This is a genomic window from Streptomyces beihaiensis (assembly GCF_026274175.1).
Taxonomy (GTDB): Bacteria; Actinomycetota; Actinomycetes; order Streptomycetales; family Streptomycetaceae; genus Streptomyces; species Streptomyces beihaiensis.
This window is the reverse complement of sequence record NZ_JAPHNL010000079.1, coordinates 1-57,062: the sequence shown is the minus strand read 5'-3', so window position 1 is coordinate 57,062 and position 57,062 is coordinate 1. Positions and strand designations below refer to the sequence as shown.

Genomic DNA, 57,062 nt, shown 5'->3' with positions numbered 1-57,062 from the left:
CCATGGACTGGGTGTGCGCCTGCACGACGTCCGGCGTGAACATGCTCAGCGGGTGCCGCAGCAGACTCTTGCGCTCGGGACCGCCGATGTCCGAGGTCCTCATCCGCCAGGACAGATTGATGCGCAGGTTGCCACTGGCCGCGCCCTGCTTGGCGAGTGAGACGGTCGAGTGCCGTTTGGTCAGCTCGATCGCGTTGGTCGCCGCGCTGCCCGAGTCGAACTCGAACTGCGCGCGCCCGCTCCACAACCGCCCCCACAACGACATGACGCCCCCAAATGCCCCAACTCGCGCGTACGTTGCCCACGCACGCTGCCGAACAAGCCGAACACACCGAACAAGTCGAACGGGGCGGCCGGTGAGGACTCGTCCTCGTACGACCGCCCCGTTCAGAGGGTTCCAGCATCGGCCCCCGGGGCAAACCCCGGGGCCCGCCCAAACGGGCCGAGTCCGGTCAGACCGTCAGCTCAGCCTTGTCCGAGTCCCCCGCTTTTCCCGCTTCGGCCGCCTCCGCCTTGTTGCGGCGGACCGACGACCAGAACGACCAGGCGATCAGGACGACGCCGACCAGACCGGTGATGACCTCGTTGATCTCGTGCTGGATGGTGACCAGGAGAATCACGGCGAGCGCGCCGATGGCGTAGTGCGCGCCGTGCTCCAGGTACACGTAGTCGTCGAGGGTGCCCTGGCGGACCAGGTAGACGGTGAGGGACCGGACGTACATGGCGCCGATGCCCAGGCCGAGCGCCATCAGGACGATGTCGTTGCTGATGGCGAAGGCGCCGATCACGCCGTCGAAGGAGAACGAGGCGTCCAGGACCTCCAGATAGAGGAACATGAAGAAGGCGGCCTGGCCCGCGAGCACGACGGCCGGCTTCTTCTTGCCGGTGCGCGCCGCCTCTTCCTCCTCCTCGTGCTCGCGCTCCTCCTCTTCCTCGAGACGGTTCTCGAAGAAGCCGGACAGACCACCGACGAAGAGGTACGTGATCAGGCCCGCGACGCCCGCGATGAGCACCGTGGACTGCTTGTCGACGTGCACGCCGCCGTGCTGGTGGGCGTGGAGGGCGAATGTCATGGAGGCGACCAGCAGGACGATCATCGCGATGGCGACCGAGAGCATGTCGACCTTGCCGAGCTTGGCGAGGGGCCGCTCGATCCAGCGCAGCCAGACCACGTCCCGCTCCTCGAAGATGAAGTCGAGGAAGATCATCAGCAGGAACATGCCACCGAAGGCGGCGATGGCGGGATGCGCGTCCGTGACCAGCTGCTGGTAGCGGTCGGGCTGGTTGAAGGCCAGGTTGACGGCCTCGATCGGGCCCATCTTGGCCGTGATGGCGACGATCACGACGGGGAAGACCAGGCGCATGCCGAAGACGGCGATGAGCACGCCGACCGTGAGGAAGATCTTCTGCCAGAAGGCGTTCATCTTCTTCAGGATTCCGGCGTTGACCACCGCGTTGTCGAAGGAGAGCGAGATCTCCAGGACAGCCAGGATGGCGACCACCCCGAACGCGGTCCATCCGTCGTAGAAGACGGCCGCGATCAGGCCGAGCACGGTGATCGCGAACGACCAGCCGAAGGTTTTCAGTACCACTGGCTACCCCATCGTCTGTACGGGTTACCCCGTGCTGGTTGTACGGGGCTCCCCCGCTCCGCGCACGGCTTTACGAAACATTGACCCCAAAGTCTAGAGCGATGCCGCGCAGCCCCGACGCGTACCCCTGTCCGACTGCGCGGAACTTCCACTCGCCGCCGTACCGGTAGACCTCGCCGAAGATCATCGCGGTCTCGGTGGAGGCGTCCTCGGAGAGGTCGTAGCGCGCGAGTTCCTGACCGTCGGCTTGGTTCACGACGCGGATGAACGCGTTGCTGACCTGGCCGAACGTCTGGCCGCGGGCGTCCGCGTCGTGGATCGAGACCGGGAAGACGATCTTGTCGCAGGCGGCCGGGACCTTGGAGAGGTCGATGAGGATCGACTCGTCGTCACCCTCGCCCTCACCCGTGAGGTTGTCACCGGTGTGCTCGACCGAGCCGTCGGGGCTGGTGAGCTGGTTGTAGAAGACGAACCACTCGTCGCCCATGACCCGGCCGCCGGTGCACAGCAGGGCGCTGGCGTCCAGGTCGAAGTCGGCGCCCGTGGTGGAGCGTGCGTCCCAGCCAAGTCCGATCATGACCTGTGTGAGGTTCGGTGCGGCCTTGGAGAGGGAGACATTGCCTCCCTTGGCGAGCGTGACGCCCATGATCGTGGTCCTCCCCGATGTGTGGCTGTGCTGTGCTGTTGTCGGACTGGTGCTGTCGGGCCGGTCGCCGGCGGGCCGGTGCCGTGAGGCCAGCGCGTCCGGCGCCGCACTGCGCGAGTGCGGCGCCGGACGCGTGGCTTCCGTGGCGCTGGGTCGCCTCAGACGTTGACGCCGAAGTCCTGCGCGATGCCGCGCAGGCCCGACGCGTAGCCCTGACCGATGGCACGGAACTTCCACTCGGCGCCGTGCCGGTACAGCTCGCCGAAGACCATGGCGGTCTCCGTGGACGCGTCCTCGGACAGGTCGTAGCGCGCGATCTCGGCGCCGCCCGCCTGGTTCACTACGCGGATGAACGCGTTGCGCACCTGACCGAAGGACTGCTGGCGGTTCTCCGCGTCGTAGATGGAGACCGGGAAGACGATCTTGTCGACGTCGGCCGGGACGCTCGCGAGGTCGACCTTGATCTGCTCGTCGTCGCCCTCACCCTCGCCCGTGAGGTTGTCGCCGGTGTGTTCCACCGAGCCGTCGGGGCTCTTGAGGTTGTTGAAGAACACGAAGTTCTGGTCGGTGCTGACCTTGCCCTCCGCGTTCGTCAGGATCGCGCTGGCGTCCAGGTCGAAGTCCGCGCCGGTGGTGGTGCGGACGTCCCACCCGAGGCCCACGACGACCGCCGTGAGGCCAGGGGCCTCCTTGCTCAGCGATACGTTGCCGCCCTTGCTGAGGCTGACTCCCACGTGTCCTCCCTTTGGTCTTCAGGGGCGGGGAGCCCCGTAGTGCGTCTTGGTACCGGATCAACGTCTGGATCCTAGTGAGGGGTTCCCACCCCCGGCGAGGCTTCACACAGGGGTGTCGCCTCGGCCGGGCACCTCACCCGCACCGGGTGTCACGGGTCAGAGCGTCTCGAGCGCCGTGACGTACTCGTTCAGGTCACGGGCGTCGGGCAGGCCGTTGACGACCGTCCAGCGGACCACGCCCTCCTTGTCGATGACGAAGGTGCCGCGCACCGCGCAGCCCTTCTCCTCGTCGAAGACGCCGTAGGCACGCGAGGTCTCGCCGTGCGGCCAGAAGTCGGAGAGCAGCGGGTACTCAAGGCCCTCCTGCTCGGCGAACACCCGCAGGGAGAACGGGGAGTCGTTGGAGACGGCGAGCAGCTGCACGTCGTCGTTGACGAACTTGGGCAGCTCGTCGCGGAGCGCGCACAGCTCGCCGGTGCAGACCCCGGTGAAGGCGAACGGGTAGAACAGCAGCACCACGTTCTTCTCGCCTCGGAAGTCCGAGAGCTTCACGGTCTCGCCGTGCTGGTTCTTCAGCTCGAAGTCCGGAGCCTTGGTGCCGGTCGTGATGCCAGCGAGCGCCATGATGAAGCTTCCCTTCGACGGGGCTGTTCGGGTGGCCTCAGCCTAGTGGCTCGCCCCGAGGAGCGGTTCTCCGCCTGTGGAGAAGCAGCCGTGGCAAGAGCCGCCGCGGAAGAGCTGTGGCCCCGGCGGGGCGCAAAACCCGCCGGGGCCACACAACGAATCCCGTTTCCGCCGGGACGGCTACCGCTTCTTGGCGGCCGCCGCCTTCGGCGTGGCCAGGCGGCTGCCCGACCAGTCCTTGCCCACACTGACGCTCTTGCTCGCGGTCAGACCCGCGGTATTGGCAGCGTCACTGACCTCACTCGGCTCGACATAGCCGTCGCGGCCGGTCTTCGGGGTCAGCAGCACGATGGGGCCGCCTTCCTCGATGTATGCGATGGCGTCCACCAGCGCATCCGTCAGGTCCCCGTCGTCCTCGCGGAACCAGAGCACCACGGCATCGGCAACGTCGTCATAGTCCTCGTCGACGAGCTCGCCATCCTCACCGATAACCTTCTCGATGGACTCGCGGAGCTCCATGTCGACGTCATCGTCGTAGCCGATCTCCTGGACCACCTGCCCGGCAGCGAAGCCCAGCCGTTCGACCAGACCCTGTGTGTCCGCGTGGTCCGCGGTCGCGCTCACGGATTGCCTCCTGATCATGTTTACGAAGTTGTCTGCGGCCCCGCGCGCACACGCGAAGCGTTGGCCGTAGTCCACACGTGCGCGACGGATCGCGCAAGTACCCGACCGTCAAGACCGCCGAAACGGTGACGTTCCAGGCAGTGTCACCTCAACTCTGAGTAAGGATCCCCCAGGATCGGTGACCTGCGCCACACCATTCTGCCGGGTTTGCCCGCCCTGCACCGCCGACGGGTACGAACGGGACCGTACACCCAGCCGGAACGCGTGAGCGAAATGGGCGTATCGTTGCGATTCGTTCGCGCCCCTGACGGCACCCGCCCCGCACCTCACGCTGTCCGCAGTCCACCCCCGGGTAGAGATGACGATTGCGGATCCGAGGTACACGATGGACCAAGGCGTATCCGACAGTGGAACAGTGGCATCACCGACAGTGAAGGAACAGCGTGGCTTCCGGATCCGATCGCAACCCGATCATCATTGGCGGTCTTCCCAGCCAGGTCCCGGACTTCGATCCGGAGGAGACCCAGGAGTGGCTCGACTCCCTTGACGCCGCCATCGACGAACGCGGCCGCGAACGCGCCCGCTATCTGATGCTGCGGCTGATCGAGCGGGCCCGTGAGAAGCGCGTGGCCGTGCCCGAGATGCGCAGCACGGACTACATCAACACGATCGCCACCAAGGACGAGCCGTTCTTCCCCGGCAACGAGGAGATCGAGCGCAAGATCCTGAACGCGACCCGCTGGAACGCCGCGGTGATGGTCTCCCGCGCCCAGCGGCCCGGCATCGGCGTCGGCGGTCACATCGCCACCTTCGCCTCCTCCGCCTCTCTCTACGACGTCGGCTTCAACCACTTCTTCCGCGGCAAGGACGACGGCCGCGGCGGCGACCAGGTCTTCTTCCAGGGCCACGCCTCGCCGGGCATCTACGCCCGCGCCTATCTCCTGGACCGGCTCACCGAGGACCAGCTCGACGGGTTCCGCCAGGAGAAGTCGAAGGCGCCCGACGGGCTCTCCTCCTACCCGCACCCGCGGCTGATGCCGGACTTCTGGGAGTTCCCCACCGTCTCCATGGGCCTCGGCCCGCTCGGCGCGATCTTCCAGGCCCGGATGAACCGCTACATGGAGGCCCGCGGCATCGCCGACACCTCCACGTCGCACGTGTGGGCCTTCCTGGGCGACGGCGAGATGGACGAGCCGGAGTCGCTCGGCCAGCTCTCCATCGCCGCCCGTGAGGGCCTCGACAACCTCACCTTCGTCGTCAACTGCAACCTTCAGCGCCTCGACGGGCCGGTCCGCGGCAACGGCAAGATCATCCAGGAGCTGGAGTCCCAGTTCCGCGGCGCCGGCTGGAATGTGATCAAGCTCGTCTGGGACCGCAGCTGGGACCCGCTGCTCGCCCAGGACCGCGACGGCGTCCTGGTCAACAAGCTCAACATCACGCCCGACGGCCAGTTCCAGACGTACGCCACCGAGACCGGCGCGTACATCCGCGACCACTTCTTCGGCGACGACCACCGGCTGCGCGCCATGGTCGAGCACATGACCGACCAGCAGATCCTGCACCTGGGGCGCGGCGGCCACGACCACAAGAAGATCTTCGCGGCGTTCACGGCGGCCAAGGAGCACAAGGGTCAGCCGACGGTGATCCTGGCGCAGACCGTCAAGGGCTGGACGCTCGGCCCGAACTTCGAGGGCCGCAACGCCACGCACCAGATGAAGAAGCTGACGGTCGACGACCTGAAGGGCTTCCGCGACCGGCTGCACCTGCCGATCCCCGACAAGGAGCTCGAGGACGGCCTGCCGCCCTACTACCATCCGGGCCGCGACACCGACGAGATCCAGTACATGCACGACCGCCGCAAGGCGCTGGGCGGGTATGTCCCGACCCGCGTCGTGCGCGCGAAGCCGCTCCAGCTGCCCGACGACAAGGCGTACGCGACCGTGAAGAAGGGGTCCGGTCAGCAGTCCATCGCCACCACCATGGCGTTCGTCAGGCTTCTGAAGGACCTCATGCGGGACAAGGAGATCGGTAGGCGGTTCGTACTGATCGCCCCCGACGAGTACCGCACCTTCGGCATGGACTCCTTCTTCCCGAGTGCGAAGATCTACAACCCGCTCGGTCAGCAGTACGAATCCGTCGACCGTGAACTGCTGCTCGCCTACAAGGAGTCGCCGACCGGCCAGATGCTGCACGACGGCATCTCGGAGGCGGGCTGCACCGCGTCGCTCATCGCGGCCGGCTCGGCCTACGCGACGCACGGCGAGCCGCTGATCCCGGTGTACGTCTTCTACTCGATGTTCGGTTTCCAGCGCACCGGGGACCAGTTCTGGCAGATGGGCGACCAGCTCGCGCGCGGCTTCGTGCTCGGCGCGACGGCGGGCCGCACCACCCTGACCGGCGAGGGCCTGCAGCACGCCGACGGCCACTCGCAGCTGCTCGCCTCGACGAACCCGGCCTGTGTCGCCTACGACCCGGCCTACGCGTACGAGATCGCGCACATCGTCAAGGACGGCCTGCGTCGCATGTACGGCCCGACCGCCGACGGCAAGCCCGGCGAGGACGTCTTCTACTACCTCACCGTCTACAACGAGCCGATCCAGCACCCCGCCGAACCGGCCGACGTCGACGTCGAGGGCATCCTCAAGGGCATCCACCGCATCAGCGCAGGGTCCGCGGGCGAGATCCCCGCGCAGATCCTCGCCTCGGGCGTCGGCGTCCCGTGGGCGATGGAGGCGCAGGAGATCCTCGCGCGGGAGTGGAACGTACGGGCCGACGTGTGGTCCGCGACGTCCTGGAACGAGCTGCGCCGCGAGGCGGTCGAGGTGGAGCGCCACAATCTGCTGCACCCCGAGGAGGAGCAGCGCACGCCCTACGTGACGCGGAAGCTGTCCGGGGCCCAGGGCCCGTTCGTCGCCGTGTCGGACTGGATGCGGTCGGTGCCCGACCAGATCGCCCGCTGGGTGCCCGGCACGTACCAGTCGCTGGGTGCGGACGGCTTCGGTTTCGCGGACACGCGGGGCGCCGCGCGCCGCTACTTCCACATCGACGCGCAGTCGGTCGTGGTGGCGGTGCTGACGGAACTGGCCCGTGAGGGGAAGGTCGACCGCTCCGCTCTGAAGCAGGCGATCGACCGGTACCAGTTGCTCGACGTCGCCGCGGCCCACCCGGGCGCGGCCGGCGGCGACGCGTGAGGCGCACCCGATCGGACGCCTGAGCGGTGGGCGGCGGGGCCGGTGGCCCCGCCGCCCACCTGCCTTTCCTACGATGCGGCCATGAAGGAGCAACCGGCGCAGATCCAGTGGGAACGACGTACGCAGCGACCTCTGCTGGCCCTCGCGGTCGCGTTCGCCGCCGCCTACGCGCTCCCCATCGTCGAACCGGACGCCTCTCGCGCGGTGCACACGGCGTGCATGGTGGTCGAGTGGGTCGTGTGGGGCGCCTTCGCCCTCGACTACGTGGTCCGGCTGCTTCTCTCGCCGGCTCGCTGGTTCTTCGTAAGGACGCATCTTCTCGACCTCCTCGCCGTGGTGCTTCCGCTGGCGCAGCCCCTGCGGCTGCTGCGGGTGGTGTCGACTCTGCTGCTGGTCGGCAAGCGGGCCCGGATGGCGGAGCAGATCCGGCTGACCATGTACGTCGGCGGCGCCGTGGTGGGCCTGCTGATGTTCGGCTCGCTGGCCGTGCTGTCGGTGGAGCGGGGAGCGCCGCACAGCAACATCAAGACGCTGGGCGACGCCGCGTGGTGGTCGTTCACCACGATGACGACGGTCGGCTACGGCGACTTCGCGCCCACGACGGGCCTGGGGCGGCTGCTCGCGGTCGGCCTGATGCTGTCGGGCATCGCGCTGCTCGGTGTGGTCACCGCCAACATCGCCGCGTGGTTCATCTCCCGGTTCGACCAGGACGAGGAGGGCGCGCGCCGCCAGACCGAGGCGATCGAGACGCTCACCCGGGAAGTGGCGGCGCTGCGCTCTCAGGTGGCGGCCCTCTCGCACGCGGGGCGCACGGCGCCCGCCGAGACGACACCGACCGACCCGGCACCTGCCGTCCTGACACCCACCGACCTGGCACCTGCCGGCCCGACACCCTCCGACCCGACACCGCGCACGGCCGGTGGTGTCGCCGCCGAGTCCGCTGCGGCCGATCGGACTCCGGCCGACGCTATCTCTCCCAGATCTTGAACGCCCTGATCCGGTAGGGGGATTCCGGCGCCCAGGTGCCGCTGCCCGGATAGGTCTGGAACTCCGCCGTCTCGCCGCAGGTCGCCGACTGGTACGCGGTCACGGGGTGACCGGTGCGGTTGGCGAGGGACGCCGCGCTGCTCCCCTCCGGCAGTGCGATGCAGCTCTCGATGTCGGTGTTCGTCAGTTCACGGACGGACTTGTGCCCCTTGAACCCCGGTTTGTCCCACAGGCACAGCTGGCCCGCCCCGCAGTCGCCGGACGTGGGCGGCGCCGCCGCGGCGGCGAGGCCGGGTGTCAGCGCCATCGCGGCGAGCGCCGCCGCGGCCGTGGCCGTGAGCCTGGGCATGGTCTTGAACGTGGTCTTGAACGTACGCATGCGCGTCAACCCCCGTGTCGTATGGACCAGTTGCGGTCGCCACTGATCAGCTGTCGACACTCTGGCCCGGAGGGGCCGCTTCCGGGAAGGGCTGACGGGGCGACGTCACCCGGACAAGCGAAAGCTCCCGGAGAGTTCCCCGGGAGCTTCCCCCACATGAGCGGTTTCGGCAGGCGAAGGCCATTGGGGGTTCGCCGGACCCGCCGGTCCCCGAGGTCCGCGTCAGACGTGTGCGGCGCCCGCTCCCGCCTCCGCGTTGGACCCCCGCTTGGTCAGCAGCGCGACCAGGACGGCGACGACCGCCACCCCCGTCGCGACCAGGCAGGCCGCGCTCATCCCGGAGATGAAGGTGTCGTGCGCCACGCTCGTGATCTTCTCGGCGAGGGCCGCGGGAGTGTGCGGAGGCACCGGCGCGACGCCGACCTGAACGGCCTCGGACGCCTGGTCGAGCTGGGCCGGGGTGAGCGGCGGCAGCTTGGCGGCCGCCCAGTTCCCGGCCAGGTCGCTGTCGACCCGCGAGGCCATCACGGCGCCGAGCACGGCGGTGCCGAGGCTGCCGCCGATCTGCATCGCGGCCTGCTGGAGGCCACCGGCCACACCCGACAGCTCCATCGGCGCGTTGCCGACGATGACCTCCGTGGCACCCACCATGACCGGGGCCAGGCCGAGACCGAGCAGGGCGAACCAGACGGACATGATGCCGCTGCCGGTGCCCGCCTCCATCGTGGACATGCCGTACATGGCGACCGCCGTGCACACCATGCCGCCCGCGAGCGGGACGCGCGGGCCGAGCTTCGTGATCAGCGCGCCGGCCAGCGGCGAGCCGACGATCATCATGCCGGTGAGCGGAAGCAGATGCAGACCGGCGTCGATGGGGCTCATGCCGTGCACGTTCTGCAGGTAGAACGTGACGAAGAACAGCCCACCCATGAAGGCGATGGCCATGAGCATGATGAGGACGACGCCGGCCGTCAGCGACACCGACCGGAAGAGCCCGAGCGGGATCAGCGGCTCGGCCACCCGGGCCTCCCAGTACGCGAAGACCGCGAAGCACACCGCCGACACGGCGATGAACATCCATGTCCTGCCGTCTCCCCAGCCCCAGGTGGGCGCCTTGATGATGGCCCACACCAGGCAGAACATCGCGCCGGACAGCAGCAGGATGCCGGGGATGTCGAAGGAGCGCGGCGCGTTCTCGGCGCGGTGGTCCAGGAGGATCACCAGGCCCAGGACGAGGGCGACGACGCCCACCGGCACGTTGATGAAGAAGACCGACTGCCAGCTGACGTGCTCGACGAGCAGGCCGCCGAGGATCGGGCCGCCCGCGGTCGAGGCGCCGATGACCATGCCCCAGATGCCGATGGCCATGTTCAGCTTCTCGGCCGGGAAGGTGGCCCGCAGCACGCCGAGCGCGGCGGGCATGAGCAGTGCGCCGAACAGGCCCTGGAAGACGCGGAACGTGATGACCAGGGCGATGCTGTTCGACAGGCCGATGGCCCCCGAGGCGCTGGCGAAGCCCACCACGCCTATGAGGAACGTCTGGCGGTGGCCGAACCGGTCGCCGAGCTTGCCCGCGGTGATGAGGGTGACCGCGAGGGCGAGGAAGTAGCCGTTGGTGATCCACTGGACGTCGGCGAAGCTCGCGCCGAGGTCCTTCTGGATGGCGGGGTTGGCGATGGCCACGATGGTGCCGTCCAGGGCCACCATCATCACGCCGATCGCGACGGAGAACAGCGTGAGCCAGGGGTGCCCCCGCAGCCCCTTGGGCGGTGCCGGGACGGCTGCGGGCTCCGGTGCCCGGTCCGCCTTGTCGACAGTGGTCTGACTAGTCATGCCTTCGAGGCTAGTGACAGCTGCTGACAGTTGACAGAGCATTTCACTAGTCGGTAACTGTCACGTCGCTCACACTATGCTGAGCTGCACGAACAGCGAGAGACAGAGGACCCGAAGAATCCATGGCGGCCGCCCCCAACCTGCGGGAACTCAAGAAGCAGCGCACCCGCGACGCCCTGCTTCGCGTCGCGCTGGAACTCTTCACGACGCAGGGCTTCGACCGGACGACCGTCGACGAGATCACCGCGGCCTGCGAGATCTCCCAGCGCACGTTCTTCCGCTACTTCGCCAACAAGGAGGAAGCCGCCTTCGCCGTGCAGGAGATGGTCGAGGCCGGGTTCATCGAGGGGCTGCGCCAACGCCCGCCCGGTGAAAGCCCGCTGGAGGCACTGCGCGGGACGCTCCTGGACACCTGGGACGCCATGAACCGGTCCGTCGAGGAGGTCGTCCCGGTCGAACTCCACATGCGCGCCTACCAGATGATCGAGTCGACTCCCTCACTGCTCGCCACCCACCTGCGCCGCTCCATGGAGCTGGAGGAGCAGGCCGCGCGCGTGATCGCCGAGCGCGAGGGGCTCGACGTACACACCGACCCCCGGCCGCGCGTGCTGGTGGCCGCCTTCGGCGGCGTCCTGCGGATGACGGGACACCTGTGGGGCGCGGGTGGCGATCCGAGCATCGACGCGATCCGCGCCCTCACCGAGTCCTACCTCGACCACCTCAAGCCCGCGCTCGGCGAACAGTGGTGCGACGACGACACCGAGTGACCGGCCACGGCCGACAGACGCTCACCGAGGGTGAGAGTTCGACAGCAACTAGGCGTGGTTCTACCGAAATACACCCGGGAACGCGTGATCTGCCTCACCCGCCGCACGGAGCCGGGTGCGCTTCTCCTAGGGTGTCCCGCAGTGACTTCCTTCGACTCCTCCCCCCACCAGCTGAACGTCTGGCGCGCACTGCTCGCGCTGGCCGTCGTGTTCGTCATGCTGGCGACCACCGGCTGGACCGCCGTACGTCAGCACAAGGCGGTCACCTCGCCCGTGCAGGCCGCGCTGTCCGCCTGGGAGCACGGCCGTGTCGACGGGCACGCCCTGCCCGCCCCCGACAGCTCCCCCGCCCGTCTGTCGCACTTCTTCGCCTCGCTCACCGCGCCCCAGCGCGAACGGCTCGCCGAGCGCTATCCGCTGGCCGTCGGCAACATGAACGGGGCCCCGCTGTCGCTGCGTTACCGCGCCAACCACGTCGCGCTCGAACACGCCCGCGAGGTCGCGCACAAGCGCATGTTCGACAAGCGGCTCTCGGACGTCGGCCACGCCGACGCCAAGAAGCGCATGCAGCGCTTCGCGCACCTGGCCGCCGGAGGCCGCGAGATCCTCGCCTTCGACCCGATGGGCGGCGGCCGCGTCGCCGAGGTCTTCGGCGACATCCGCACGGCCGACCGGATCTCGATCGTGGTGCCGGGCGTGGGCACCAACCTCCTGACGTTCGAGCGCACCTCACGGCCCTACTCCGCCCCCGTGGGCATGGCCCGCGCCCTGTACGCCGCCGAGCGCGCCGAGAGCCCGGGCACCCGCACCGCGGTCATCGCCTGGGCCGACTACACCGCGCCCGACGGCCTCGGTGTGGACGCGGCCACCGCGATGCGCGCGGACGAGGGCGCGGTCCGGCTCAACGCACTGCTCCACGGCGGCCTGCCCGGACGCGCCCCCGTGGAGCTGTTCTGCCACAGCTACGGCACCGTGCTGTGCGGCGTCGCCGCGCACCGCCTGCCCGCCCGGGTCACCGACATCGCGGTCGCGGGCAGCCCCGGGATGCGCACGCGGAACGCGGCGGGCCTCGGCACCCACGCGCGCGTGTGGGCCACGCGCGACAAGGACGACTGGATCCAGGACGTGCCGTACCTGGAGGTGGGCGGTCTCGGCCATGGCGCCGACCCGGTCTCCTCCGCGTTCGGCTCGCGCGTCTTCGCGGCGGGCGACGCCAAGGGGCACGCCGGATACTTCACGCCGGGCACCGAGAGCCTCGCCAACTTCGCCGACATCGGGACTGGCTCGTACCGATCGGTGCGGTGCGCCGACTCGCATCCCGACTGCCGGAATGGTTTTTCCGGTGAGTCCCCCTCCCGACGCGCGTAGAAGTCGGTACAAACGCGGTTTCGCGCAACAGGCGACGGAGCGGCGCCCGCCGCCTACGATGAGCCGCATGGGTGACGTACTGGCCGGATTTCATGCCGCCTGGGAGCTCACGACGGACTCCCTGCTCATCCGCTTCGAACGGGGAATCCGCACACCGAAGCTCCTACAGGTGCTCGGAGAGCGCCAGATCCCCCTGGAAGCGGTCAGGACGGTGACCGTGACGCCTGGCAAGCGCGGCACCGTGGTCCTGCACGCCGAGCCGAGACCGGGCGCCGATCCACTCATGGACGCCGCCCGGGGCCAGCTCAAGGCGGCCAGCGACCCGTACCGCCTCGTGCTGCCCGCCCAGAAGGCGGAGCTCGCCGAGCGCCACGCCGACGAGCTGCGCGAACGGCTCGCCAAGGCCGCCGCCGACCGCACCTGCGATGCCGCGGGGAGCGACGACGACCGCCCCGACGCCTACCTGGTGGCGCCGCCCAGGGTTCCGCTGCCCAAGACCCCCTTGCAGTTCAAGGCGTACGACGGGAAGGCGTCCTTCGACGGCTCGGCGGTCTTCTTCCGCTGGTTCTGGACGGGGGCGTCGTCCGCGAAGTGGAAGGCGGGCGACAAGTCGTTTCCCGTCGCCGAGCTGTGCGGCGTCGAGTGGCGCTCCCCCGAGCTGTCCGACGGCCATCTGCGGCTGCTGCGCCACGGCGCGTCCGAAGACCGACCGGCCGGGCAGGCCGACCAGGACCCGGCCGCCGTCGTCTTCGGCGGCGGGTACGGGCCGGTGCACGAGTCGCTGCCGTTCGCGGCGTCGGTGCTCGCGGCCGTCCGCGCGGCGGGCCGGACGGTTCCCGCCACCGCCGCACCGGCCGGGCCGTCGCACACGGCGCCGGTACCGGCGCCGCGGCGCGACCCGGCCGACATCGCCGACCGCATCCGTCACCTGGGTGAGCTGCACCAGGCGGGGCTCGTCACGGACACGGAGTTCTCGGCGAAGAAGGCGGAACTGCTCGCGGAATTGTGAGCGACTGCGCCGAGCGCGCGTCTTGCCCCGCGTCTTGCCACGTGACGTGCCGCGCGTGTCACCGCGCGGTCACTCGCGCCCGGCCGACGTGGGCGTCATGTCGGCGTACCGGTCGCCGGACACCCGCGCCGCGATCGGCTCGAGGCGGGCCAGCTCGTCGTCGGTGAGCGCGATCCGCGTCGCCGCGGTGTTCTCCTCCACGCGCGTGCGCTTGCGCGTGCCCGGGATCGGCACGACCGGGAGACCGAAGGTCTCCGCCTGCCGGTGCACCCAGGCCAGTGCGATCTGGCCGAGCGAGGCGCCATGGGCGTCGGCGATGCCCCGTACGGGCTCCAGGAGGGCGGCGTTCGCGGCGGCGTTGTCCCCGGTGAACCGAGGCTGCCGACGGCGGAAGTCGCCGTCGGTCAGCTCCTTGTCGGCGTCGACGAAGGCGCCGGTGAGGAAGCCTCGGCCGAGCGGCGAGTAGGGCACGAGCCCGACGCCGAGTTCCGCCGCGGCCGGTACGACCGAGCGTTCGATGTCGCGGCTGAACAAGGACCACTCGGACTGGACGGCCGTGATCGGGTGGACGGCGTGCGCGGCGCGCAGCTCGGCCGCGGTGACCTCGCTCAGTCCGAGGTGCTTGACCTTGCCCGCGGCGACGAGTTCGGCCATCACGCCGACCGTCTCCTCGATCGGCACGTCCGGGTCGCGGCGGTGCATGTAGTACAGGTCGACGGCATCGACGCCCAGGCGCCGCAGGCTGGCGTCGATGCAACTCCTGATGTACGCGGGGTCGTTGCGGATGATGCGCTGGGTGGTGTCCAGTGGGTCGGCCGAGTCGGCGCTGATGGCGAACTTGGTCGCCAGGACGATCTCGTCGCGGTGGTCCTTGACGAAGGGCGCGAGGAACTCCTCGTTCTCGCCCATGCCGTAGACGTCGGCGGTGTCGTAGAAGGTGACACCGAGTTCCAGGGCGCGTTCCAGGGTGGCCCTGGCCTCGTCGGCGTCGGTCGGCCCGTAGGCGAAACTCATGCCCATGCAGCCCAGGCCCTGCACGCCCACCCGGGGACCATCGGTGCCGAGGCCGACGGTTGTGATGCCGGTCATGCGGTTCACGCCCTCTCCTGTGCCGTGCGGACGCCGGCGTAGATATCGATCTTGTAGTCGAGCACGGCCAGGGTGTCCTGGAGCTCGGCCATCCGGTTCAGGACGTCCCGGCGGGTGGACTCGAGCAGTTGCCTGCGCTCGTCGAAGGTCTCCTCGCCCAGGCGCACCAGCTCGGCGTAGCGGACCATGTCGGCCACCGGCATGCCGGTGAGCCGCAGCTTGGCGACGAGGGCGAGCCAGTCGAGGTCCCGGTTGGTGTAGCAGCGCTGGCCGGTGTGCGAGCGGCTGACGTCGGACATGAGGCCGATCCGCTCGTACCAGCGCAGGGTGTGCGCGGTCAGTCCGGTGACGGCGACCACTTCGCTGATCGTGTAGCGGTCCTCGCCGTCGGGGCGCGGGTGGGTCGAGGGGTCGGGCTTGCAGGTTCCGGGTGGGTGCGTGGCCCGTGCGGGCGTGGTCTCCATCACCGTCATGGGCCCTACGCTAGAACCCTTGAGTGCACTCCAAGCAAGCGGTTCCAGGAGTGCGACGTGCGCCGCATCGATCTGGGTGCGACACCTGAGGGTGAACGGTTGTACGCGTCGCTCGGGTTTGTCCACACCCCCGCTCCGGCCATGCGTCCGACGTTCTAGTCTCGTACACATGCAGAGCCTCGCGTTGATCGAGAACTGGCCGGTGCCCACCGCCGCCGCTGCCGTCGTCCGTGCCGACGGAAGCGTGGTCGGGGCACACGGCCCGACGGGCCGTCGCTTCGCGCTGGCCTCGGTCACCAAGCCGCTCACGGCGTACGCGGCGCTCGTCGCGTACGAGGAGGGGGCGGTCGAGCTCGACGAGGCCGCGGGCCCCGAGGGGGCCACGGTGCGGCACCTGCTGGCGCACACCAGTGGGCTCGCGTTCGACGAGCACAAGGTGATGAACGAGCCGGGGACCCGACGGCTGTACTCGAACGCCGGGTTCGAGGCGCTCGGGGACCACATCGCCAAGGCGACCGACATCCCGTTCGCCGAGTATCTGAGACAGGCCGTGCTCGACCCGCTCGGCATGACCGCGACCACACTGGACGGCTCACCCGCCAAGGACGGGGTGTCCACCGTCGACGACCTGGTGAGGTTCGCCGCCGAGGTGCAGGCGCCGCGGCTGCTCGACCCGCGGACCGTGGCCGAGGCGATGACCGTGCAGTTCCCGGGCACGAAGGGGGTGCTGCCGGGCTACGGACACCAGAACCCGAACGACTGGGGGCTCGGCTTCGAGATCCGGGACCACAAGTCGCCGCACTGGACGGGCGGTTCGTCGTCGCCGCGGACGTTCGGGCACTTCGGGCAGGCCGGCACGTTCCTGTGGATCGACCCGGACGCGCGGGCCGCGTGCGTGGCGCTGACGGACCGGGCGTTCGGGCCGTGGGCGACCGAGGTGTGGCCGGTGTTGACGGACGCGGTGCTCGCCGAGCTGTAGGGAGGCGTCACTCGCGCCGCGGTGAGGGCTGTGGGCCGGCGGCGAGGCTCTCGCCCGACCCCTCGGTGTCGATGTGCGGCAGGATCCGTTCCAGCCATCGAGGCGCCCACCAGGCGCGCGGACCGAGCAGCGTCATCACGGCGGGCACCATGAGCAGCCGGGCCACCGTGGCGTCGATGAGGACGCTGACGGCGAGTCCCAGGCCCAGCATCTTGACCACGATGTTGTCGCTGATGATGAAGGCCGCGAAGACGCTCACCATGATCAGCGCCGCGCATGTGATCACGCGCGCGGTGATCTCCAGTGCGTGGGCGACGGCGTCCTGCGCGTTCCCGATGCGCAGCCACGCCTCGTGCACCCGGGAGAGCAGGAAGATCTCGTAGTCCATGCTCAGCCCGAAGATGATGGCGAACATCATCATCGGCACATAGCTCTCGACGGGGACCTTGCCGTGGACGCCCAGCGCGGACCCTCCCCAGCCCCACTGGAAGACGGCGACGACGACACCGTACGAGGTGGTGATCGACAGGACGTTCAGGACGGCTGCCTTGACCGCCACGAGGAGGCCGCGGAAGACCGCGAGAATGATCAGGAAGGCCAGGCCGACCACGACGCAGATGATGAGCGGCAGACGGCTCGCGACGATGTCGCGGAAGTCGACCTGCGCGGCCGTCGTCCCGGTCACGTATCCCTTGGCGGCCGTGCCGGACACCGCGTCGGGCAGGGTGTGGTGGACGAGCCGGTTCGCGAGATCGGTGGTGTCCGCGCTCTGCGGGCGCTGCGCCGAGTAGACACTGCCGATCAGCACGTCTTTGTCGCTCGTCGGCGACAGCGGGGTGACGAGGGAGGTTCCGGACGCGCCGTTGAGCGCCTGCTGGATTGTGGACGCCAGGTCCGAGCGTTGTGCGACCGGTACGGAGCTCTGGTCGACGACGACGGTGAGCGGCCCGTTGGCGCCGGGGCCGAACGCGTCGGAGATCAGGTCGAAGGCTCGTCGGTCGGTGTAGGACGTGGGGTCGGCGCCGTCGTCGATGTGGCCGAGCTGGATCGAGAAGACGGGGACGGCCAGCACCGCGATGACGACGAGGCCGCCGATCAGATAGCGCAGCGGATGGTGCTCCACGCGTCGGGCGTATCGGTGCCAGGTGCCATGGGCGGCGTCCCCCTCGGGGTCGGTCTCGGCGACGGGCCTGTGCACCCGGTAGCGGTCGACCGCCGGACCGATCGCCCCCAGCACGGCCGGCACGAGAGTGAGCGCGCTGAGTACGGCCGAGACGACCGTGACGGCCGCGGCGAGGCCGAGTTTGCCGATGAACGTCACGCCGGAGGCGTACAGGCCCATCAGGGCGACGATCACCGTGGTGCCGGAGACCAGCACCGCCCGTCCGCTGGTGGCGGTGGCGTGGCCGGCGGCGCGCACCGGGTCCGCGCCGTCCATGAGGTTCTGCCGGTGACGGGTGATCAGGAAGAGGGCGTAGTCGATGCCGACACCGAGGCCGATCATCGTGGCGAGCGTGGGCGAGACCGTGGCGAAGACGAAGGCGATGGCCAGCAGTCCCAGGCACGCCAGACCGCCGACCACCCCGATCAGGGCCGTGACCAGCGGCAGGCCGGCCGCGATCACACTGCCGAAGCCGATCAGCAGGACGACGACGGCCACCGCGAAGCCGATCAGCTCGCTCAGCCGGTCGTCGGTCTCGGGCCGGGCGAGTTCGCCGAGTCCTCCGCCGTACTCGACGTCGGCGCCGGCGGCTCTCAGCGGCTGTACAGCGTGGTCGACCCCGCTGAGGTAACCGGCGCCGAGGCGGGAGGGCTGCTCGTCGAAGCGGACCGTGATGTAGCCGGTCCTGCCGTCCGGGGACAGCGGGCCGACCTTGGACGAGGGGGCGGTCAGCGGGTTCTGCGCGGCCAGGACGTGCGGCAGTTTCTGCAGGTCGGCGACGGCACCCGAGATCTGCGAGCCGAGCGCGGACAGGGGCTTGCCGGCGTCGTGCAGGACGATCTGGCTGCTGAAGCCGCCCGCCTTCGGATCGTGCGCCCGCAGCACCTCCAGGCCCTTCTCGGACTGCACGTCGGTCAGGGTGAAGTCGTCGGAGTACTGCCCGCCGTGGGTCTGGTTGAGGGCCTGCAGCACGCCCAGGGCCACGACCCACACGGCGATGACGATCACGAAGTGGCGGGCGCACCACTCACCCAGCCGACGCAGTCCGCCTCCGGGGGCCTCGCCCCGTTCCCTGGTTGTTTCTCGTTCCGCCATGCCCTCGGTCCTTGTCCGCCGGGTCGGTGTCCGACACCGCCATTCGACCCTTCGCGGACGCCCCGGGCATCTCAGGGCTCACACGGATACGGCCGTCCGGCCGACCGGTCACTCGGGCATCTCCCAGACCAGCAGTTCGGCGTCGGACACGGCCAGCGTCTGTGGTCCCGCTTCCCCCGTGACGCGCGCGGCGTCGCCCGCGGCGAGTTCCGTGCCGCCGAGCCGCACGGCGCCGCGCACGACATGGACGTAGACGTGGGAGGCGCCCGGCAGTTCGGTGCGCCCGCCCGCCGCCAGGCGGCGCACGTGCAGCATGGCGCCCGCGGCGGGCACGTCGTACGGGGTCGAGTCGGCGATGCCGCGCACGACCTCGTACCCAGGGGCGCCGCCGGGGTCGCGGGGGGCCAGCCACATCTGGACGAAGGTGAGCGGGACGGTGCCGTCGTTGCGCTCGACGTGGCGGACGCCGCCGCCGGAGCTGAGGCGTTGTACGTCGCCGGGGCGGACCCGCGTCTCGTGGCCCGTGGAGTCGCGGTGGGTCAGTTCACCCTCCACCACCCACGTGACGATCTCGGTGTGGCTGTGCGGGTGTTCGTCGAAGCCGGCGCCGGGTGCCAGGTGTTCCTCGTTGCAGGCGAGGATCGCGCCGAAGCGGAGGTTGTCCGGGTCGTAGTGCGGGCCGAAGGAGAAGGCGTGGCGGGACTCGATCCCGGCCTCGGGCTCGCCGCCGGGGTAGCGGTCGCCGGAACGACGTACGTCAATCACCCGGTACACGGTAGACCCGCGCGCCGGCGGGGCCGATGGCGGATCCGAGCACCGGTTCCCACCCTCCGCTCAGCCGAGCCGTCCCGATAAGGCAGTCTTGTTCCGTGCCCCAATCGGAATCAGCGCAGCCCCCAGAGAACACCTCCCCCGGCGAGCCGCACCAGCGGCCGCATCCGCACGCGGCAACGCTGAAGCGCCTCGAGAAGTCGTCCGGCGCCCTCGCCGCGCAGGCGATCACGCGCATGGACGAGACGCTGCCCTGGTACCGGGCCATGCCGCCGGAGAACCGGTCGTGGATCGGGCTCGTCGCGCAGGCGGGTATCGCGGCGTTCACAGAATGGTTCCGGCACCCCGACGCTCCGCAGGCGATCTCGACGGACGTGTTCGGCACGGCGCCGCGCGAGCTGACCCGGGCGATCACTCTGCGCCAGACCGTGGAGATGGTGCGCACCACCATCGAGGTCATGGAGAGCGCGATCGACGAGGTCGCCGCCCCCGGTGACGAGAGTGTGCTGCGCGAGGCGCTGCTCGTGTACGCACGCGAGATCGCGTTCGCGACGGCGCAGGTGTACGCGCAGGCGGCGGAGGCGCGCGGCGCCTGGGACGCCCGTCTGGAGTCGCTGGTCGTCAACGCGGTGTTGTCGGGCGAGGCGGACGAGGGCGCGGTCAGCCGGGCCGCGGCGCTCGGCTGGAACGCCCCGGAGCATGTGTGCGTGGTGCTCGGCACAGCACCGGACGGCGACAGCGAACTGACCGTGGAGGCGATCCGGCGGGCGTCGCGGCACGCGAAGGTGCAGGTCCTGACGGGTGTGCTCGGCAACCGGCTCGTCGTGATCGCGGGCGGCAGCGACAATCCGCTGGCCGTGGCGAAGTCGCTGATCGGCCCGTTCGCGGCGGGCCCCGTGGTGGCCGGGCCCGTGGTGCCGGACCTGCTCGCGGCGACCCGGTCCGCGCAGGCCGCGGCCGCGGGGCTCAAGGCGTGCGGGGCGTGGCAGGACGCTCCGCGGCCGGTTCTGGCGGACGATCTGCTGCCGGAGCGCGCCATCGCGGGAGACCCGTCCGCGCGCGAGCAGTTGGTGGAGGAGATCTACAGACCGCTGGAGGAGGCGGGCTCGGCGCTTCTGGAGACGCTCAGCGTCTATCTGGAGCAGGCGAGCAGTCTGGAGGGCGCGGCCCGAATGCTCTTCGTGCACCCGAACACCGTCCGCTACCGGCTCCGACGTGTGACCGACGTCACCGGATGGTCACCGTCCGATGTCCGCTCGGCGTTCACCTTGCGTATCGCGCTGATCCTGGGGCGTCTGGTCGACGCGGATCCCCAGTCGTAGGATTTTGTCGGGGGTCTACAATTCCCCCTTCGGTTCTTCGTCCCTGTCCCCACGGGCGGCCCGACCCGTCCCCAAGAGAGAGTGTGAGAGTGCTCGTACTCGTCGCTCCCGGCCAAGGCGCCCAGACGCCCGGCTTCCTGACTCCCTGGCTCGAACTGCCCGGCGCCGCCGCCCGCGTCGCCGCGTGGTCCGACGCCATCGGCCTCGACCTGGCCCACTACGGCACGCAGGCCGACGCGGACGCGATCCGTGACACGGCCGTCGCCCAGCCGCTGCTCGTGGCGGCCGGTCTGCTGTCGGCCTCCGCCCTAGGAATCGACGCGGCGGCCCGAAGGGCCTCGGCCGAGGGCGGTGGCGGGCGACGGGAGGAACAGGCCGCGCCCGGCGCGGTGGCGGGGCACAGCGTCGGCGAGATCACCGCGGCCGCGTTCGCGGGCGTGCTCGACGACACCACGGCCCTGACGCTCGTGCGCAGGCGTGGCCTGGCGATGGCCGAGGCCGCCGCGATCACCGAGACCGGCATGTCGGCGCTGCTCGGCGGCGACCCCGAGGTGACGGTCCCGCACCTGGAGAAGCTGGGCCTGACCCCGGCGAACGTGAACGGCGCGGGCCAGATCGTGGCCGCCGGCACGCTCGAGGAGCTGGCCGCGCTGGCCGAGGACAAGCCGGAGGGTGTGCGCCGCGTGGTGCCGCTGAAGGTGGCCGGAGCGTTCCACACCCGCCACATGGCTCCGGCCGTGGCGAAGCTGGAGGAGGCCGCCGCGGAACTGGCCCCGGCCGACCCCGCGGTCACGTACGTGTCGAACAAGGACGGCAAGACGGTCGCGACCGGCGCCGAGGTGCTCTCCCGCCTCGTCGGCCAGGTCGCCAACCCGGTCCGCTGGGACCTGTGCATGGAGACGTTCCAGGAGCTCGGCGTGACGGCGCTGATCGAGGTCTGCCCGGGCGGCACCCTCACCGGCATCGCCAAGCGCGCCCTGCCCGGCGTCAAGACACTGGCCCTGAAGACCCCCGACGACCTCGACGCGGCCCGCGATCTGATCGCCGCCACCGCCGAAGCCGCCGCCGAAGCCACGGCCTGACAGGAGACCCGAGCAGCATGTCGAAGATCAAGGCAAGCAAGGGTGCCCCGTACGCGCGCATCCTCGGCGTCGGCGGCTACCGCCCGACGCGGGTCGTCCCGAACGACGTGATCCTCGAGAAGATCGATTCGTCCGACGAATGGATCCGTTCTCGCTCCGGCATCGCCTCGCGGCACTGGGCGAGCGACGAGGAGACCGTCTCGATGATGTCGGTCGAGGCGTCCGGCAAGGCCATCGCGGACGCGGGCATCCGGCCCGAGCAGGTCGGCGCCGTGGTCGTCTCCACCGTCTCGCACTTCGCGCAGACCCCGGCCATCGCGACGGAGATCGCGGACAAGCTGGGCACGGACAAGGCCGCCGCGTTCGACATCTCCGCGGGCTGTGCCGGTTTCGGCTACGGGCTCACCCTCGCCAAGGGCATGATCGTCGAGGGCAGCGCGGAGTACGTCCTCGTGATCGGCGTGGAGCGGCTCTCGGACCTGACCGACCTCGGGGACCGGGCGACCGCGTTCCTGTTCGGCGACGGTGCCGGCGCGGTGGTCGTGGGCCCCTCCCAGGAGCCCGCGATCGGCCCGACGGTCTGGGGCTCGGAGGGCGACAAGGCCGGGACGATCAAGCAGACCGTGCCGTGGAACGTGTTCCGGGTCGGCGACGTGTCGCAGCTGCCGCTGGACTCCGAGGGCAACGTCAAGTTCCCCGCGATCACGCAGGAGGGCCAGGCGGTCTTCCGCTGGGCCGTGTTCGAGATGGCGAAGGTCGCCAAGGAGGCGCTGGACGCCGCCGGGCTCTCGCCGGACGACCTGGACGTCTTCATTCCGCACCAGGCCAACGAGCGGATCATCGACTCGATGGTGAAGACACTCAAGCTGCCGGAGCATGTCACGGTCGCCCGCGACGTGCGCACCACCGGGAACACCTCGGCCGCCTCGATCCCGCTCGCGATGGAGCGGCTCCTGGCGACCGGTGAGGCGAAGAGCGGCGACACCGCGCTCGTCATCGGCTTCGGGGCGGGTCTCGTGTTCGCCGCGACGGTCGTTACCCTCCCCTAGGCATCCCGTACGGATCATCAGGTCCGCACGGTCACAACAACCTGCCGCTGCCGCGGCGGGCGCCACACCCTCTGGATACACACCGAAGGAGCGCCACAATGGCCGCCACCGAGAAGGAGATCGTCGACGGTCTCGCTGAGATCGTCAACGAGATCGCCGGCATCCCCACCGAGGACGTCCAGCTGGACAAGTCCTTCACCGACGACCTGGACGTCGACTCGCTGTCCATGGTCGAGGTCGTCGTCGCCGCCGAGGAGAAGTTCGACGTCAAGATCCCCGACGACGACGTCAAGAACCTCAAGACCGTCGGCGACGCCACGAAGTACATCCTCGACCACCAGGCCTGAGTCACACGCCTCAGACCGTAAGGTCAGTCGCTCCGCCACCCGGCGGTGGCGCCGTAGTCCCCGCGGAAGCGGGGGTTGTCCTCCTCGCATCTGTTGGAGAAAGAATTCCCGTGAGCTCGACCAATCGCACCGTGGTCGTCACCGGTATCGGCGCAACCTCACCGCTGGGTGGCGACGCGACATCCACTTGGGAGGGCCTTGTCGCCGGTCGTTCCGGCGTCAAGCCCCTCGACCAGGAGTGGGCCGCCGAGCAGGCGGTCCGTATCGCGGCACGGGTCGCCGTGGAGCCCGGCGAGGTCCTTCCTCGTCCGCAGGCCCGCAGGCTGGACCGTTCCGCGCAGTTCGCGCTGATCGCCGCCAAGGAGGCGTGGGCCGACGCCGGCTTCACCGACAAGGCGGGCACGCAGACGTCAGACGCTTCCGCGCCGGGCGCGTCCGTGGACCCCGACCGGCTGGGCGCCGTCATCGCGTCCGGCATCGGCGGCGTGACCACGCTGCTCGACCAGTACGACGTGCTGAAGGAGAAGGGCGTACGCCGCGTCTCCCCGCACACCGTCCCGATGCTGATGCCCAACGGCCCCTCCGCCAACGTGGGGCTGCTCGTGGGCGCCCGCGCGGGCGTGCACACCCCGGTCTCCGCCTGCGCCTCGGGCGCCGAGGCCATCGGGTACGCGATCGAGATGATCCGCTCCGGCCGTGCCGACGTCGTCGTCGCGGGCGGTACCGAGGCGGCCATCCACCCGCTGCCGATCGCCGCGTTCGGCAACATGATGGCGATGTCCAAGAACAACGACGACCCGCAGGGCGCCTCGCGCCCCTACGACGTCGCCCGTGACGGCTTCGTCCTCGGTGAGGGCGCGGGCGTGATCGTCCTGGAGTCCGCCGAGCACGCCGCGGCGCGCGGCGCCCGCGTCTACGCGGAGGCGGTCGGCCAGGGCATCTCCGCCGACAGCCACGACATCGTGCAGCCGGAGCCGGAGGGCCGCGGTATCGCGCACGCCCTGCAGAACCTGCTGGACAACACCGACCTGGACCCGGCCGAGATCGTGCACGTCAACGCGCACGCGACGTCGACGCCCGCCGGTGACGTGGCCGAGCTGAAGGCGCTGCGCAAGGTCTTCGGCGACGACATGGACCACATGGCCGTCTCCGCGACGAAGTCGATGACCGGGCACCTGCTCGGTGGCGCGGGCGGTGTGGAGACCGTGGCGTCGATCCTGGCGCTGTACCACCGGGTGGCTCCGCCGACGATCAACGTCGAGGAGATCGACCCCGAGGCCGAGGCCGCGGCCGACATCGTCCGCGGTGAGGCCCGCAAGCTTCCTGTCGAGGGCCGGATCGCCGCGCTGAACGACTCGTTCGGGTTCGGCGGCCACAACGTGGTTCTGGCGTTCCGGTCCGTGTGACGGTCCGTCCCGCCTGACCTGACGGTGGGCCCGCCCCGGACCGGGGGCGGGCCCACCTTCTCGTTGTCACGGGTCTTTCCGCCACGGGCCCTTCTGATACGGGCCTTTCCGCCACGGGGCTCTCCGCCGCGGGCCTTGCCGCCACGGCGAGGTGGCTGCGCGACCTGTGACTACACCACCTGGTGGAGCCACCTCACCGGGGCGCCCTCGCCCGCGTAGCGGAAGGGCTCCAGTTCGTCGTCCCAGGGCTTGCCGAGGAGTCTGGTCAGTTCGGACTCGAGGTCCGTCTCACCGTCCTGGGCGCGGGAGAGGGCCGCGCGCAGGCGGTCCTCCGGGATGAGGATGTCGCCGTGGATACCGGTGACGGCGTGGAAGATGCCGAGCTCGGGCGTGGCGCTGTAGCGCTCACCCTCCGCGGCCTCGCACGGCTGTGCGGTCACCTCGAAGCGCAGCAACTGCCAGCCGCGCAGCGCGGAGGCGAGCTTGGCGGCGGTGCCGGGCTCGCCCTGCCAGGAGAACTCCGAGCGCCAGGTGCCGGGCGCGGCGGGCTGTCTGATCCAGTCGAGGCTGACGCGCGCGCCCAGGACGCCCGCGACCGCCCATTCGACGTGCGGGCACAGCGCGCGCGGAGCGGAGTGCACGTACAGGACTCCACGTGTCGTCACCGGGACCTCCCGTGTGGGTCGAGGTTCGCCTCCCGGCGGCCTCGCGCCCGTGCCGAACCTTCATTCCCTTTCACCGAACCGAAAAGGTACCGACAAAAAGGGACACATCTGACGTGTTGTAATTTAGCGGAACCGGTACAGCGGGGTATCACTGGGTCGTCCGGTGGCCCCGGGGCGAGGCTATCGCGCGGAACTGCAAGGAGTGTGACGTACCGTCGGTACCGGTGCGCTTCGACACCGACCTTTCACTCGGCGGGGCGCACCTTTGACCGACGTAGGACAACACGCGCGGCGACAGAGGGGAGCACGGATGGGGGTCAGGCGGACCAGAGGTAACCGGCCGAACACCGTTCGGGCCGTCGCCGGTGTCGTGGCGGCGGCCGCGCTCGGTGTCTCGGCGCTCACCGGGTGCGACGCGTCGGGCGGCAACTCTCCGGCTTCCTCCGGCTCCACGGCCGGGGGCCCGTCGCCGAAGTCCGCCGCGGTGTGGGACACGCGGCCGCGATCGATCGCCGCGGTGGGCGACTCGATCACGCGCGGGTTCGACGCGTGCACCGTGCTCTCCGACTGCCCCGAGGCGTCCTGGGCGACCGGTTCCGATCCGCGGGTCGACAGCCTCGCCGTACGGCTGCTCGGCAAGGGCCGGGCCAGGACGCACAGTTGGAATCTGGCCAGGACCGGGGCCCGGATGGCCGATCTGTCCGGGCAGATGGCGCGGGCCGGGGCCAGGAACCCCGACCTGGTGACCGTGATGGCCGGAGCCAACGACGCGTGCCGGCCGACGGTCGCGTCGATGACGCCGGTCACCGAGTTCCGCTCCGAATTCGAGACGGCGCTGCACCGCCTCCGGCAGGAGGCGCCGCAGGCGCAGGTGTACGTGATGAGCGTGCCGAACCTCAAGCGGCTCTGGTCGCAGGGGCGGAACAACCCGCTGGGCAAGGAGGTGTGGCGGCTGGGCATCTGCTCGTCGATGCTCGCCGACCCGGACGACCTGACGGCCGCGGCGACCGAGCGCCGCGCGTCGGTGCAGGAGCGGGTGGAGGAGTACAACCGGGTCCTGAAGAGCGTGTGCGCGAAGGACGAGCGGTGCCGGTACGACGGCGGCGCGGTGTTCGGGTACCGCTTCGGCGAGGAGCAGTTGAGCCACTGGGACTGGTTCCACCCGAGCCGGGACGGCCAGGCACGGCTCGCCGCGCTCGCCTACCGCGGGGTGACGGCGAAGGAGCCGCCGAGCTGAGCCGCCGTGCGCCCGGCGGGCCAGTGGGTCGGTGGGCCACCGGGTCGGTGGGCGTAGGGTCGTGATCATGTACAGCGAATTCTTCGGCTCTCTGCCGGGCGGCGGCGACCTCGGCAGCCACGACGTCCACCGCGTGACCCTGGAGCGGGACGGGGTGCGGGCGCGCGTCCTGACGTACGGGGGCGTCCTGCAGTCGGTCGAGGTGCCGGACGCGGCGGGCACGGTCGCCGACGTCGTGCTCGGCCTCCCGGCGCTCGACGGCTATCTGGCGCATCCGGGCCCGTATCTGGGCGCGCTGGTCGGCCGGTACGCGAACCGGATCGCGCGCGGCCGTTTCCCGCTCGACGGCCTGATCTACCACCTGGAGCAGAACAACGGGCCCAACGCCCTGCACGGCGGCGCTCACGGCTTCGACAAGCGGGTGTGGGCGGCGCAGGCGGCCGGTGAGCACGGGGTGCGGCTCAGCCGGACCTCGCCGCACGGCGAGGAGGGGTTCCCGGGGCGGCTCGACGTCTCGGTGACGTACGCGCTGGAACCGGGCGGGGCGCTCTCGATCTCGTACGAGGCCGTCACCGACGCGCCGACCGTCGTGAACCTGACCAACCACGCCTACTGGAACCTGGCGGGCGCCGGGTCCGGGGACGCCGCCAAGAGCCACGAGGTGCGGATCGACGCGGCGCGGATGACGGCGGTGGACGACGACCTGATCCCGACCGGTGAGCTGCGCGCGGTGGACGGGACCCGGTTCGACTTCCGTGCGGCGCGCGTGCCGGGGCCGGGTCACGACCACAACTACGTCCTCGACAAGGGCGTCACGGACGAGCCGGTGCCCGTCGCCGAGCTGCGCGATCCGGTGTCGGGGCGGGTCCTGACGGTGGCGACGACCGAGCCGGGCCTTCAGCTGTACACGGCGGACCACTTCGACGCCGGGCTGCCGTTCACGCCCGGCGGCGGCATCGCGCTCGAGACGCAGCACTTCCCCGACTCCCCGAACCGGCCCGATTTCCCGAGCACCGTCCTGCGACCGGGCGAGGTGTTCCGGTCGCGGACGGTGTACGGGTTCGCTACGGCTTGAGCTCCAGGCGTGTCGTGACGCGGGCGTCGGTGAGCGAGCGGCCCGCCGTCAGGTGGTAGCCGCCGTCGCGCAGGGTCCAGGCGTGCGCCGTCTCGTCCCAGGTCTCGAAGGCGCGGCGCGGGAGTTCGAGGCGGGCTTCGACCGTCTCACCGGGCGCCGCGATCACGCTCGCGAAGGCGGCGAGCCAGCGGGCGGGGCGGTCCGCGTCGGGTTCGGCCGGGGACAGGTACAGCTGGACCACCTCGCGGCCGGGGCGGGGCCCCGTGTTGCGGACGCGGACCGTGGCGGTGACGGTGGCAGTGGCAGTGGCGGCAGGGCCAGTGACGCCGGTTGTGCCGGTGGTGCCGGTGGTTGCGGTCACGTCGACCGACTCGTACGTCCAGTCGGTGTAGCCGAGGCCGTGGCCGAACGGGTAGGCGGGTGTCGCGCCGGACCTCTCCCAGGCTCGGTAGCCGATGAACACTCCTTCGGAGTAGGCGAGTTGACCGTCCTGTGGTGTCACACGGGTGACGGGCGCGTCGGCCAGGGCGCCCCACGTGGTGGGTAGGCGACCGCCGGGCTCCTCGGTACCGAGCAGGACGTCGGCGAGCGCGTCGCCGCCCTCCTGGCCGGGGAACCAGCTGAGCAGCACCGCCGCCACGTCGTCCCGCCACGGCAGCTCCACCGGGGAGCCGGAGTTGACGACCACGACGGTGTTCGGGTTGGCGGCGGCCACGGCACGGACCAAGTCGTCCTGGCGGCCGGGGAGTCGCAGGTCCGTGCGGTCGAAGCCCTCGGACTCGACGGTCTCGGTCGTGGCGACCACGACGACGGCCACATCGGCCTCGCGGGCGGCGTCGACCGCCTCGGCGATCAGCTCGTCCGGGTCGCGGCGCGGCCCGAGGTGCAGGAGGCCGAAGACGACGGCGGGCATCGGCATCTCGAAGGGCAGTTCGACCGGGTGGCGCAGGGAGACCGGCACGGGCTCCCCGGCGGTCAGCCGGACCGTGGCCCGCTCGCGCGGCGCCCCGAAGAACGCCTCGAACGGGTCGCTCTCGGCGCCCATCTCCTGGGTTCCGTCGTAGACGACGGTGTCGTCGACGCGCAGGGTGAAGCCACCGAGGCCGCGCGTGCCGAAGGAGTGCTCGCCGCTCTCCCGGGGCGTGAACGTGCCCGTGATCTCGACGCTGTGCAGCGCGTCGTGGCTGACGCCGTCGGGCAGGTCGGAGCCGAGCCACTGGACCTGCCCCGTGGGCAGTGAGCGCTCGCCGATGACGTCGCCCGCGGCGTTCCGGCAGACCGCGCGCAGTTCGAACCCCTGGTCGGCGTAGGCGAGTTCGTCGCTCGGGTCGGCGCCGACCGCGTACGTCAACGCGCCTTCGGGCAGCGCGGCGGTGAGGCCGTCGAGCGGGGAGGCGACGCGGGCCGGGAAGACGGTGGCGGAGCCGCCGCCGAGGATCCGGGCGTCGCGGGCGGCGGCGCCGATGAGGGCGACCTCGGCGCCGGACCGCAGTGGCAGGACACCGCGGTTGCGGACGAGGACGAAGGAGCGGCGGGCGATCTCGCGGGCGAGCGCGGTGCCGTCGACCGGCTCGGGCGGCCGGGTGACGGCGGGTTCGGCGCCGTCGAGCGCGCCGACGCGGGCGGCGAGCCGGAGCACGTTGCGCACGGCCGCGTCGACCTCGGACTCGTCGGCCTCGCCCGCGCGCACGGCGGCGGCGAGCGCGGGCCCGTACACGGTCGTCGGCCCCGGCATGGCGACGTCGAGGCCGCCCTTGACGGCGCCGACGGTGGAGCGGGCGGCGAGCCAGTCGGAGACGTTGAAGCCGTCGAAGCCCCATGAGCCGCGCAGGACGCCGTGGACGAGGTGGCGGTGCTCGGTCATCGACGTGCCGTTGACGGTGTTGTAGGCGGTCATGATCCCCCACGGGCGGGCGCCGGTGACGATGGCCTCGAAGGGCGCCAGGTACAGCTCGCGCAGGGCGCGTTCACCGACCACGTTGTTCACGGTGAAACGGTCGGTCTCGGCGTCGTTGGCCACGAAGTGCTTGACCGTGGTGGCGACGCCGCCGGACTGGACGCCCTGTACGTAGCCGGTGCCGATGGCGCCGGTGAGGTACGGGTCCTCGCTGTACGCCTCGAAGTGGCGGCCGCCGAGCGGGGAGCGGTGCAGGTTGACGGTCGGGGCGAGCAGGACGTGGACGCCCTTGCGGCGGGCCTCCTGGGCGAGCAGCCTCCCCGCGCGACGGGCGAGTTCCGGGTCCCAGGTGGCGGCGAGGGCGGTCGGGGACGGGAGGGCGACCGACGGGTCGTCGGCGCTCCAGCGCACACCGCGTACGCCGATCGGGCCGTCCGACATGACGATCGACCGCAACCCGATCTCGGGGATCGCGGGCAGCGACCACATGTCCTGCCCGGACAGCAGCCGCGCCTTGGTGTCGAGGTCGAGCTTGCCGAGCGCGGCCTCGACCACCGCCTCGACCGCGGCCTCACGGGCCCGGTCCCGCGCCGTGTCGCCCTGGTCCCCGCGGTTCCCGTTCCCGTACGTCATGCGCCGCAACCTCCTCGTCGAAGCCTGATCCCATCCGGGAGAGCGCCACCCATCGTGCACCCGTCACCTGTGACACGGTAGGTTTCGTTATCTTCTCGTGATGTCATACGGTGACGGCATGAGCAGCACAAGGACCGCGCGGAGCGGGGAACGGCGGGCCGCGATCCTGCGGGCCGCGCTCGAAGTGATCGCCGAGCGCGGGTATCGGGGCGCGAGCCTCGCGGCCGTCGCCGAGCGGGTGGGTCTCACGCAGCAGGGCCTGTTGCACCACTTCCCGACGAAAGAGGCGCTGCTGGTCGCCGTTCTGGAGGACCGGGACCGCTGGGACTCGGTGCCGGACGGCCAGCTGCGGCCGGATCTGCTCGCCTCGCTGGTGGAGTACAACGCGATGCGGCCCGGCATCGTGCAGACCTTCTCGGCGCTGCTCGGCGAGTCGGTGACCGAGGGCCATCCGGCGCGGGAGTTCTTCACCCGCCGTTATGTCGGCGTGCGCGGCTCGATGGCACAGGTGCTGCGCGGCGCCTACGGGGACCGGCTGCCCGGCGGCCTCACCCCGGAGCAGGCGGCGCCGCTGCTCGTGGCCGTGATGGACGGATTGCAGTACCAGTGGCTCCTCGACCCGGACGCCGTGGACATGCCGGGGGCGTTCCGGGACTTCATGGCACTGCTCGAAGGCGCGGCCGTCGACCGGCCGAGCTGACCGGGAGCGGGGAGCCGGAGCGGGAGCGGGAGCGGGAGCGGACAGCCGGAGCGGGAGCGGACAGCCGGAGCGGGAGCGGCCGCAGTACGCTCCCCCGATGGGACACGATGACCTTCCAACCCTTGAACTCGCCTTTCCCGGACCGGAACGCGACCGTGGCGTCGCCGCGATCCTGAGCGGCCGCAAGACCGCGCTCACGGGTCTACTGGAGATCTACGAGCACGCCGGGGAGGCACTGCCGCGGGTCGGCCAGCGGTTCTCGGTGCTCGACTCGGAGGGTGCGCCCGCCGTCACGATCGAGGTCGTCGAGGTGCGAGTGGTGCGCATGAGGGAGATCGACGACGACTTCGCGCGCGCGGAAGGGCGTGGCTACGCCGACGCGGCGCAGTGGCGGGCGGCCCACGAGGAGTTCTTCCGGAGCGAGGGCGTGGCCGGGTTCCTGGGGCGTCGCCCCGTCATCGACGGCGACACCCTCGTCGTCGCCGAACGCTTCCGGGCGGTCGTCGAGGCCCGGTAGGGGCTCGGCGGCACCGTCCGGTCACTGCCGCCAGTGGACGGCCAGCGCCTTGCTCACCGCGCAGACCAGCGCGAAGACCGCCGCCCACACGTACCCGCAGGACAGTGCCAGGGCCACGACGCCCGCACCGAACCAGACCAGCTCGAACGCCACGCGCAGCGCTCCGCGGGCCCGGTGCCGGGCCTTCGGGGCGCCGAAGAGGGACCAGGTGACGATCATCGCGGCGAGAGCGGCCAGGCCGTACAGCCAGGCCAGGGCGGGGGACACGTCGCGGGTGAAGCCGTAGGCGCCCACGGCCGCGAGCGCCGTCAGCTCGGCCAGGAAGAGGACTGCCAGGTTCGCCGTCCTCATGCGGGTGTTCCCGTCCGGGCCTCGTCCGCCCGGTCCGGGCGGGGCTCACCCGGGCCGTCCAGGTCGCGTGCGAGCAGCGTCGCGCCCGCCACCGCCCCCGGCATCAGGAACACCGCCACGAACGGGACAAGGAAGGCAAGGGCGAGCGGCGTGCCGAAACCCCAGGCCAGTCCCCTGCGGGAGCGCAACAGGGTCAGACGGGTGCGGAGGTCGAGGCCGCGGCGCTGAAGGGCGATCGCCGTCAGTTCCTCCGTGAGGAAGAAGCCCGTGACGAGGAAGCCGACGGCCGGGACGACCGTCTGGCCTACGAACGGCAGGAAGCCGAGGGCGAAGAGGAGAAGGCCCCACAGGGCCGCCCTGATCAGGACGCGGACGCTGTCGACGGCCGAGATCCACAGGTCCCGCCAGAGCGGGAGGCCGGACTCGGGCGCGTGGCCGTCCTCCGCGATGTCGACCCGCTCGGAGAGGGACTCGTAGAACGGCTGGCCGATCAGAAGCGTCACGGCTGTGAAGGTCAGGACCGCGAGGAGGAGGGCCAGGGCGAAGAGGACCGCTGTGAGGAAGCCGCGGAAGAGGCCCTGCCAGGGGGAGGTCCAGGGGTCGGCGAACGGCGTCGCCCAGGTGACGAGGTCCCCGCCCCACAGCGCCAGGCAGATCAGCGCCGCCGCGTAGAGGACGAGGGTGATCAGGCCGGGCAGCAGGCTCCGGCCGTACTGCCGGCCGTGCCGGGCGACCCAGCGCTGCCCTTTCACCAGATAGCCGAAGCCCGCCCCGAGGTCATGCATGGCGCACACCCTACGGGACGGGCCGTTCGAGCCGGTACGGCCGGTTCGGGTGCGGCTCAGACGGTGAGCGTGACCGTGATGTTGCCGCGGGTCGCCTTGGAGTAGGGGCAGACCTGGTGGGCCTTCTCGACCAGCTCGCGGGCGGTGGTGGTGTCGACGTTCGGGATCGACGCCGAGATGTCGACGATGATGCCGAAGCCGTCGTCGTTCTTGCCGATGCCGACCTTCGCGGTGACCGTCGAGCCCGACACGTCGGCGCCCTCCTGGCGGGCGACCACGGCGAGGGCGCCCTGGAAGCAGGCGCTGTAACCGGCCGCGAAGAGCTGCTCCGGGTTGGTGCCCGCGCCCGAACCGCCCTGCTCCTTGGGCGGGTTGACGACGACGTCGAGCTTGCCGTCGTCGGTGGCGACACGGCCGTCGCGGCCGTTCTCGGCGGTGGCTACGGCGGTGTAGACGACGTCGGACTGCGTGATGGCCATGCCCGTACTCCCTAGCTCTGCAAGTCGAAAAATCCGAAAGACGGAAACTGTCATCCGTAAAGCGGAATCAGACTATCGGACGGGTCCGCGAACGAAAGTGGCCCCCGTCACAGCACCCGAGAAGCGGGTGTATGGACGGGGGCCAGGGCCGGGTTTCGCGAGCCCCGAGCCGCGAGCCGCGAGCCGCGAGCCGCGAGCCGCTCAGAGCTTCACGATCATCTTTCCGGTGTTGTCGCCGCGCAGGACCCCGAGGAACGCCTCCAGGTTGTTCTCGATGCCCTCGACAACCGTCTCGCGGTACTTCAGCTCGCCGGAGCGGACCCATGCGCCGACCTCCGCCACGAACTGCGGCTGCAGGTCGTAGTGGTCGCCGACGAGGAAGCCCTCGATGCGGCCGCGGGTCTGGATAAGGCGGGTCAGGTTGCGCGGGCCGGGGGCCGGCTCGGTGTTGTTGTAGGCGGAGATCGCGCCGCAGATGACGATGCGGCCGTCGCGGTTGAGGCGGGCGATGGCGGCCTCCAGGTGGTCGCCGCCGACGTTGTCGAAGTAGACGTCGATGCCGTCGGGGGCCGCCTCCTTCAGCTGCTGGTGGACGTCGCCGTTCTTGTAGTTGAAGGCCGCGTCGAAGCCGTACTCCTCGACGAGCAGCTTCACCTTCTCGTCCGAGCCGGCCGATCCGATGACCCGCGAGGCGCCCTTGAGCTTGGCGATCTGGCCGACCTGGCTGCCGACCGCGCCCGCCGCACCGGAGACGAAGACACTGTCGCCCTCCTTGAAGGCGAGCGTACGCAGCAGGCCCGCATACGCCGTCAGGCCCGTCATGCCGAGCACGCCGAGATACGTCGACAGCGGCGCGGCGTCCGGGTCGACCTTCACGGCCTGCTTGGCGTCGAACGTCGCGTACTCGCGCCAGCCGAAGAAGTGCAGCACGTGGTCGCCGACGGCCACGGCCTCGTCGTTCGAGGCGAGCACGACGCCGACCGCGCCGCCCTGCATGGCCTTGCCCAGCTCGTACGGGGCGACATACGACTTCGCGGCGCTCATGCGGCCGCGCATGTACGGATCCACGGACACGTACAGGTTCCTGACCAGGATCTGGCCGGGGCCCGGCTCGACGACCGGGGCCTCGCGCAGCTCGAAGTCCGAGGGCTCGGGCCAGCCCACAGGGCGGCTGATCAGGGCCCACTCACGGCCGGTGGCGGGGATCTGAGGGGTGTCGGCGGACATGCGCTGATCCTTCGGGAGAGAACGGGGGGTGCCCAGATTGTTTCAGGTGCTGAAATAACCATGCGCCTGAACATTTCAGCATGTCAAGTAAATGGGTATTCTGGACGCATGACCACACCGTGCCGCACCCGTATGGACCCCCTGACGCTCGAGGTCGTCGAGCTGATCGGCGAGGTCGTCGCGCGCTACCACCAGGAGTACGAGGAGGCCGCCGCGCGGCACGGTCTCACCGGGGCACAGGCGCGGGTCCTCGGTCTGCTCTCGTTGGAGCCGCTGCCGATGCGACAGGTGGCGCAGCGCCTGAAGTGCGAGCCGTCGAACGTGACCGGCATCGTGGACCGGCTGGAGGCGCGCGGCCTCGTCGAGCGGCTGTCGTCCCCCGGCGACCGGCGGGTCAAGACGGCCGCGCCGACCGCCGAGGGGCGGCGCGTGGCCCGAGCGCTCGGCGACTCGCTCGACTTCGCGCGCGAGCCACTGGCCGGGCTCTCCCGGGACGAGCGGCTCGCCTTCCGGGGGATGCTGCGGCGGATGCTGGGGGCGGCCGGAGCGGAGCCGGAGGCAGGAGCCGAGGCGGAGGCCGGCTGATACTCCAGCAGGATTTTGGTGTCTGACCTGGACTTTCGCCAAGTGCCGGAGAGTGGCGGGACTTCGATCGTGCGAGGGCCGTCGCACGCAGGCCGCTCCTCGGTCCTGTGGCAACGCCGCAGATGGTGACGGCGGTGGGCGACTGCTTGACGCCGACGGCGCCCGTTCGACCGGCTCAGCGCGTGGTGCCGTCCGCGGTGCCCGCTCAGGCGCGGGGGCCGCTTCGCGCCGTCGCCCGCCCCAGGAGACCTTCTCCCATGCCTCGTCCGGGGCCTGCGGGAACAAGCCATCGATTCCTGAACATCCCATGCTGCACTGGGACTTGAGCACGGCCGGCTTGTAGCCGGCACCCGACTTGCTCCAGCAGCCGGCAAAGCCGGCTGTCCTGAGCGTGGGCGGAATCTGCGGTGCCCCGGGCCAACGAGCGATGGCTCGCCGAACCGACGAACCGGAAACTCCACAGATCCTCGCATCGGAGCGCCACCGAGCTGGAGCGCGACATCCGGCAGTGGATCAACGAGTGGAACAAAGCCCCAAGCCGTTCGTCCGGACCAAGACCGCCGGCCGGATCCTCGACGCCCTCGCCGCATGCCGCCGGCGCATTATCGACTCAGGACACCGGGCCCCTCGGATCATGACGACCCGCGCTGCCCCTCAGGTCGCCGAGGTGGACTTGCGGCGGCGGGTGGAGCCGTCGCGGATGAAGAACAGCAGCAGCGCCACACCGGCCCCGACGGCGACCAGGACCCCGTTGCGGGAGGTGAGGAAACCGGTGATGCGGTCCAGGGTGCTGACTCCGGGCCCAGTGGCCGTGTCGCCGAGCCAGATCGACCCGTCGGACGCCTTCGACGGGCTTTCCCCTGCCGATCGGACGGTCTTCTCCAGGCCCGGGATCGCCTTGTTCATGGCCGCCTCGCTGAGCTTGCTGGAATGCACCTTGCTGAAGTCGACGCCGCCGACGGTCAGCTTGTAGATCATGGTCGTACCGCCGACGTGCCTGGTGTAGTGGTACGTGAAGTCGCCCTCCTTGACGGCACGCACATAGTTCTGGAACACCTGCTGCGGCCGCCACGGCCCCTTGAGCTTCGCCGGCCCCAGATTCCCCGAGTCGATCAGCTTGTCGAAGGACGTCCTGTGACCTTCGGCGTGCCGGTCACGGATCCACTGCGCGACAACTCGGGCCATGAAGGCTTGGCGTATCGGCGCATACTGCGGGTCGGTGTTGACGGCCTTCTGCACCTTCGGAATGATCAGCCGTTTGTCCAGCGCGGCGTTGTGCGCTGTTGCTTGTGGATCGGTGTTGCACGCCGACCGCCCGGCGAGGGAAAGGTCGATGGGCTCGGTCCTGACGCGTAGATCGGCCTTCAGTACGTAGAGCGAGTCACCGCTCTCGCGAACCTGTACATCACCCGGAACGATCCACAGCCGCGAGGAGTAGCAGCTCGTCTTCCCGGTGTGGGCGAACTTGTCCCAGAATTCGGAGCCGAGGGCGGTCTTGGGGTCGAGCAGCTTCGCGGACGTCTGCTTCATGTGCCAGTCCGCGTCCAACAGGGCTCGCCCGGCGTAGGTCTGACCGAGCTTCGGGTCGATGATGCGGTCCGGCTGATCAGGGTTGAGGTTGACCCAGAACGTATTCGGACCGAGCACCAGCCAGGTCCGGAGGTCCGCCATGCCGACGATCGCTTCGGCCCGGCCCTCGGCGCCGTTCTGGTAGGCCCCCGGCTTGCCGGGTGCTGTGGAGAAGGCGTACTTGACCTTGGCTCCGGCATCGTCCGACATGTAGCGGAGCTGGAGCCGGGTGAAGTCGACACCGCCCAGTTTCTGCTGGGCGAGAGCCTTGCCGAGAGCGCTGCTTCCGCCGCACGGCGACGCTGCTGCCGCCATGACCATCTCCTGCACGCCGGACGACCCGGGGCAATCACTCTTGCCGTTGATCTGCGCCCTGGCGACAGCAGGCCCTTTTTCGACCCAGCCGTCGTACGCGTTCAGAAAGACCGGCACCAGATCTTTCAAGATAATTGACGACCGGGTGGCCATGGGCGATCCGGCTTTATCGTAGAAAGTAAGAGCAGTCGCGCGCTTTATCCTGACGCCATCACTTTCCAATGCCGCCTTGCAGGTATTACAGTTGGTTCTTGCTCCGACCTCGAGATCGATCGGCTCTTTGAATATCGCCCGTCGGGCTTCCCTGATCTTTCGCTCCGGTGTCCCTTCCGGTGCCACCTGCCTGACGACGTTTTCGACGGCCTCCTTGAGCCAGCTGGCCCAGCGAGTTTCCGCATGCAGAGTACCGCCGCCTTCGTCCTCCAGGCCGTTTCCGGAACCGGCGGCGAGAGTGAGGATCTGCGGCGTCCCCCTCCAGTCCGACATGTCTCCCAGCAGAAGCTCCGCGGCCGTGTCAAAATCCGCAGCATCATCGGGTTTCAGCATGGCCGCCTTGAGCGGACTGAACCGATCACGGTCTCGCTCGCTCAGTTTTTGGCGACCTTCCTCGGTGAGCGTCCCTCCCCTTTCGGACACATAAGCATTGAGGCGCCCGAGGAACTCGTCCTGGCGCCCCTTCAGCAGGTCAGGAAGTTTTGCATCATCTTTCATCCAGTCGAAATTCCAGAATATTTTATCGATATTTCGCGTAAAATGATGCCCCTCGCCCGCCTCGGGCGCTTTTTGGAGCATGGGCCATCCGTGGGCGGCGAATTCTTTCAGAGTGGCGGCGAACGACCGAAATTCTGGAATCGCTACGGCCTTCTTCGCGAAGTATCCCATTCGCCCTTTTTGGAGCACGCGGCCCTTGGGGACCAGCAGTTCCTGGCTGCCGGGCTCAGGGGCACGGGCTGCGGCGGAGGAAACCGTGCCCGCCGCGGTGAGCGCGACGAGGAAGGACAAAGTGGCCAGGAGCGCCGCGAGGCGCCGGAACCTACGACGACGCACTGTGCGGACCTCCGGTCGAGGGCAGCACGCCCGCCCAGTACAGGTAATCGGTCAGCGCCTGGCGCTGAGCGTCGGTCGCCCCGGGGCCCGGCATCTGTGGAGGCGGACCGAAGCCGGCCGCCCCGCCCGGCGAAGCCGCTGCGGCCGCCGCACCCGCCGCGCTGAGCGCTCGGCCCGCGCTGCGCAGGACCAGGACACCGGCCACGGCCAACGCCGCCACCGCCAGCAGGTCGACCACGAGGGAACCGGTCGCCGACGTCCCCGCCGAACATGTCCGGTGCCTCATGACGTCGCCCACGCTGATGTTCGGCGCGTACCCGATCCCGACCGCACAGGCCGAAGCCTCCTGCGGAGCCAGCAGCAGCACGGCGGCCGCCGCCGCCCCGCAGGCCCCGATCCGCGCCGCCACCCGCGCCGTCCGACCTCCGCTCATACGTGGACCGCCCTCCGCTCGTTCTTCAACCGCAGCACCCGAAGGCGCAGTTCGCCGCCTCGCGACTCCTCGCCGTCCCTCTGGGCGCCGGAATCCCGTTGGGCCCGCCAGGCCGCCAGGTCCAACTGGGCCGACTGGATGCGGTGCAGAGCGAGCGCCGTGGACCTGCCGTAGCGGCGCCAGGTGTTGACCAGCGCCCAGAAGCGCAGTTGCGGCGATCCGAGCACGGCGGTCTCGCCTGCCGTGATAGCCCCGGACGCCGCACCTTGGGGCGCGGCGGCTTCGGCCGAGACCGCCGCCCGCAGCGTGTGGCCGCGCGTCCGCATGCCAGTCACCAGCAATGCCACCGCCAGTATCAGGAAAGGCAGTTGGGGAAGCAGCCAGAAGAAGGGGGAGGCCACCAGCGTGTCGAAGGTGGTACCGGTGGTGACATGCGAAAGGGACGCGAGCCAGCCGGACACCGTCTCGGCTCCGACCTCCCCGCCCGCCGCCGCCAGCAGGCCGAGCGCCATCAGCCGGCCACGTGAGACGCCGTCGGCCGGTGCGCCCGCGCGCCGCGCCGACATGGCCGCGCCGCACGCGGCGCCCAACAGCGCCCCGAAGGTCACCTCTCCGCCGAACACCCCGATCGACTGGCGGATCCAGTACTCGAAGCCACCCGTCGGGCCGAACAGCGGGCCGAGCGTCCCGTAGATCTGGATATAGAGGACCCCGGCCACGAAGTTGTAGCCCAGACCGGCGGCGGCGCCGAGCACCAGTCCCGTCACCGTGTCGGTGATGCGGTGACGTAGGGCCGTCAACAGCAGGACGATCCCGGCCGCCAGCGCCAGCGAGTTGACGACGCTCAGGTGCACGATCAGCAGGTCGGTACTCTTGGAGACGGCCGCGTTCGCCTTCCCGATCCCGCTGAGGCCGTTCTGACCGAGATGAGTGAAGACGTCCTTGTCCAGCAGCCCTTCGATCGCGCCACTGGCCAGCCCGGTGTCGGCGCGGCCGATGCCGAACACCAGCAGCGCTCCCCAGGCGAACGCCCCGCAAAGGGCCGTCCAGGACACGCGGCCGAAGCGGACCACCGCGCGCAGCAGGAGCAGCACCGCCAGGGTGGTCGGTACGCACAGCAGGGTGACCGGGAAGAACTCGGTGAGCACGACGATCGGGATCAGCCCGGGGGGCAGTAGCAGGCAGCCCACGGTGATCCAGGTCAACGTGGCGGCCCGGCGGTCGGTCAGGCCGTTACCGAAGCGACGGACCACCGCGGCGGCGATCTGGAGGACGGCGCCGAGAGCGATCCCTGCCAGGACGACCCAGAAGACCGCCTCCGGTGTGGCGAGCAGACGGTTCAGCTTGCCCTGGACGCCCTTGTACGAGTAGAAGATCGACAGCGCCGGTTCGTGCGGCAGCAGGTGCGGACGGACCAGGTTGACACCCAGCTCGACCAGATAGAGCGCGGTGAAGAGCCGGGCGACGAGCAGCGCCCGCGCCCGGACCAGCGAGTCGTCGCGGAAGGACGCCGAGAGTGGCCGCAGCGGACCGCGAAGCCGGTTCACTGGCCGCCTCCGGAAAGACTCGGCATCCCGCTCAGGCTCGGAAAGCCGGAGGGCAGGGTCGTAGGGAAGCCGGACGGCAGACCGGTCGGGTATCCAGACGGCAGCGTGGTCGGGTATCCCGACGGCAGCGCGGTGGGGTATCCCGACGGCAGGCTGGTGGGAACAGTGCTCGGCGGGAGCGAGGGGGGCGACGTCGGGAGATCGGTGGGCAGTCCCGACGGGAAGCTCGGGATCTTCGGCACCTTCGGCACCTTCATCGCGTTGGCGCCACTGAGATCCAGCCCCAGTGACACCGCCAGCAGCACCGCGCCCACCACACCCGCGGACGTCAGCAGCCGGAACTGTGTCCGCGTCACGGCACGGCGCTCGTCGTCGCCGTTCCGATCGTCGTCGTTCACCGGCAAAGCACCAGTCACCGCCCTCCCCCGTCACTGACACCACGCCCGCCCTCAGACGTGACGCATGGTCAACTGACCAATATAGGTGTGGGGTTGATGGCCACAAGGAGCATTTTGCGTCACCTTCGGCGCGGTGCGCGCCGCCCGGCGGACGCGCGCAGACGCTGCCCGGCGACGCACCACTGCCTCAGGTGCACCACCACAAGAACCGCGTACACGTGTCCGACGGCTTCGGTTCGGGGGTCGGCGTGGGGGACGACGGCTCGCCGGTCGTCGCGGTCGGGCCCGGTGTCGTCGGCGCCGTCTGCCGTGTCGGCTGTCCGCTCGGCGGCGCCGCCGCCGAAGACGACGGTGCTGTGGCGCTGCTCCTCGCACTCGCCGACGGCGAGCCGTCGTCGGCCGACGGGCTCGGCGAGTCGGATGCCGACGCCGTGGCCGCGGAGGCGGCGGAGGCGGCGGAGGAGGACCTCGTCGCGCCGGGCCGGTCGGGCGCGGTCGGGCCGGGGGCCGTCTCGGCCGGGTCGGTCACCCCCTCGGAGATGTCCGGCGCCGCGCGGGGCGCGTCGCCCGGCGCCTCCGAGCCGAGTTCGGCGAGGCTCACACCGCCCGCCGCCAGGGCCAGGCCCGCGGTGGCGAGGAGGATACGGTTGCGCCTGCGGCGGTGTGCCCTGCGCGAGCGGGTGCGGCGGCGACTGTGCGGACGCCTGGGCTCGGCCGTCTCGGGCACGGCCCGAGTTCCGTCGTCCGTCTCGTACGCGACGGTCGAACCGGCCTGGGCACGCACCTCTTCGGCGGGAGTGCCGCAACCAGGGCAGGCCAGGGCGCCGTTGAGGTGTCTGTGGCACAGGTGGCAGTAATCCATGACGTACGGAGGCTATGGGCCCGGCCGGTCACGAAAAAAGGCCATGCCGTGAATCTTGTGTGTGGACGGGCGTGTCGCACCGAGGCTGCCCCTAGGTCACGTCTTCACCACGGCTGGGCCTCCTGGCCGCGCAGACCCATTGACACCCCCGTGGACCGGTCTTACTGTCACGCCAGCATTTCGAACGTGTGACGAAATATCGAACGGCTCAGGGGGCAACTGCCTTGCGCATCACGGGAATCAGCACACATGTCGTCGGCACTCCGTGGCGGAATCTCACCTACGTCCAGGTGCACACCGACGAGGGGATCACGGGCGTCGGCGAGACCCGCATGCTGGGCCACACCGACGCACTCATCGGGTACCTGAACGAGGCGAAGACCAATCACATTCTCGGCTCCGACCCGTTCGCCGTCGAGGACCTCGCACGACGCATGAAGTACGGGGACTACGGGCGGGCGGGCGAGATCGTCATGTCCGGCGTCGCCGTGATCGAGATGGCCTGCTGGGACATCAAGGGCAAGGCGCTCGGCGTGCCGGTCTGGCAGCTGCTCGGCGGCAAGGTGACCGACAAGGTCAAGGCGTACGCCAACGGCTGGTACACCACCGAGCGGACCCCGGAGGCGTACCACAAGGCGGCGCAGGGGGTCATGGAGCGCGGGTACAGGGCGCTGAAGATCGACCCCTTCGGCACCGGCCACTTCGAGCTCGACCACGAGCAGACGCTGTACGCCGTCTCGCTGATCGAGGCCGTCCGCGACGCCATCGGGCCCGACGCCGAACTGATGCTGGAGATGCACGGCCGCTTCTCCCCCGCCACCGCGATCCGGCTCGCGCACGAGATGGCACCCTTCAAGCCCGCGTGGCTGGAGGAGCCGGTGCCGCCGGAGAACCTGAAGGCCCTGGAGAAGGTCGCCGCGAAGGTGGACATGCCGGTGGCGACCGGCGAGCGGATCCACGACCGGATCGAGTTCCGCGAGCTCTTCGAGAACCAGGCCGCCGACATCATCCAGCCCGACGTCGGCCACATCGGCGGCATCTGGGAGACCCGGAAGCTGGCGGCGACCGCCGAGACCCACTACATGCTGGTGGCCCCGCACAACGTGGGCGGACCGGTACTGACCGCCGCCTCGCTCCAGGTCGGCTTCACCGCACCGAACTTCAAGATCCTGGAGCACTTCAACGACTTCGCCGACGCCGACATCAAGAAGGTGATCAAGGGCGCGCCGCGGGTCGACCCGGAGACCGGATGCTTCCACCTCAGCGAGGCCCCCGGCCTCGGCGTGGAGCTCGACGTCGACGCCGCGGCCGAGTTCCCGCAGCAGCAGGCCCGGTTCGACCTGTGGGCCGAGGGCTGGGAGAAGCGCGACCCGAAGGGCGGCGGCAAGTGACCTCCGCCGCGTCCGGCGCCGCGGGCTCCGCCGTCGTCGTGGAGGCGCCCGGCAGCCACCGCCTCGTCCCGCACTCCCCCGCCGAGCCGGGCCCCGGCGAGGCGCGGGTGCGTGTGCACGCGGTGGGCATCTGCGGCAGCGACCGCGAGGTCTACCAGGGCAACCGCCCCGAGGGCTACGTCCGCTACCCGCTCACCCCCGGCCACGAGTGGTCCGGCACGGTGGAGGCGGTCGGCGACGGCGTGCCCGGGGCGCTGACCGGCCGCAAGGTGGTCGGCGAGGGGTTCCGCAACTGCCAGGTGTGCGAGCGGTGCCACGCCGGCGAGACGACGTTGTGCACCGCCGGGTACGAGGAGACGGGGTTCACCCGGCCGGGCGCGATGGCCACGACGCTGACGCTGCCCGCGCGACTGCTCCACGTCCTGCCCGACGACGCCGACCTGACGGCCGCGGCGCTGCTCGAACCGGCCGCGTGCGTGGCCGCCGCGGCGCTGCGGGCCGAGGCGGTGCCCGGACAGCGGGTGGCCGTCGTGGGAACGGGAACCCTGGGCATGTTCGCCGTCCAGTTCCTGGCCGCCGCGGCCCCGGCCGAGCTGCTCGTCGTCGGGACGCGCGACGAACGCGCCGCCCTGTCGCGGCAGTTCGGCGCCACGGACTTCAGGCTGCGCACGGGCGAGCTGCCCGACGACTTCGACGTGGTGATCGAGACGGCCGGTTCCGCGTCGGCCGCCCGCACGGCGGCCTCGCTGCTGCGGCGCGGCGGACGGCTCGTGCTCACCGGTATCCCGGCGGCGGGGGCGGACGGGCTCGACCCGACCGACCTGGTGGTGCGGCAGCTGGAGGTGCGCACCGTGTTCGGAGCGCCGCCCGCGGCCTGGGCGCACGCCGTGCGGGCGTTCGGGGCGGGCCTGCTCGACCCGGCGCCGCTCGTCACGCACGAACTGCCGCTCGACCGGTTCACCGAGGCCATCGACCTGGTGGGAGCCGGGGACCCGAAGGTGGGGAAGGTGCTGCTGCGCCCGTAACGGCCGCCCACGGCGGCCGGCGACGCACCACCGGCTCCGCGCGACCGGCTCTCGGGCACCGGCTCCCGGCCCGCACTCTTCGACGCGAACCTCGTCCGAAATCTCGAACAACCGTAAAGGACCAGCGTGACCGACACTCCCCGCCGCCCCGGCGAACCCGCCCTGACCACCCTGGGCCTGCCCACATCCGCCCCCGACCCCGCGGACGCCTCCCCGCACACCTTCCCGGACGGCGGCACCTGGCGCGTGGAGATCCCGTCCGTCGAAGGGCCGGAGGCCGTCGGCGTGGTCCTCAAGGAGGCATCCCGGCTCGACGTCCCCATCCACCGGATCAGCCAGGGCAGCGGAGTCTGGATGCTGCGCGACGCCGAGATCGTGGAGATGGTGGAGGCGACCGCCGAGCGCGACATCGAACTCTGCCTGTTCACCGGCCCGCGCGGCACCTGGGACACCGGCGCCTCGGTACGCACCGACTCGCACGGAGCGGGTCTGCGCGCCCGTGGCCACGACGCCGTCGCGGGCTGCGTCGAAGACGCCGTACGAGCCACGGAGTTGGGCGTCACCTGCCTGCTCGTCGCCGACGAGGGCGTGCTGTGGACGCTGCACCGGGCGCGCGCCCAGGGCATCATCCCGGCCGGCACCACGCTGAAGGTGTCCGCGCTCATCGGGCCCGTCAACCCGGCCTCGTACGCCGTGTTCGAGCGGCTCGGCGCCGACTCCCTGAACGTACCGAGCGACCTGACTCTCGCTCACCTCACCGAGATCCGGCGGGTGTCGGCGGCGCCGCTCGACATGTACGTCGAGGCGCCCGACGACCTCGGCGGCTACGTCCGGATGTACGAGATCGCCGAACTGGTGCGCCGCGGCGCTCCGATGTACCTGAAGTTCGGCCTGGCCAAGGCGCCCGGCATCTACCCGTACGGCGCCCAGCTGCGTGACGTCACCCTGGACACCGCCCGCGAGCGGGTGCGCAGGGGCCGGCTGGCGCTCGACCTGCTCGCCCGGCACGGGGCCGACGGCGGCATGGCCGCGCTCGGCTCGCGGCTGCCCGGCAAGCTCAACCGCTTCGACATCTCCGAATAACCCACACGGCAAGGAATATGATCATGCGCAACCGCAGAGCCGTCCTGGCAGCGACAGCAGCGACCGCCACCCTGGCCCTGACCCTGACCGCCTGCGGTCAGAACAGCAAGGGGGGCAGCGACGAGAAGACGAGCAGCGCCAAGGGCGGCACGATCGGCATCGCGATGCCGACGAAGTCGTCCGAGCGCTGGATCACCGACGGCAAGAACATCGCGAAGGACCTCCAGAGCAAGGGGTACAAGACCAAGGTCGTCTTCGGCGAGGACCAGCCCGACGAGCAGGTCTCGCAGATCGAGAACCTGATCACGCAGGGCGTCAAGGGCCTGATCATCGCGGCGATCGACAACAAGTCGCTCACCAACGTGCTGCAGCAGGCGCACGACGCGCACATCCCGGTCATCGCCTACGACCGGCTCATCCTCGACTCGAAGAACGTCGACTACTACGCCTCCTTCGACAACGAGAAGGTCGGCGAGCTCCAGGCCAACTACATCGTCGACAAGCTGGGCCTGAAGCAGGGCAAGGGTCCGTTCAACATCGAGCTGTTCGCGGGCTCCAACGACGACAACAACACGAAGTACTTCTTCAACGGCGCGATGCGCGTGCTCGACCCGTACTTCAAGAGCAAGAAGCTCGTCGTCCGCTCGGGACAGACCAAGCTCAACCAGGTCACGACGCTGCGCTGGGACGGCGCGACCGCGCAGAAGCGCATGGACGACATACTCACCAAGTCGTACCAGTCCCAGAAGGTCGACGCGGTGCTCTCGCCGTACGACGGCATCTCCATCGGCATCCTGTCCTCGCTGAAGTCCGACAACTACGGCTCGAAGTCCAAGCCGCTGCCGGTGATCACCGGCCAGGACGCCGAGCTGGCATCGGTGAAGTCGATCATCGCGGGCGAGCAGACGCAGACCGTGTTCAAGGACTCGCGCAAGGAGGCGAAGGTCGCCGCGACCATGCTCGACGACGTGCTCAACGGCAAGAAGCCTCAGGTCAACGACACCAAGACGTACGACAACGGCGCCAAGGTAGTGCCCGCCGAGCTGCTGAAGCCGGTCAGCGTCGACAAGACCAACTACAAGCAGGTCCTGGTGGACGGCGGCTACTACACGGCCGGCGAGCTCAAGTAGAGCCCCGCGCGGGCCACACAAGCCACACGGGCCGTACAAGCCAAGGGGCCGTACAGGCCGCACAGATCGCATCACTTACTGGAAGGCACGACCATGGCGGGACCCGTCCTGGAAATGCGCTCGATCGTCAAGACCTTTCCCGGTGTCAAAGCGCTCTCCGACGTCACGCTGACCGTGGCGCAGGGCGAGGTCCACGCCATCTGCGGGGAGAACGGCGCCGGAAAGTCCACCTTGATGAAGGTGCTCTCCGGCGTCCACCCACACGGAAGTTACGAGGGCGAGATCCTCTTCGACTCAGAGGTCTGCCGGTTCAAGGACATCCGGGCGAGCGAGCAGCGCGGCATCGTCATCATCCACCAGGAGCTGGCGTTGGTGCCGCACCTCTCACTGGCGGAGAACATCTTCCTCGGCAACGAGCACGCCACCCGAGGACTCATCAACTGGACCGAGACGCTCAAGCACGCCACGTCGGTGCTGCGCCGGGTCGGGCTCACCGACCATCCCGAGACGCGGGTCAGCGACATCGGTGTGGGAAAGCAGCAGCTCGTGGAGATCGCCAAGGCGCTCTCCAAGGAGGTGAAGCTGCTCATCCTCGACGAGCCGACGGCGGCTCTCAACGACGAGGACAGCGGAAAACTCCTCGATCTGATCCTGGAGTTGAAGAACCAGGGCATCACCTCGATCATCATCTCCCACAAGCTCAACGAGATCCGCAGGGTCGCCGACTCGGTGACGATCATCCGCGACGGCCGGTCCATCGAGACGCTGGACGTGAAGTCCGCCGAGACGACCGAGGACCGGATCATCTCCGGAATGGTGGGACGCGACCTCGACAACCGCTTCCCCGAGCGCACCCCGCACGAGGCGGAGACGGGCGCCGCGCCCGCCTTCGAGGTCCGCGACTGGACCGTCTACCACCCGATCGACCAGCAGCGCAAGGTCGTCGACGATGTCTCGCTCCATGTGCGGCGCGGGGAGATCGTCGGCATCGCGGGCCTGATGGGCGCGGGCCGCACCGAGCTCGCGATGAGCGTCTTCGGCCGCTCGTACGGGCGGTACGGCGGCGGCACCGTCCTCAAGGACGGCACGGAGATCCGTACGAAGTCGGTCGCGGAGGCGGTCGGGCACGGCATCGCGTACGTCACCGAGGACCGCAAGCACTACGGCCTCAACCTCATCGACACCATCAACCGCAACATCTCCCTGACGGCGCTCGGCAAGGTCGCACGGCGCGGCGTCGTCGACGAGCACGAGGAGCGACGGGTCTCCGAGGGCTTTCGCAAGTCGATGAACATCAAGGCGCCCACGGTCTTCGAACCGGTGGGCAAGCTCTCCGGCGGCAACCAGCAGAAGGTCGTCCTCAGCAAGTGGATCTTCGCCGGCCCCGATGTGCTGATCCTGGACGAGCCGACGCGCGGCATCGACGTGGGCGCCAAGTACGAGATCTACACGGTCATCGACCAACTGGCCGCCCAGGGCAAGGCAGTCGTCTTCATCTCCTCCGAACTGCCCGAACTGCTCGGCATGTGCGACCGCATCTACACGATGTCGGCGGGCCGGCTCACCGGTGAGGTCCCGCGGGCCGAGGCCACGCAGGAAGTCCTGATGCGCCACATGACCAAGGGCGACGAAGACGAAATGGAAACAGGAGCGACACGATGAGCACCGATGTGACCGACAAGAGCCCGGCCGCCGCACCGCCGGGCGGCGCCGGTGGCGGCGCCTCCAGGGACCTGATGCAGCTGGTGCTCGGCGGGCTGCGGCGCAACATGCGCCAGTACGGCATGCTGATCGCGCTCGGCCTGATCGTCGCGCTGTTCGCCGTGTGGACCGACGGCGACCTGCTGCTGCCGCGCAACGTCTCCAACCTGGTACTCCAGAACAGCTACATCCTGATCCTCGCGATCGGCATGATGCTGGTGATCATCGCGGGCCACATCGACCTGTCGGTGGGCTCGATCACCGCGTTCGTCGGGGCGTTCGCCGCCGTCCTCACGGTCCAGCACTCCGTGTCCTGGCCCGTGGCACTGGTCCTGTGCCTGATCGTGGGCGCCCTGGCCGGCTCGCTGCAAGGCTTCCTCATCGCCTATCTCGGCATACCGTCGTTCATCGTCACACTCGCCGGGATGCTGCTCTTCCGCGGCCTGACCGAGATCCTCCTGAAGGGGCAGACCCTCGGACCGTTCCCGAACGGTCTGCAGAAGATCGGCAACGGTTTCCTGCCGCAGGTCGGCCCGAACACCAACTACCACAACATCACGCTGCTGCTCGGCATCGTGCTGATCGTCTTCGTCGTGGCGCAGGAGGTGCGCGACCGCAGCCGCCAGAAGGAGTTCTCGCTCGACCTCCTGCCGCGCAACCTGTTCCTGCTGAAGCTGGTCGCCATCGCCGCCTCGATCCTCGTCGTCACGATGCTGCTCGCCAGCTACAAGGGCGCCCCGATCGTGCTGCTCATCCTCGGCGCCCTGGTCGTCGGCTACGGCTACGTGATGCGCAACGCGATCTTCGGCCGCCACATCTACGCCATCGGCGGCAACCTCCCCGCGGCCAAGCTCTCCGGCGTCAAGGACAAGAAGGTCACCTTCACCGTCTTCCTGAACATGGGCGTGCTCGCGGCCCTGGCGGGCCTTGTCGTGGCCTCCCGCCTCAACGCGGCGTCCCCGAAGGCCGGTCTCAACTTCGAGCTCGAGGCGATCGCCTCGGCGTTCATCGGCGGCGCGTCGATGAGCGGCGGTGTCGGCACCGTGCTCGGCGCGATCATCGGTGGTCTGGTCCTCGGTGTGCTCAACAACGGCATGAACCTCCTGAGCGTCGGCACCGACTGGCAGCAGGTCATCAAGGGCCTCGCTCTGCTCGCCGCGGTCGGCTTCGACGTCTGGAACAAGCGCAAGTCCGGTTCGTGAGTCCGGTCCGTACATCTCGTCCCCCCATCTCGTCCGTACATCACGTCCACCCATCTCGTCCGTACATCTCGTCAACGCCCGGGCCTCGTCACCGCGGCGGGGCCCCCTTCCTTGACAGGAGCCGCACCACATGGAACTGAGCAGACGCACGGTCATGGCATCGGCAGCGGCGGCCGGGGTGGCCGCGACCGCCCTGGGCGGCACCGCCCAGGCGGCGCGGCACACTCCGGGGCACCCTTCGAAAGGTTCGGGAGGCAGGATGCCGGTGAAGGAGCTGTTCGGAAAGCTCGCCGACGGCACCAAGATCTACCGCTGGACCCTGGAGAACGGCGGCACCCGCCTGAAGGTCATCTCCTACGGCGGCACGGTCCAGTCCCTGGAGGTCCCCGACCGTCACGGCCGCTACGCCAACATCGCGCTCGGCTACGACAACCTGCACAGCTACGTCATCGGCACGACGTTCTTCGGCGCGACCATCGGCCGCTTCGGCAACCGCATAGCCAAGGGCAAGTTCACCCTGGACGGCAAGACCTACCAGCTCTCCGTCAACGACGGCGACAACTCGCTGCACGGTGGTGCCAAGGGCTTCGACAAGCGCGTGTGGGACATCGAGGGCTACACGGACCGCTCCGGCTTCGGCACCGAGGTCGGCGTGAGGATGCACTACACGTCGGTGGACGGCGAGATGGGCTACCCCGGCACCCTCAAGGTGACCGTCACGTACGCGCTGACCGCGTGCGGCGACTGGCGCATCGACTACGAGGCGACGACGGACAAGGCCACCGTCATCAACATGACGAACCACACGTACTTCAACCTGGCGGGCGAGGGCAGCGGTTCCATCGAGGACCACGTGCTGCGCATCGCCGCCTCGCGCTACACGCCGGTCGACTCCGGTCTCATCCCGACCGGCGAGCTGGCCCCGGTGGCGGGCACGCCGTTCGACTTCCGGGCGGGCAAGCCGGTCGGCCGTGACATCCGCGCCGGCCACCCGCAGCAGGTCCTCGCCCACGGCTTCGACCACAACTGGGTCCTGGACAAGGGCATCACGGACGAACCGGTGGAGTTCGCCGAGCTGCGCCACCACGACTCGGGCCGCGTCCTGAGGGTCGCCACGGACCAGCCGGGCGTGCAGTTCTACTCGGGCAACTTCCTCGACGGCTCGCTCGTCGGCCCGTCGGGCCGCAGCTACCGCCAGACCGACGGCCTGACCCTGGAGACCCAGCACTACCCGGACTCGCCGAACGAGCCGTCGTTCCCGTCGACGGTGCTGCGGCCCGGCCAGACGTACCGGACGACGACGGTGCACTCGTTCGACACGGCGTGACGGCTGACGGCTGACGGCTGACGGCTGACGGCCAGTAGGGCCGAGCGGAGAGGAAGGGGCGGGCCGCGGCGTGAGGTACGCCGCGGCCCGCCCTTCCCCGTACATGTGTGGCTCAGCCGGTGAAGGCGCTCACCCCCCGCGGGGTGCCGAGCCCGGTCGGGCCGTCGTAGCCGCTGCCCGCTGTGCACAGGTAGGAGCCGCCACAACTGCCGTTCGAGCCGCTGGTCACGTCGTTCAGGGCGGAGGTGTGCGCGTAGGGGAACTTCGCCGGGTACGAGCCGGACGACGGGGTGCCGCCGAGCGCGTAGACCGCCGCGATGATCGGCGACGCGGCGCTGGTGCCGCCGAAGGTGTACCAGCCCGCGGTGACGCCGTACGAGTCGTAGACCGAGACGCCGGTGGCCGGGTCGGCGACCGCCGAGACGTCGGCGACGGTCCGCTTCGAGCAGCCGGAGTCGGTCTGCCAGGACGGCTTGGCGTCGTACGACGAGCAGCCGGAGCCGGTGCCCTCGGTGCTGCTGGTGTTCCACACGGACTCGCTCCAGCCGCGCGAGGAGCTGTCCCGGGAGAGGGCGGTGCCGCCGACGGAGGTCACGTACCGCGACGCGGCCGGGTACTGGGCGCCGTAGCCGGAGTCACCGGCGCTGACGGTGACGGCGACGCCCGGGTGGTCGAAGTACTTCGAGTCGTACGACGAGTCGGACGACGACTCGGAGCCGCCGTAGCTGTTGGACACGTACTTGGCGCCCAGGGAGACGGCCTCGTTGACGGAGGCGCCGAGGTTGGTCATCGTCGCGGAGTCCGCCTCGACGAGCAGGATGTTGCAGTTGGGGCAGACGGCGCTGACCATGTCCAGGTCGAGGGACTCCTCCTGGGCCCAGCCGCTGTCGGCGCTCGGCAGCGAGGAGGTGGAGCCGGTCTGGCCGACCTTCTTGAAGCACCCGTTGGACGTGGTGCACGAGGGCAGGCCGTAGTGCGAGCGGTACGCGGCCAGGTCGGACTCGGCGTTCGGATCGTCGTAGGCGTCGACGATGGCCACGGTCGCGCCGGAGCCGCTCTTCGCGGCGGCGGAGGCGAGCCCGTAGGCGGACTGGAGATCGCTCGGCCCGTAGCCGGACGGGCTGGACGCGTCGGGGTGGACGTGCCCGGCCCGGGCGCGTTCGATGTCGTAGGCCGTGGTGCCGCCGGTGACGCGCTTGGCGTCGCATCGCATCTCACCCGGCTTGTCCGGCTTGGCGCAGGCGCTCTTCCAGGTCACGTGCGGGGTGGCCGTCGCGCCGTGCCCGGCGGGCGCGGTGGCGGCGCCGGCCTGCGCGGCGAAGCCGAACCCGGCGAGGACGAGCGCGGCCGCTCCGGTGAACGCCGCGGCCGACCGACGGCGTCTCGGGCGCTGGGTGGGGGGATGGGTGGGGGGATTTGTGTCACGCAACGTGCAGCCTCCTGATGGGGGGTTGACAGGGGCAGTGCGGGTACGCGGCCGTCGGTCCTGTGTCCCCGGCGGCCGCGAACGAGCCTCGCTTGTTGCGTGCACTTCAACAAGATGTGAACAGGAGTCCGGGCGTCCGCTTTACCGAATCAGGAACCCCGAAAAACCTTTGGTTGAACGCCGATTGACTCGTTTCACAGATCCCCCACACGTCACGCGCAGTGTGGGCGTGCTGTCATGCCAGTCGGATCACGTTCCACGACAGCGGTTCGAGCGACGCCTTCAGCGTGCCGTCCGGCGTGAGGACCGTGCCCGCCCCCGCGTGTGGCGCCACCCGCTCCGGCTCGGCCGCCGTGTTGCGGGCGTCCGGGTCGGCGTCGGAGAGCACCGAGTGTTCGGCCACCCGCGTCAAGGACAGTCCGTGCAGGGCCACTTCCAGCGGCAGCGACTCCGTCCGGCCCCGGTTGACCGCGAAGACGGTGACCGTGCCGTCGGCCGCCCGGACCGCCGTCGCGTGCAGCAGGTCCGCCGTGCCGTGACGCTCGGTGTCGTACGTCGGCGAGTCCACGCGGACGTCCAGGACCTCGCCACGGCCGTACCGCGAGGTCTGCGCGAACGGGTAGAACGTCGTCTGACGCCACGCCGCGCCACCCGGCTCCGTCATGATCGGGGCGATGACGTTGACCAGTTGGGCCAGGCAGGCCACCTTCACCCGGTCCGCGTGACGGAGCAGGGCGATGAGGAGCGAGCCGAAGACCACCGCGTCCGTGACCGTGTAGACGTCCTCAAGGAGGCGGGGGGCCTGCGGCCAGTCCAGGGCGGCGACTTCCGCACCCGTACGCGACATGTACCAGACGTTCCACTCGTCGAAGGAGAGGTTGATCTTCTTCTTCGACTTCAGGCGCGCGCCCACGTGGTCGCAGGTCGCCACCACGTTCTCGATGAACGACTCCATGTCCACCGCCGAGGCGAGGAACGAGTCGCGGTCGCCGTCGTGTTCCTCGTAGTAGGCGTGCAGGGAGATGTAGTCGACCAGGTCGTAGGTCTCGGCCAGGACCTTCGCTTCCCACTCCGCGAAGGTCTCCATCCCCTGGCCCGAACTGCCGCACGCGACCAGTTCCACGTCCTTGTCGATCTGGCGCATCGCGCGTGCCGTCTCGGCGGCGATCCGGCCGTACTCCTCGGCGGTCTTGTGGCCGGTCTGCCAGGGGCCGTCCATCTCGTTGCCCAGGCACCACAGGCGGATGCCGAACGGCTCCTTGTCGCCGTGCTCGACGCGGCGGTCCGAAAGAGCCGTGCCACCCGGATGGTTCGCGTACTCCTGGAGTTCTATCGCCTCCGCCACGCCGCGCGTGCCCAGGTTCACGGCCATCATCGGTTCGGCCTGCGGGCCGATCTTCCTCAGGAACGCGATGTACTCCGACAGGCCGAAGCGGTTCGACTCCGTCGTGCGCCAGGCCAGGTCCAGACGGCGCGGGCGGTCCTCGACCGGGCCGACCGAGTCCTCCCACTTGTAGCCGGAGACGAAGTTGCCGCCGGGGTAGCGGATGGCCGTCACCCCCAGTTCGCGGACGAGTTCCAGCACGTCCGTACGGAGCCCCTGCTCGTCCGCCGTCGGATGACCGGGTTCGTGGATACCGGTGTAGACGCAGCGGCCGAGGTGTTCGACGAAGGAGCCGAAAAGCCGTGGATCGACGTCGCCCACGGTGAAGGCCGGGTCCAGGGTGAAGCGGGCGGTACGCAATGTGTCCCTTTCGTTCGTCGTCGTGCGTGGTGGCCGGCGCGTTGTCACCGAGGCCGGCCGGACGTTCAGCCGCGCCTCCGGCTCTCGTTGTGGCCTGGCGCGCCCGCACGGCGGTAGCCGCGCACCGGGCACCGGCCCCGCGCCCCTTGTCGCCTATCCGTACGCCGGTTGCGGCAGGCCCTTGCCCGCCCCGGGGATCACCAGAAGCGAACCCGCCGACGGGTGGGGTGAGTCGAGGCCCGCCCTGGCGGTCGACACGTACAGGTCGGTCAGGTTCGCGCCGCCGAACGCGCAGGCGGTGGGGCGCCGGACCGGCAGCGGGACCACTCGGTCCAGCGTGCCGTCGGGCAGGTAGCGGCGTACGGCCGCGCCGTCCCACAGGGCCACCCAGACAGCGCCCTCGGCGTCCACCGTCAGGCCGTCGGGGAAGCCCGCGCCCTCCTCCACCGTGGCCAACTCCCGGCGTCCGCCGATCTGTTCGCCGCCGTCCAGTACGTCGAAGACGTCGATGCGGCGCGTCGGGGTGTCGATGTAGTACATGCGCGTGCCGTCGGGGCTCCAGCCCGTGCCGTTGGAGACCGTCACGGCGGGGAGGATCTCCGTCGCCGTGCCGCCTGCCGGGGACAGGCGGATCAGGTTCCCGCCGCCGGTGGCCTCGTCGTAGCGCATCGAGCCCGCCCACAGGGCGCCGTCGGGGGCGACGGCCGCGTCGTTGCCCCGGCGGCCGGGGACGGGGGCGTGGTGGAGCCAGCTGAAGGTGCCGTCGGGCGCGTAACGTCCCACGCCGTCACGGAGATTGACGACCAGCCCACCGTCGGCGCCGGGCTTGGCCGCGCCGACGTGCTGCTCCGTGACCATGACCGTACGGCGGCCCGTCGCCGGCTCGAAGGTGTGCACACGCGAGCCCAGGATGTCCACCCAGAGCAGGCGGCCCGTGGCCGGGTCCCAGGTGGGGCCCTCGCCGAGCTCCGCCCGCTCCCGCACCGCCACCTCGACGGCCGGGGCGCTCACTCCTTGCCCCGGTGGCCGAGCCGCTCCGACAGGTCCGCCGCGCCCTTCACGGCGAGCTGCGCGAGGTCCGACTCGAGTGCGTCGCTCCATCGGATCATCGGTACGGAGATGGAGAGCGCGGCGACCACGTTGTTCGTGCGGTCGCGCACCGGCGCGGCGACGCACGACACGTCGGTGTTCGACTCGCGGCTCTCCACCGCGATGCCGCGCTCGCGGATCTGGGCGAGGTGGGCGCGCAGCTCGGCCGGGTCGGTGATGCTGTTCTCCGTCATGGCGGTCAACTCGGCGTCGTCGGGGACGCGGGCGGCCAGCTCAGGCTCCGGCAGCGAGGCGAGCAGCATCTTGCCGACCGACGTGCAGTGCGCGGGCAGGCGGCGCCCCGCCGCCGAGACCATACGCACGGCGTGCGTGGAGTCGACCTTCGCGATGTAGATGACGTCCGTGCCCTCCAGGATCGCCACGTGCACGGTCTCGTCGCAGGTCTCCGCGACCGCGCGGGCGACCTGCTGCCCCTCGGCGGCGAGGTCGAGCTGCTCCGCGTACCGGCTGCCGAGCTGGTACGGGCGGACGCCGAGGCGGTAGCGGCCGGGCTGGCCCGGCACCTGCACGATGTACGAGCGGGCGGCGAGCGTGGTCACCAGCTCGTGGACGGTTGTGCGCGGCAGCTGTAGCTTGCGGACGATGTCGGGGGCGGACAGCGTGCCGTCCCCGTCCAGGAAGAGCTCCAGTATGTCCAGAGCCCGGGTCACGGCTGGTACGAGGCGTCCCACGACCGGTCCCCTCCCTCGCGTTGGCGTGAGCAATGCGTGCCATGCGGTTGCCGGCAGCGCGGTGTTCGATATTTCAACTGGTGGCCGGTATGGCGAACATAGGATTCCATGTTCCTCTGTGTTTTCCCAGGGGTTCCGCGACGATGACCTCATGCCCTTCACCCCTCTCGACTTCCAGCTCGTTCTGCTGCGGCGGATGGCCGATCACAATCCGACGCTGGTGGAGACCGCCCGCGCCGATCTGGGCGTCTCCGTGGCCGACATGCGCGAGGCCAACCGGCGGTGGCAGGCGATGGTCCGCTCCCCGAGGGCACGGGCGGCGGTGAGCCGGTACCGGTCGGTGCTCGGCGCGCCCGAGGTGCGGCTCGCGCGGAAAGTGGGCGATCTGGAGTGCGAGGCGCTGCTGTGGCCGGTGCCGCTCTGGCCCGACCTGCGGTTCGAGGTGCTGCTGGCACCGACCGGCGCCGTCTGGAACGAGTGGCTGATCCGCGCCCCTGGTGCGCCGGGACCGGTGCTGCGTACGCTCGCCGACCTCGCCCCGTGGTCCTGCACGGTCGACGAGGTCGCGCGAGCCTTCGCCCCGGCCCGGCCGCTCGAAGGCTCGGCGCCGACCCGGTGGGGGCTCGCCTTCACGGCGCCCGACGAGGAGGGGCGGGCGCGCGAGGTACGGGCCGAGTTCACGTGGGGGCTGCTGCAACGGTGGACCGGTGTGTAGCCGGACGGGTGGCGTGGCCGTGCGGACGTCGTACGGCGTCATACGGGCGCGCCGTGGCCGTGGGGGCGGGTACGGCCGTGGGCGACCATAGGCGGCCGTAGGGCTGCACAGTTGTGCGGCCGACGCGATCGTGTGGCCGGCGCAGCTACACGGCCGTCGCGGTCCCAGTCCCAGTCGCGGTCCCAGTCGCGGTCCCAGCCGCGGTCGCCGTCCCAGCCGCGGTCGCCGTCCCAGCCGCGGTCGCACGGCCTTCGGCATGCACGTCCCGTCGGTCGGCCGTCAGGCGCTGTCCTCCGGCTCCCACTCCAGGAGCCGCACCTTCGCCACCGAGCGGACGTGGCGGCGCATCGCCGTCGCGGCGGCCCGTCCGTTGCCCGCCTCGACGGCCTCCAGGATGGCCCGGTGCTGGGCGAGCGAGCGGCCGGGACGGCGCGGTTGGCGCAGCGACTCCGTGCGGGACTCCGCCACCGGCTCGTCGATCTCCCGCATGAACGCGGCGAGCAGCGCGCTGTGCGCGGCCTCGGTGACGGCAGAGTGGAAGAGCCGGTCGCCCTCGATGCCGAGCCCGCCCACCGCGATGTCCTCGGCCATCCGGTCGAGCGCGGCGCGCATCGCCGCGAGGTCGGCGTCGGTGCGGCGTTCCGCGGCGAGTTCGGCCAGCTTGGTCTCCAGTGCCTCGCGCGCGTCAAGGACGTCCGGCAGCCGCTTCTTGCGCTCGACGAGCCGCTCGACCGGTTCGACGACGTCGCTGTCCAGACTGTCACGCATCAAATACGTGCCGCCGCCGTGCCGCGCCTCGACCAGGCCCTGGACTTCGAGCACGACGATCGCCTGCTTCACGGAGGCGCGGCTCACGCCGAGCCGGTTCGCGAGCTCACGCTCGGTCGGCAGCCGGTCGCCCGCGCGCAGCCCGCCCTCGGCGACGTACGCGCGCAACCGGTCGAGCACCTGCTCGTACAGGCGCGGGCGCGCCGCCATCGGACGCAGTGCGTCGCTCATCCTGGCCCCTCCTCGCCCGCCGTCGTCCGGAGCGGCAGCGTACGTCCTTGACGCGGGCGGTTGCCACACGGCACGCTCGGATTGGATGAGCCACTCGACCAATGTGCGCTCCGCCGCAGCGCCTCAACCACCCACATCACCTGAACCACCCGCACCTCCGGACCGCCCGCACCGCCCGACCACCCGATCCGCCGGACCAAAGGAGGCCCGCCCGTGCCGCCGCTCCCCGCGCCGCTCCTTCCCGCTCTGACCGCCACCCCTGACCGGCCGGCGCTGCGCTTCGGCGAGCGCTCCCTGACGTACGGCGAACTGGCCGCGACCGCCACGCCGTTGGCCGGGCGGCTGGCCGGTGCGGGCCGGGTCGCCGTGTGGGCGACGCCGAGACTGGAGACCGCGGTCGGCGTGGTCGCGACGCTGCTCGCCGGTGCCGCCGCCGTACCGCTCAACCCGAAGTCGGGCGAGCGCGAGCTCGGGCACATCCTCGCGGACAGCACGCCGACGGCGGTGCTCGCGGCATCGGGTGAGCAACTGCCTCCCGCCCTGGGCCGGTTGCCCCGCATCGATGTCGATGTGTCCGGGAGTGCCGGGAGCAGCGAGGGCAGTGGGAGTGGCGGGAGCGGTGGGAGTAGCGGGAGCGGTGGGAGTAGCGGGAGCGGTGGGAGTAGCGGGAGCGGTGGGAGTAGCGGG

At 70.3% G+C, this 57,062-nt stretch carries 53 protein-coding genes (1 of these 53 running past the window's edge); 25 read left to right on the top strand and 28 right to left on the bottom strand.

The genetic code is table 11. The features are described 5' to 3' along the window. The 6 genes from OFY01_RS09635 to OFY01_RS09610 form a co-directional block, all read right to left on the bottom strand. Positions 1-265: the beginning of a TerD family protein gene (locus OFY01_RS09635; RefSeq protein WP_266598291.1), read on the bottom strand. The gene continues 470 nt to the left of window position 1, outside the view; the window shows 265 of its 735 coding nt (coding positions 1-265); it begins with the start codon at positions 263-265; its stop codon lies off the left edge, out of view. Between the two features lie 187 nt (positions 266-452). Beyond that, the gene (locus tag OFY01_RS09630) at positions 453-1,592 is read right to left on the bottom strand and encodes a DUF475 domain-containing protein (RefSeq protein WP_266598289.1); all 1,140 of its coding nucleotides are present in this window, start codon (positions 1,590-1,592) and stop codon (positions 453-455) included. Between the two features lie 70 nt (positions 1,593-1,662). Continuing rightward, positions 1,663-2,238, bottom strand: a complete 576-nt coding sequence (locus OFY01_RS09625) for a TerD family protein (protein WP_266598287.1) — start codon at positions 2,236-2,238, stop codon at positions 1,663-1,665. A gap of 158 nt (positions 2,239-2,396) precedes the next feature. Then, a complete protein-coding gene (locus OFY01_RS09620) occupies positions 2,397-2,972 on the bottom strand; it encodes a TerD family protein (RefSeq protein WP_266598285.1) in 576 nt (191 codons plus the stop codon). A 156-nt stretch (positions 2,973-3,128) separates the two neighbouring features. Further along, entirely contained in the window at positions 3,129-3,596 is a 468-nt protein-coding gene (locus OFY01_RS09615; protein WP_266598283.1) for a peroxiredoxin, read from the bottom strand. Positions 3,597-3,776: 180 nt separating this feature from the next. Further along, positions 3,777-4,220 (bottom strand): DUF3052 domain-containing protein, encoded by a 444-nt coding sequence (locus OFY01_RS09610; RefSeq protein ID WP_266598281.1) that lies wholly within the window; start codon positions 4,218-4,220, stop codon positions 3,777-3,779. Positions 4,221-4,663: 443 nt separating this feature from the next. On the opposite strand from OFY01_RS09610, the gene aceE reads away from it, so the two are divergent. Together aceE and OFY01_RS09600 are read left to right on the top strand one after the other, a co-directional pair. Beyond that, a complete protein-coding gene (gene aceE, locus OFY01_RS09605) occupies positions 4,664-7,411 on the top strand; it encodes a pyruvate dehydrogenase (acetyl-transferring), homodimeric type (RefSeq protein WP_266598279.1) in 2,748 nt (915 codons plus the stop codon). An 81-nt stretch (positions 7,412-7,492) separates the two neighbouring features. Further along, on the top strand, positions 7,493-8,398 hold the full coding sequence (locus tag OFY01_RS09600; RefSeq protein ID WP_266598278.1) for a potassium channel family protein: 906 nt from the start codon (positions 7,493-7,495) through the stop codon (positions 8,396-8,398). On the opposite strand, the gene OFY01_RS09595 is transcribed toward OFY01_RS09600, so the two are convergent. Further along, the gene (locus OFY01_RS09595; RefSeq protein ID WP_266598277.1) at positions 8,379-8,777 is read right to left on the bottom strand and encodes a peptidase inhibitor family I36 protein; all 399 of its coding nucleotides are present in this window, start codon (positions 8,775-8,777) and stop codon (positions 8,379-8,381) included. The two genes, OFY01_RS09600 and OFY01_RS09595, sit on opposite strands and share 20 nt — an antisense overlap. Positions 8,778-8,999: 222 nt before the next feature. Beyond that, positions 9,000-10,610, bottom strand: a complete 1,611-nt coding sequence (locus tag OFY01_RS09590) for an MFS transporter (RefSeq protein WP_266598276.1) — start codon at positions 10,608-10,610, stop codon at positions 9,000-9,002. 122 nt (positions 10,611-10,732) lie between these two features. On the opposite strand from OFY01_RS09590, the gene OFY01_RS09585 reads away from it, so the two are divergent. The 3 genes from OFY01_RS09585 to OFY01_RS09575 all read left to right on the top strand — a co-directional run bounded on the left by OFY01_RS09585 (position 10,733) and on the right by OFY01_RS09575 (position 13,754). Next, positions 10,733-11,377, top strand: a complete 645-nt coding sequence (locus OFY01_RS09585; RefSeq protein WP_266598275.1) for a TetR/AcrR family transcriptional regulator — start codon at positions 10,733-10,735, stop codon at positions 11,375-11,377. 141 nt (positions 11,378-11,518) lie between these two features. Further along, positions 11,519-12,745: an alpha/beta hydrolase gene (locus OFY01_RS09580; RefSeq protein ID WP_266598274.1), complete on the top strand. Its 1,227-nt coding sequence runs from the start codon at positions 11,519-11,521 to the stop codon at positions 12,743-12,745. A 67-nt stretch (positions 12,746-12,812) separates the two neighbouring features. Then, entirely contained in the window at positions 12,813-13,754 is a 942-nt protein-coding gene (locus OFY01_RS09575) for a DUF4429 domain-containing protein (protein WP_266598273.1), read from the top strand. Between the two features lie 69 nt (positions 13,755-13,823). Here OFY01_RS09575 and OFY01_RS09570 read toward each other — a convergent pair whose 3' ends face one another. Both OFY01_RS09570 and OFY01_RS09565 read right to left on the bottom strand, forming a co-directional pair. Continuing rightward, positions 13,824-14,843, bottom strand: a complete 1,020-nt coding sequence (locus OFY01_RS09570; RefSeq protein WP_266598272.1) for an aldo/keto reductase — start codon at positions 14,841-14,843, stop codon at positions 13,824-13,826. Between the two features lie 5 nt (positions 14,844-14,848). Continuing rightward, positions 14,849-15,316 (bottom strand): MerR family transcriptional regulator, encoded by a 468-nt coding sequence (locus OFY01_RS09565; RefSeq protein WP_266598271.1) that lies wholly within the window; start codon positions 15,314-15,316, stop codon positions 14,849-14,851. A 169-nt stretch (positions 15,317-15,485) separates the two neighbouring features. On the opposite strand from OFY01_RS09565, the gene OFY01_RS09560 reads away from it, so the two are divergent. After that, positions 15,486-16,295, top strand: coding sequence for a serine hydrolase domain-containing protein (locus OFY01_RS09560; RefSeq protein WP_266598270.1), 810 nt, complete (start codon positions 15,486-15,488; stop codon positions 16,293-16,295). Between the two features lie 7 nt (positions 16,296-16,302). Here OFY01_RS09560 and OFY01_RS09555 read toward each other — a convergent pair whose 3' ends face one another. After that, positions 16,303-18,552 (bottom strand): MMPL family transporter, encoded by a 2,250-nt coding sequence (locus tag OFY01_RS09555; protein WP_266598269.1) that lies wholly within the window; start codon positions 18,550-18,552, stop codon positions 16,303-16,305. 108 nt (positions 18,553-18,660) lie between these two features. Continuing rightward, positions 18,661-19,314 (bottom strand): pirin family protein, encoded by a 654-nt coding sequence (locus OFY01_RS09550; protein ID WP_407700311.1) that lies wholly within the window; start codon positions 19,312-19,314, stop codon positions 18,661-18,663. A 107-nt stretch (positions 19,315-19,421) separates the two neighbouring features. Between OFY01_RS09550 and OFY01_RS09545 the strand changes: the two genes are divergently transcribed. From OFY01_RS09545 to OFY01_RS09525, 5 genes are all read left to right on the top strand, one after another. After that, positions 19,422-20,645: a PucR family transcriptional regulator gene (locus OFY01_RS09545; RefSeq protein ID WP_407700310.1), complete on the top strand. Its 1,224-nt coding sequence runs from the start codon at positions 19,422-19,424 to the stop codon at positions 20,643-20,645. Positions 20,646-20,734: 89 nt separating this feature from the next. Next, the gene (locus OFY01_RS09540) at positions 20,735-21,727 is read left to right on the top strand and encodes an ACP S-malonyltransferase (protein WP_266598316.1); all 993 of its coding nucleotides are present in this window, start codon (positions 20,735-20,737) and stop codon (positions 21,725-21,727) included. 17 nt (positions 21,728-21,744) lie between these two features. After that, positions 21,745-22,776: a ketoacyl-ACP synthase III gene (locus OFY01_RS09535; protein ID WP_266598267.1), complete on the top strand. Its 1,032-nt coding sequence runs from the start codon at positions 21,745-21,747 to the stop codon at positions 22,774-22,776. A gap of 98 nt (positions 22,777-22,874) precedes the next feature. Then, positions 22,875-23,123: an acyl carrier protein gene (locus OFY01_RS09530; RefSeq protein WP_266598266.1), complete on the top strand. Its 249-nt coding sequence runs from the start codon at positions 22,875-22,877 to the stop codon at positions 23,121-23,123. 110 nt (positions 23,124-23,233) lie between these two features. Beyond that, positions 23,234-24,529: a beta-ketoacyl-[acyl-carrier-protein] synthase family protein gene (locus tag OFY01_RS09525; protein WP_266598265.1), complete on the top strand. Its 1,296-nt coding sequence runs from the start codon at positions 23,234-23,236 to the stop codon at positions 24,527-24,529. Positions 24,530-24,699: 170 nt separating this feature from the next. Here the strand turns inward: OFY01_RS09525 and OFY01_RS09520 are convergent, their stop codons facing one another. After that, on the bottom strand, positions 24,700-25,194 hold the full coding sequence (locus OFY01_RS09520) for a DUF3145 domain-containing protein (RefSeq protein ID WP_266598264.1): 495 nt from the start codon (positions 25,192-25,194) through the stop codon (positions 24,700-24,702). A gap of 310 nt (positions 25,195-25,504) precedes the next feature. Between OFY01_RS09520 and OFY01_RS09515 the strand changes: the two genes are divergently transcribed. Further along, positions 25,505-26,431, top strand: coding sequence for an SGNH/GDSL hydrolase family protein (locus OFY01_RS09515; protein ID WP_266598263.1), 927 nt, complete (start codon positions 25,505-25,507; stop codon positions 26,429-26,431). 67 nt (positions 26,432-26,498) lie between these two features. After that, on the top strand, positions 26,499-27,506 hold the full coding sequence (locus OFY01_RS09510; RefSeq protein ID WP_266598262.1) for an aldose epimerase family protein: 1,008 nt from the start codon (positions 26,499-26,501) through the stop codon (positions 27,504-27,506). On the opposite strand, the gene OFY01_RS09505 is transcribed toward OFY01_RS09510, so the two are convergent. Further along, positions 27,496-30,036, bottom strand: coding sequence for a glycoside hydrolase family 3 protein (locus OFY01_RS09505; protein WP_266598261.1), 2,541 nt, complete (start codon positions 30,034-30,036; stop codon positions 27,496-27,498). The two genes, OFY01_RS09510 and OFY01_RS09505, sit on opposite strands and share 11 nt — an antisense overlap. Before the next feature lie 100 nt (positions 30,037-30,136). Here OFY01_RS09505 and OFY01_RS09500 point away from each other — a divergent pair, with 100 nt between their 5' ends. Next, complete coding sequence (locus tag OFY01_RS09500) at positions 30,137-30,736, top strand: TetR/AcrR family transcriptional regulator (RefSeq protein ID WP_266598240.1); 600 nt, start codon at positions 30,137-30,139, stop codon at positions 30,734-30,736. Positions 30,737-30,833: 97 nt separating this feature from the next. Further along, positions 30,834-31,253, top strand: coding sequence for an ASCH domain-containing protein (locus tag OFY01_RS09495; RefSeq protein WP_266598238.1), 420 nt, complete (start codon positions 30,834-30,836; stop codon positions 31,251-31,253). 21 nt (positions 31,254-31,274) lie between these two features. Here the strand turns inward: OFY01_RS09495 and OFY01_RS09490 are convergent, their stop codons facing one another. The 4 genes from OFY01_RS09490 to OFY01_RS09475 all read right to left on the bottom strand — a co-directional run bounded on the left by OFY01_RS09490 (position 31,275) and on the right by OFY01_RS09475 (position 34,095). Then, a complete protein-coding gene (locus OFY01_RS09490; RefSeq protein ID WP_266598236.1) occupies positions 31,275-31,604 on the bottom strand; it encodes a YrdB family protein in 330 nt (109 codons plus the stop codon). Then, entirely contained in the window at positions 31,601-32,389 is a 789-nt protein-coding gene (locus OFY01_RS09485) for an EI24 domain-containing protein (protein WP_266598234.1), read from the bottom strand. The genes OFY01_RS09490 and OFY01_RS09485 overlap by 4 nt, the downstream gene beginning before the upstream one ends. A gap of 56 nt (positions 32,390-32,445) precedes the next feature. Then, the gene (locus OFY01_RS09480; RefSeq protein WP_266598232.1) at positions 32,446-32,868 is read right to left on the bottom strand and encodes an organic hydroperoxide resistance protein; all 423 of its coding nucleotides are present in this window, start codon (positions 32,866-32,868) and stop codon (positions 32,446-32,448) included. Positions 32,869-33,069: 201 nt separating this feature from the next. Continuing rightward, positions 33,070-34,095 (bottom strand): NADP-dependent oxidoreductase, encoded by a 1,026-nt coding sequence (locus tag OFY01_RS09475; RefSeq protein ID WP_266598230.1) that lies wholly within the window; start codon positions 34,093-34,095, stop codon positions 33,070-33,072. Positions 34,096-34,203: 108 nt separating this feature from the next. On the opposite strand from OFY01_RS09475, the gene OFY01_RS09470 reads away from it, so the two are divergent. Then, a complete protein-coding gene (locus tag OFY01_RS09470; RefSeq protein ID WP_266598228.1) occupies positions 34,204-34,680 on the top strand; it encodes a MarR family winged helix-turn-helix transcriptional regulator in 477 nt (158 codons plus the stop codon). A gap of 654 nt (positions 34,681-35,334) precedes the next feature. Here the strand turns inward: OFY01_RS09470 and OFY01_RS09465 are convergent. The 5 genes from OFY01_RS09465 to OFY01_RS32750 form a co-directional block, all read right to left on the bottom strand. After that, on the bottom strand, positions 35,335-37,566 hold the full coding sequence (locus OFY01_RS09465; RefSeq protein WP_266598226.1) for a hypothetical protein: 2,232 nt from the start codon (positions 37,564-37,566) through the stop codon (positions 35,335-35,337). A 31-nt stretch (positions 37,567-37,597) separates the two neighbouring features. After that, entirely contained in the window at positions 37,598-38,044 is a 447-nt protein-coding gene (locus OFY01_RS09460) for a hypothetical protein (protein WP_266598224.1), read from the bottom strand. Further along, positions 38,041-39,591 carry a PrsW family glutamic-type intramembrane protease gene (locus tag OFY01_RS09455; RefSeq protein WP_266598222.1) on the bottom strand — a complete coding sequence of 517 codons (1,551 nt, stop codon included), beginning with the start codon at positions 39,589-39,591 and terminating at the stop codon, positions 38,041-38,043. The genes OFY01_RS09460 and OFY01_RS09455 overlap by 4 nt, the downstream gene beginning before the upstream one ends. Further along, on the bottom strand, positions 39,588-39,989 hold the full coding sequence (locus OFY01_RS09450) for a hypothetical protein (RefSeq protein ID WP_266598220.1): 402 nt from the start codon (positions 39,987-39,989) through the stop codon (positions 39,588-39,590). The genes OFY01_RS09455 and OFY01_RS09450 overlap by 4 nt, the downstream gene beginning before the upstream one ends. Before the next feature lie 187 nt (positions 39,990-40,176). Then, the gene (locus OFY01_RS32750; protein WP_456115286.1) at positions 40,177-40,851 is read right to left on the bottom strand and encodes an SCO2400 family protein; all 675 of its coding nucleotides are present in this window, start codon (positions 40,849-40,851) and stop codon (positions 40,177-40,179) included. A 224-nt stretch (positions 40,852-41,075) separates the two neighbouring features. Here OFY01_RS32750 and OFY01_RS09440 point away from each other — a divergent pair, with 224 nt between their 5' ends. The 7 genes from OFY01_RS09440 to OFY01_RS09410 all read left to right on the top strand — a co-directional run bounded on the left by OFY01_RS09440 (position 41,076) and on the right by OFY01_RS09410 (position 49,710). Beyond that, positions 41,076-42,242, top strand: a complete 1,167-nt coding sequence (locus OFY01_RS09440; RefSeq protein WP_266598216.1) for a mandelate racemase/muconate lactonizing enzyme family protein — start codon at positions 41,076-41,078, stop codon at positions 42,240-42,242. Further along, a complete protein-coding gene (locus OFY01_RS09435) occupies positions 42,239-43,267 on the top strand; it encodes a zinc-dependent alcohol dehydrogenase (protein WP_266598214.1) in 1,029 nt (342 codons plus the stop codon). The genes OFY01_RS09440 and OFY01_RS09435 overlap by 4 nt, the downstream gene beginning before the upstream one ends. Before the next feature lie 126 nt (positions 43,268-43,393). Next, entirely contained in the window at positions 43,394-44,350 is a 957-nt protein-coding gene (locus OFY01_RS09430) for a hypothetical protein (protein WP_266598212.1), read from the top strand. Positions 44,351-44,373: 23 nt separating this feature from the next. Then, positions 44,374-45,480, top strand: coding sequence for a multiple monosaccharide ABC transporter substrate-binding protein (chvE, locus tag OFY01_RS09425; protein ID WP_266598210.1), 1,107 nt, complete (start codon positions 44,374-44,376; stop codon positions 45,478-45,480). Positions 45,481-45,573: 93 nt separating this feature from the next. Then, positions 45,574-47,142, top strand: coding sequence for a multiple monosaccharide ABC transporter ATP-binding protein (mmsA, locus tag OFY01_RS09420; protein ID WP_266598208.1), 1,569 nt, complete (start codon positions 45,574-45,576; stop codon positions 47,140-47,142). Then, entirely contained in the window at positions 47,139-48,383 is a 1,245-nt protein-coding gene (gene mmsB, locus OFY01_RS09415; RefSeq protein WP_266598206.1) for a multiple monosaccharide ABC transporter permease, read from the top strand. The genes mmsA and mmsB overlap by 4 nt, the downstream gene beginning before the upstream one ends. A gap of 130 nt (positions 48,384-48,513) precedes the next feature. Then, positions 48,514-49,710 carry an aldose epimerase family protein gene (locus OFY01_RS09410; RefSeq protein WP_266598204.1) on the top strand — a complete coding sequence of 399 codons (1,197 nt, stop codon included), beginning with the start codon at positions 48,514-48,516 and terminating at the stop codon, positions 49,708-49,710. A gap of 112 nt (positions 49,711-49,822) precedes the next feature. Here OFY01_RS09410 and OFY01_RS09405 read toward each other — a convergent pair whose 3' ends face one another. The 4 genes from OFY01_RS09405 to OFY01_RS09390 form a co-directional block, all read right to left on the bottom strand. Further along, entirely contained in the window at positions 49,823-51,139 is a 1,317-nt protein-coding gene (locus OFY01_RS09405; protein WP_266598202.1) for a S53 family peptidase, read from the bottom strand. A 232-nt stretch (positions 51,140-51,371) separates the two neighbouring features. Continuing rightward, positions 51,372-52,880 (bottom strand): arabinosylfuranosidase ArfA, encoded by a 1,509-nt coding sequence (gene arfA, locus OFY01_RS09400; RefSeq protein ID WP_266598200.1) that lies wholly within the window; start codon positions 52,878-52,880, stop codon positions 51,372-51,374. A 153-nt stretch (positions 52,881-53,033) separates the two neighbouring features. Next, entirely contained in the window at positions 53,034-53,891 is an 858-nt protein-coding gene (locus tag OFY01_RS09395) for an SMP-30/gluconolactonase/LRE family protein (RefSeq protein WP_266598198.1), read from the bottom strand. Then, positions 53,888-54,661, bottom strand: a complete 774-nt coding sequence (locus tag OFY01_RS09390; protein WP_266598196.1) for an IclR family transcriptional regulator — start codon at positions 54,659-54,661, stop codon at positions 53,888-53,890. Before OFY01_RS09390 ends, OFY01_RS09395 begins: the two co-directional genes overlap by 4 nt. Positions 54,662-54,812: 151 nt before the next feature. On the opposite strand from OFY01_RS09390, the gene OFY01_RS09385 reads away from it, so the two are divergent. Then, positions 54,813-55,376, top strand: a complete 564-nt coding sequence (locus OFY01_RS09385; RefSeq protein WP_266598195.1) for a hypothetical protein — start codon at positions 54,813-54,815, stop codon at positions 55,374-55,376. 279 nt (positions 55,377-55,655) lie between these two features. On the opposite strand, the gene OFY01_RS09380 is transcribed toward OFY01_RS09385, so the two are convergent. Further along, positions 55,656-56,375: a FadR/GntR family transcriptional regulator gene (locus OFY01_RS09380; RefSeq protein ID WP_266598193.1), complete on the bottom strand. Its 720-nt coding sequence runs from the start codon at positions 56,373-56,375 to the stop codon at positions 55,656-55,658. A gap of 213 nt (positions 56,376-56,588) precedes the next feature. Between OFY01_RS09380 and OFY01_RS09375 the strand changes: the two genes are divergently transcribed. After that, positions 56,589-57,062 (top strand): AMP-binding protein (locus tag OFY01_RS09375; protein WP_266598191.1); only part of this gene is annotated, 474 nt, incomplete at its 3' end.

Bases quoted from the DNA above. Each gene is read 5' to 3' on its own strand.
- OFY01_RS09625 (WP_266598287.1), bottom strand. From the start codon at position 2,238: ATGGGCGTCACGCTCGCCAAGGGAGGCAATGTCTCCCTCTCCAAGGCC.
- OFY01_RS09615 (WP_266598283.1), bottom strand. From the start codon at position 3,596: ATGGCGCTCGCTGGCATCACGACCGGCACCAAGGCTCCGGACTTCGAG.
- OFY01_RS09600 (WP_266598278.1), top strand. From the start codon at position 7,493: ATGAAGGAGCAACCGGCGCAGATCCAGTGGGAACGACGTACGCAGCGA.
- OFY01_RS09595 (WP_266598277.1), bottom strand. From the start codon at position 8,777: ATGCGTACGTTCAAGACCACGTTCAAGACCATGCCCAGGCTCACGGCC.
- OFY01_RS09590 (WP_266598276.1), bottom strand. From the start codon at position 10,610: ATGACTAGTCAGACCACTGTCGACAAGGCGGACCGGGCACCGGAGCCC.
- OFY01_RS09585 (WP_266598275.1), top strand. From the start codon at position 10,733: ATGGCGGCCGCCCCCAACCTGCGGGAACTCAAGAAGCAGCGCACCCGC.
- OFY01_RS09575 (WP_266598273.1), top strand. From the start codon at position 12,813: ATGGGTGACGTACTGGCCGGATTTCATGCCGCCTGGGAGCTCACGACG.
- OFY01_RS09570 (WP_266598272.1), bottom strand. From the start codon at position 14,843: ATGACCGGCATCACAACCGTCGGCCTCGGCACCGATGGTCCCCGGGTG.
- OFY01_RS09565 (WP_266598271.1), bottom strand. From the start codon at position 15,316: ATGACGGTGATGGAGACCACGCCCGCACGGGCCACGCACCCACCCGGA.
- OFY01_RS09560 (WP_266598270.1), top strand. From the start codon at position 15,486: ATGCAGAGCCTCGCGTTGATCGAGAACTGGCCGGTGCCCACCGCCGCC.
- OFY01_RS09555 (WP_266598269.1), bottom strand. From the start codon at position 18,552: ATGGCGGAACGAGAAACAACCAGGGAACGGGGCGAGGCCCCCGGAGGC.
- OFY01_RS09535 (WP_266598267.1), top strand. From the start codon at position 21,745: ATGTCGAAGATCAAGGCAAGCAAGGGTGCCCCGTACGCGCGCATCCTC.
- OFY01_RS09530 (WP_266598266.1), top strand. From the start codon at position 22,875: ATGGCCGCCACCGAGAAGGAGATCGTCGACGGTCTCGCTGAGATCGTC.
- OFY01_RS09515 (WP_266598263.1), top strand. From the start codon at position 25,505: ATGGGGGTCAGGCGGACCAGAGGTAACCGGCCGAACACCGTTCGGGCC.
- OFY01_RS09510 (WP_266598262.1), top strand. From the start codon at position 26,499: ATGTACAGCGAATTCTTCGGCTCTCTGCCGGGCGGCGGCGACCTCGGC.
- OFY01_RS09505 (WP_266598261.1), bottom strand. From the start codon at position 30,036: ATGACGTACGGGAACGGGAACCGCGGGGACCAGGGCGACACGGCGCGG.
- OFY01_RS09500 (WP_266598240.1), top strand. From the start codon at position 30,137: ATGTCATACGGTGACGGCATGAGCAGCACAAGGACCGCGCGGAGCGGG.
- OFY01_RS09495 (WP_266598238.1), top strand. From the start codon at position 30,834: ATGGGACACGATGACCTTCCAACCCTTGAACTCGCCTTTCCCGGACCG.
- OFY01_RS09490 (WP_266598236.1), bottom strand. From the start codon at position 31,604: ATGAGGACGGCGAACCTGGCAGTCCTCTTCCTGGCCGAGCTGACGGCG.
- OFY01_RS09485 (WP_266598234.1), bottom strand. From the start codon at position 32,389: ATGCATGACCTCGGGGCGGGCTTCGGCTATCTGGTGAAAGGGCAGCGC.
- OFY01_RS09480 (WP_266598232.1), bottom strand. From the start codon at position 32,868: ATGGCCATCACGCAGTCCGACGTCGTCTACACCGCCGTAGCCACCGCC.
- OFY01_RS09475 (WP_266598230.1), bottom strand. From the start codon at position 34,095: ATGTCCGCCGACACCCCTCAGATCCCCGCCACCGGCCGTGAGTGGGCC.
- OFY01_RS09470 (WP_266598228.1), top strand. From the start codon at position 34,204: ATGACCACACCGTGCCGCACCCGTATGGACCCCCTGACGCTCGAGGTC.
- OFY01_RS09460 (WP_266598224.1), bottom strand. From the start codon at position 38,044: ATGAGCGGAGGTCGGACGGCGCGGGTGGCGGCGCGGATCGGGGCCTGC.
- OFY01_RS32750 (WP_456115286.1), bottom strand. From the start codon at position 40,851: ATGGATTACTGCCACCTGTGCCACAGACACCTCAACGGCGCCCTGGCC.
- chvE (WP_266598210.1), top strand. From the start codon at position 44,374: ATGCGCAACCGCAGAGCCGTCCTGGCAGCGACAGCAGCGACCGCCACC.
- mmsA (WP_266598208.1), top strand. From the start codon at position 45,574: ATGGCGGGACCCGTCCTGGAAATGCGCTCGATCGTCAAGACCTTTCCC.
- mmsB (WP_266598206.1), top strand. From the start codon at position 47,139: ATGAGCACCGATGTGACCGACAAGAGCCCGGCCGCCGCACCGCCGGGC.
- OFY01_RS09410 (WP_266598204.1), top strand. From the start codon at position 48,514: ATGGAACTGAGCAGACGCACGGTCATGGCATCGGCAGCGGCGGCCGGG.
- OFY01_RS09385 (WP_266598195.1), top strand. From the start codon at position 54,813: ATGCCCTTCACCCCTCTCGACTTCCAGCTCGTTCTGCTGCGGCGGATG.
- OFY01_RS09380 (WP_266598193.1), bottom strand. From the start codon at position 56,375: ATGAGCGACGCACTGCGTCCGATGGCGGCGCGCCCGCGCCTGTACGAG.